Annotated in this window: 55 protein-coding genes and 1 riboswitch (2 of these 56 cut by a window edge); of the genes, 10 read left to right on the forward strand and 45 right to left on the reverse strand. The window is 46.1% G+C overall.

The window, feature by feature from the left end; genetic code table 11:
• The 19 genes from ACYVD3_RS10605 to ACYVD3_RS10695 all read right to left on the reverse strand — a co-directional run.
• Window positions 1-112, reverse strand: the beginning of a protein-coding gene (locus ACYVD3_RS10605) for an ABC transporter permease (RefSeq protein ID WP_460642484.1). 647 nt of this gene lie to the left of the window's left edge; the window shows 112 of its 759 coding nt (coding positions 1-112); the start codon lies at window positions 110-112; its stop codon lies beyond the left edge, outside the window.
• Window positions 81-377 carry a thiamine-binding protein gene (locus ACYVD3_RS10610; RefSeq protein WP_460642485.1) on the reverse strand — a complete coding sequence of 99 codons (297 nt, stop codon included), beginning with the start codon at window positions 375-377 and terminating at the stop codon, window positions 81-83. The genes ACYVD3_RS10605 and ACYVD3_RS10610 overlap by 32 nt, the downstream gene beginning before the upstream one ends.
• A 157-nt stretch (window positions 378-534) precedes the next feature.
• A riboswitch (TPP riboswitch) is annotated at window positions 535-646 on the reverse strand.
• Window positions 647-691: 45 nt separating this feature from the next.
• Window positions 692-2,767, reverse strand: coding sequence for a heavy metal translocating P-type ATPase (locus ACYVD3_RS10615; protein ID WP_460642486.1), 2,076 nt, complete (start codon window positions 2,765-2,767; stop codon window positions 692-694).
• Between the two features lie 70 nt (window positions 2,768-2,837).
• The gene (locus ACYVD3_RS10620; protein ID WP_460642487.1) at window positions 2,838-3,131 is read right to left on the reverse strand and encodes a DUF6110 family protein; all 294 of its coding nucleotides are present in this window, start codon (window positions 3,129-3,131) and stop codon (window positions 2,838-2,840) included.
• A 104-nt stretch (window positions 3,132-3,235) separates the two neighbouring features.
• On the reverse strand, window positions 3,236-3,850 hold the full coding sequence (locus ACYVD3_RS10625; RefSeq protein WP_460642488.1) for an HD-GYP domain-containing protein: 615 nt from the start codon (window positions 3,848-3,850) through the stop codon (window positions 3,236-3,238).
• A 44-nt stretch (window positions 3,851-3,894) separates the two neighbouring features.
• Window positions 3,895-4,350 carry a transcriptional repressor gene (locus ACYVD3_RS10630; protein WP_460642730.1) on the reverse strand — a complete coding sequence of 152 codons (456 nt, stop codon included), beginning with the start codon at window positions 4,348-4,350 and terminating at the stop codon, window positions 3,895-3,897.
• Between the two features lie 173 nt (window positions 4,351-4,523).
• Complete coding sequence (locus tag ACYVD3_RS10635; protein WP_460642489.1) at window positions 4,524-4,661, reverse strand: FeoB-associated Cys-rich membrane protein; 138 nt, start codon at window positions 4,659-4,661, stop codon at window positions 4,524-4,526.
• Window positions 4,662-4,723: 62 nt separating this feature from the next.
• Entirely contained in the window at window positions 4,724-6,907 is a 2,184-nt protein-coding gene (gene feoB / locus ACYVD3_RS10640) for a ferrous iron transport protein B (RefSeq protein ID WP_460642490.1), read from the reverse strand.
• Window positions 6,908-6,978: 71 nt separating this feature from the next.
• Window positions 6,979-7,197 (reverse strand): FeoA family protein, encoded by a 219-nt coding sequence (locus ACYVD3_RS10645; protein ID WP_460642491.1) that lies wholly within the window; start codon window positions 7,195-7,197, stop codon window positions 6,979-6,981.
• Window positions 7,198-7,213: 16 nt separating this feature from the next.
• The gene (locus ACYVD3_RS10650; protein WP_460642492.1) at window positions 7,214-7,429 is read right to left on the reverse strand and encodes a FeoA family protein; all 216 of its coding nucleotides are present in this window, start codon (window positions 7,427-7,429) and stop codon (window positions 7,214-7,216) included.
• 257 nt (window positions 7,430-7,686) lie between these two features.
• Entirely contained in the window at window positions 7,687-9,747 is a 2,061-nt protein-coding gene (locus tag ACYVD3_RS10655) for a M13 family metallopeptidase (RefSeq protein WP_460642493.1), read from the reverse strand.
• A 95-nt stretch (window positions 9,748-9,842) separates the two neighbouring features.
• The gene (rpsA, locus tag ACYVD3_RS10660) at window positions 9,843-10,943 is read right to left on the reverse strand and encodes a 30S ribosomal protein S1 (protein ID WP_460642494.1); all 1,101 of its coding nucleotides are present in this window, start codon (window positions 10,941-10,943) and stop codon (window positions 9,843-9,845) included.
• A complete protein-coding gene (ispH, locus tag ACYVD3_RS10665) occupies window positions 10,924-11,775 on the reverse strand; it encodes a 4-hydroxy-3-methylbut-2-enyl diphosphate reductase (RefSeq protein WP_460642495.1) in 852 nt (283 codons plus the stop codon). The genes rpsA and ispH overlap by 20 nt, the downstream gene beginning before the upstream one ends.
• Entirely contained in the window at window positions 11,766-12,506 is a 741-nt protein-coding gene (gene cmk, locus ACYVD3_RS10670) for a (d)CMP kinase (RefSeq protein ID WP_460642496.1), read from the reverse strand. The genes ispH and cmk overlap by 10 nt, the downstream gene beginning before the upstream one ends.
• Window positions 12,490-13,758, reverse strand: coding sequence for a BaiN/RdsA family NAD(P)/FAD-dependent oxidoreductase (locus ACYVD3_RS10675; protein ID WP_460642497.1), 1,269 nt, complete (start codon window positions 13,756-13,758; stop codon window positions 12,490-12,492). The genes cmk and ACYVD3_RS10675 overlap by 17 nt, the downstream gene beginning before the upstream one ends.
• Window positions 13,755-13,946 (reverse strand): hypothetical protein, encoded by a 192-nt coding sequence (locus ACYVD3_RS10680; RefSeq protein ID WP_460642498.1) that lies wholly within the window; start codon window positions 13,944-13,946, stop codon window positions 13,755-13,757. The genes ACYVD3_RS10675 and ACYVD3_RS10680 overlap by 4 nt, the downstream gene beginning before the upstream one ends.
• Before the next feature lie 59 nt (window positions 13,947-14,005).
• Window positions 14,006-15,505, reverse strand: coding sequence for a polyphosphate:AMP phosphotransferase (pap, locus tag ACYVD3_RS10685; RefSeq protein ID WP_460642499.1), 1,500 nt, complete (start codon window positions 15,503-15,505; stop codon window positions 14,006-14,008).
• Window positions 15,506-15,538: 33 nt separating this feature from the next.
• Window positions 15,539-16,654: an aldo/keto reductase gene (locus ACYVD3_RS10690; RefSeq protein ID WP_460642500.1), complete on the reverse strand. Its 1,116-nt coding sequence runs from the start codon at window positions 16,652-16,654 to the stop codon at window positions 15,539-15,541.
• A 94-nt stretch (window positions 16,655-16,748) separates the two neighbouring features.
• Window positions 16,749-17,303 (reverse strand): helix-turn-helix domain-containing protein, encoded by a 555-nt coding sequence (locus ACYVD3_RS10695; RefSeq protein WP_460642501.1) that lies wholly within the window; start codon window positions 17,301-17,303, stop codon window positions 16,749-16,751.
• 118 nt (window positions 17,304-17,421) lie between these two features.
• On the opposite strand from ACYVD3_RS10695, the gene ACYVD3_RS10700 reads away from it, so the two are divergent.
• Window positions 17,422-18,009 (forward strand): LysE family transporter, encoded by a 588-nt coding sequence (locus ACYVD3_RS10700; protein ID WP_460642502.1) that lies wholly within the window; start codon window positions 17,422-17,424, stop codon window positions 18,007-18,009.
• 241 nt (window positions 18,010-18,250) lie between these two features.
• Here the strand turns inward: ACYVD3_RS10700 and ACYVD3_RS10705 are convergent, their stop codons facing one another.
• The 3 genes from ACYVD3_RS10705 to ACYVD3_RS10715 form a co-directional block, all read right to left on the reverse strand.
• Window positions 18,251-18,862, reverse strand: a complete 612-nt coding sequence (locus tag ACYVD3_RS10705; protein WP_460642503.1) for a sugar O-acetyltransferase — start codon at window positions 18,860-18,862, stop codon at window positions 18,251-18,253.
• A 129-nt stretch (window positions 18,863-18,991) separates the two neighbouring features.
• Entirely contained in the window at window positions 18,992-20,656 is a 1,665-nt protein-coding gene (locus tag ACYVD3_RS10710; protein WP_460642504.1) for a glycoside hydrolase family 13 protein, read from the reverse strand.
• An 86-nt stretch (window positions 20,657-20,742) separates the two neighbouring features.
• The gene (locus ACYVD3_RS10715) at window positions 20,743-21,657 is read right to left on the reverse strand and encodes a helix-turn-helix transcriptional regulator (protein WP_460642505.1); all 915 of its coding nucleotides are present in this window, start codon (window positions 21,655-21,657) and stop codon (window positions 20,743-20,745) included.
• A 315-nt stretch (window positions 21,658-21,972) separates the two neighbouring features.
• Between ACYVD3_RS10715 and ACYVD3_RS10720 the strand changes: the two genes are divergently transcribed.
• The 6 genes from ACYVD3_RS10720 (at window position 21,973) to ACYVD3_RS10745 (ending at window position 30,084) form a co-directional block, all read left to right on the forward strand.
• Window positions 21,973-23,790: a sensor histidine kinase gene (locus ACYVD3_RS10720; protein WP_460642506.1), complete on the forward strand. Its 1,818-nt coding sequence runs from the start codon at window positions 21,973-21,975 to the stop codon at window positions 23,788-23,790.
• A gap of 1 nt (window position 23,791) precedes the next feature.
• Window positions 23,792-25,327: a response regulator gene (locus ACYVD3_RS10725; protein ID WP_460642507.1), complete on the forward strand. Its 1,536-nt coding sequence runs from the start codon at window positions 23,792-23,794 to the stop codon at window positions 25,325-25,327.
• Window positions 25,328-25,434: 107 nt separating this feature from the next.
• Window positions 25,435-26,712, forward strand: a complete 1,278-nt coding sequence (locus tag ACYVD3_RS10730; protein WP_460642508.1) for an ABC transporter substrate-binding protein — start codon at window positions 25,435-25,437, stop codon at window positions 26,710-26,712.
• Window positions 26,713-26,781: 69 nt separating this feature from the next.
• Window positions 26,782-27,615 (forward strand): carbohydrate ABC transporter permease, encoded by an 834-nt coding sequence (locus tag ACYVD3_RS10735; protein WP_460642731.1) that lies wholly within the window; start codon window positions 26,782-26,784, stop codon window positions 27,613-27,615.
• Entirely contained in the window at window positions 27,615-28,445 is an 831-nt protein-coding gene (locus tag ACYVD3_RS10740) for a carbohydrate ABC transporter permease (RefSeq protein WP_460642509.1), read from the forward strand. The genes ACYVD3_RS10735 and ACYVD3_RS10740 overlap by 1 nt, the downstream gene beginning before the upstream one ends.
• A 16-nt stretch (window positions 28,446-28,461) precedes the next feature.
• Window positions 28,462-30,084 (forward strand): glycoside hydrolase family 13 protein, encoded by a 1,623-nt coding sequence (locus ACYVD3_RS10745; RefSeq protein ID WP_460642510.1) that lies wholly within the window; start codon window positions 28,462-28,464, stop codon window positions 30,082-30,084.
• A gap of 434 nt (window positions 30,085-30,518) precedes the next feature.
• On the opposite strand, the gene ACYVD3_RS10750 is transcribed toward ACYVD3_RS10745, so the two are convergent.
• The 7 genes from ACYVD3_RS10750 to ACYVD3_RS10780 form a co-directional block, all read right to left on the reverse strand.
• Complete coding sequence (locus ACYVD3_RS10750; protein ID WP_460642511.1) at window positions 30,519-31,838, reverse strand: aspartate kinase; 1,320 nt, start codon at window positions 31,836-31,838, stop codon at window positions 30,519-30,521.
• Between the two features lie 136 nt (window positions 31,839-31,974).
• A complete protein-coding gene (locus ACYVD3_RS10755; protein ID WP_460642512.1) occupies window positions 31,975-32,730 on the reverse strand; it encodes a class I SAM-dependent methyltransferase in 756 nt (251 codons plus the stop codon).
• 2 nt (window positions 32,731-32,732) lie between these two features.
• The gene (locus tag ACYVD3_RS10760) at window positions 32,733-33,512 is read right to left on the reverse strand and encodes an ABC transporter ATP-binding protein (protein WP_460642513.1); all 780 of its coding nucleotides are present in this window, start codon (window positions 33,510-33,512) and stop codon (window positions 32,733-32,735) included.
• Window positions 33,512-34,525 carry a FecCD family ABC transporter permease gene (locus tag ACYVD3_RS10765; protein WP_460642514.1) on the reverse strand — a complete coding sequence of 338 codons (1,014 nt, stop codon included), beginning with the start codon at window positions 34,523-34,525 and terminating at the stop codon, window positions 33,512-33,514. The genes ACYVD3_RS10760 and ACYVD3_RS10765 overlap by 1 nt, the downstream gene beginning before the upstream one ends.
• A 13-nt stretch (window positions 34,526-34,538) precedes the next feature.
• Entirely contained in the window at window positions 34,539-35,714 is a 1,176-nt protein-coding gene (locus ACYVD3_RS10770; protein WP_460642515.1) for an ABC transporter substrate-binding protein, read from the reverse strand.
• A 173-nt stretch (window positions 35,715-35,887) separates the two neighbouring features.
• Window positions 35,888-36,478: a hydrolase gene (locus tag ACYVD3_RS10775; protein WP_460642516.1), complete on the reverse strand. Its 591-nt coding sequence runs from the start codon at window positions 36,476-36,478 to the stop codon at window positions 35,888-35,890.
• Window positions 36,479-36,555: 77 nt separating this feature from the next.
• Window positions 36,556-37,023 carry a 2-thiouracil desulfurase family protein gene (locus ACYVD3_RS10780; protein WP_460642517.1) on the reverse strand — a complete coding sequence of 156 codons (468 nt, stop codon included), beginning with the start codon at window positions 37,021-37,023 and terminating at the stop codon, window positions 36,556-36,558.
• Window positions 37,024-37,564: 541 nt separating this feature from the next.
• Between ACYVD3_RS10780 and xdh the strand changes: the two genes are divergently transcribed.
• From xdh to ACYVD3_RS10795, 3 genes are all read left to right on the forward strand, one after another.
• On the forward strand, window positions 37,565-40,183 hold the full coding sequence (xdh, locus tag ACYVD3_RS10785; protein WP_460642518.1) for a selenium-dependent xanthine dehydrogenase: 2,619 nt from the start codon (window positions 37,565-37,567) through the stop codon (window positions 40,181-40,183).
• Window positions 40,184-40,356: 173 nt separating this feature from the next.
• Window positions 40,357-41,385 carry an XdhC family protein gene (locus ACYVD3_RS10790; RefSeq protein ID WP_460642519.1) on the forward strand — a complete coding sequence of 343 codons (1,029 nt, stop codon included), beginning with the start codon at window positions 40,357-40,359 and terminating at the stop codon, window positions 41,383-41,385.
• Between the two features lie 105 nt (window positions 41,386-41,490).
• Complete coding sequence (locus ACYVD3_RS10795; RefSeq protein ID WP_460642520.1) at window positions 41,491-42,693, forward strand: FprA family A-type flavoprotein; 1,203 nt, start codon at window positions 41,491-41,493, stop codon at window positions 42,691-42,693.
• Between the two features lie 140 nt (window positions 42,694-42,833).
• Here ACYVD3_RS10795 and ACYVD3_RS10800 read toward each other — a convergent pair whose 3' ends face one another.
• From ACYVD3_RS10800 to ACYVD3_RS10875, 16 genes are all read right to left on the reverse strand, one after another.
• A complete protein-coding gene (locus tag ACYVD3_RS10800; protein WP_460642521.1) occupies window positions 42,834-43,301 on the reverse strand; it encodes an Asp23/Gls24 family envelope stress response protein in 468 nt (155 codons plus the stop codon).
• 148 nt (window positions 43,302-43,449) lie between these two features.
• A complete protein-coding gene (locus tag ACYVD3_RS10805; protein ID WP_460642522.1) occupies window positions 43,450-43,647 on the reverse strand; it encodes a DUF2273 domain-containing protein in 198 nt (65 codons plus the stop codon).
• Window positions 43,648-43,659: 12 nt separating this feature from the next.
• The gene (gene amaP, locus ACYVD3_RS10810; protein ID WP_460642523.1) at window positions 43,660-44,241 is read right to left on the reverse strand and encodes an alkaline shock response membrane anchor protein AmaP; all 582 of its coding nucleotides are present in this window, start codon (window positions 44,239-44,241) and stop codon (window positions 43,660-43,662) included.
• A gap of 20 nt (window positions 44,242-44,261) precedes the next feature.
• Window positions 44,262-44,399 (reverse strand): hypothetical protein, encoded by a 138-nt coding sequence (locus ACYVD3_RS10815; RefSeq protein WP_460642524.1) that lies wholly within the window; start codon window positions 44,397-44,399, stop codon window positions 44,262-44,264.
• Between the two features lie 672 nt (window positions 44,400-45,071).
• Window positions 45,072-47,108, reverse strand: coding sequence for a beta-galactosidase (locus tag ACYVD3_RS10820; RefSeq protein WP_460642525.1), 2,037 nt, complete (start codon window positions 47,106-47,108; stop codon window positions 45,072-45,074).
• A gap of 190 nt (window positions 47,109-47,298) precedes the next feature.
• Window positions 47,299-48,105: a carbohydrate ABC transporter permease gene (locus ACYVD3_RS10825; RefSeq protein ID WP_460642526.1), complete on the reverse strand. Its 807-nt coding sequence runs from the start codon at window positions 48,103-48,105 to the stop codon at window positions 47,299-47,301.
• Window positions 48,098-48,991: a carbohydrate ABC transporter permease gene (locus tag ACYVD3_RS10830; protein ID WP_460642527.1), complete on the reverse strand. Its 894-nt coding sequence runs from the start codon at window positions 48,989-48,991 to the stop codon at window positions 48,098-48,100. Before ACYVD3_RS10830 ends, ACYVD3_RS10825 begins: the two co-directional genes overlap by 8 nt.
• A gap of 24 nt (window positions 48,992-49,015) precedes the next feature.
• Complete coding sequence (locus tag ACYVD3_RS10835) at window positions 49,016-50,323, reverse strand: ABC transporter substrate-binding protein (protein WP_460642528.1); 1,308 nt, start codon at window positions 50,321-50,323, stop codon at window positions 49,016-49,018.
• Window positions 50,324-50,471: 148 nt separating this feature from the next.
• Window positions 50,472-51,404: a helix-turn-helix domain-containing protein gene (locus tag ACYVD3_RS10840; protein ID WP_460642529.1), complete on the reverse strand. Its 933-nt coding sequence runs from the start codon at window positions 51,402-51,404 to the stop codon at window positions 50,472-50,474.
• Window positions 51,405-51,676: 272 nt separating this feature from the next.
• Window positions 51,677-52,189: a ferritin gene (locus ACYVD3_RS10845; protein ID WP_460642530.1), complete on the reverse strand. Its 513-nt coding sequence runs from the start codon at window positions 52,187-52,189 to the stop codon at window positions 51,677-51,679.
• 46 nt (window positions 52,190-52,235) lie between these two features.
• Window positions 52,236-52,391, reverse strand: coding sequence for a rubredoxin (rd, locus tag ACYVD3_RS10850; protein ID WP_460642531.1), 156 nt, complete (start codon window positions 52,389-52,391; stop codon window positions 52,236-52,238).
• Between the two features lie 155 nt (window positions 52,392-52,546).
• Window positions 52,547-53,950, reverse strand: coding sequence for a serine hydrolase domain-containing protein (locus tag ACYVD3_RS10855; RefSeq protein WP_460642532.1), 1,404 nt, complete (start codon window positions 53,948-53,950; stop codon window positions 52,547-52,549).
• A complete protein-coding gene (locus tag ACYVD3_RS10860; RefSeq protein ID WP_460642533.1) occupies window positions 53,943-55,328 on the reverse strand; it encodes a transglutaminase-like domain-containing protein in 1,386 nt (461 codons plus the stop codon). The genes ACYVD3_RS10855 and ACYVD3_RS10860 overlap by 8 nt, the downstream gene beginning before the upstream one ends.
• 64 nt (window positions 55,329-55,392) lie before the next feature.
• Window positions 55,393-56,463 (reverse strand): dipeptide epimerase, encoded by a 1,071-nt coding sequence (locus ACYVD3_RS10865; RefSeq protein ID WP_460642534.1) that lies wholly within the window; start codon window positions 56,461-56,463, stop codon window positions 55,393-55,395.
• A 26-nt stretch (window positions 56,464-56,489) separates the two neighbouring features.
• Window positions 56,490-57,485: an ABC transporter ATP-binding protein gene (locus ACYVD3_RS10870; protein WP_460642535.1), complete on the reverse strand. Its 996-nt coding sequence runs from the start codon at window positions 57,483-57,485 to the stop codon at window positions 56,490-56,492.
• Window positions 57,485-57,671, reverse strand: partial view of an ABC transporter ATP-binding protein gene (locus tag ACYVD3_RS10875; protein ID WP_460642536.1) — the 3' end only. The gene runs 803 nt beyond the window's last position; the window shows 187 of its 990 coding nt (coding positions 804-990); its start codon lies beyond the right edge, outside the window — the gene reads right to left on this strand; it ends in the stop codon at window positions 57,485-57,487. Before ACYVD3_RS10875 ends, ACYVD3_RS10870 begins: the two co-directional genes overlap by 1 nt.

Raw genomic sequence — 57,671 nt, forward strand, 5'->3', positions numbered from 1 at the left:
GATAACCGTCCACAAGGCCAAATGCCGTGATCCCCTGCCACAGGATCAAAAGCCCAAGAACCGCTGACCAGGACCAAAGCTTACTTGTGATGCTTTGATACTTTCTTTTCAATCGTCAGCACCTCTCCTTCCGGCCGGTAGGTGACTTTGATGTAAGCGGCAACAGAGGGAGCCCCTGCCTTGATGGCAATGTGCTGACATTCCTTAACAATGTCCATCAGCTCATCATAATCCCCTTCAATGGCAGTTTCAAAAGGCCCTACATAATAGTTTAGTCCGGTATTCCTGATATAATCGATCACCTGGTCAACGATGCGGATCAGCTCCTCATCATTCTTTGCCTCCGGCAGTGTCTGGATCGCTACGCTTGCGTTCATGTCTTTTCTCTCCTTTTTGTGTGATGGTATAAACTAAGGAAAACCTACTTTGCGGTTTTTTCTTAGTTATGGCGGCATTCACCGAATGAATATGCAGGCATATTTACCCGGCTCATTGGTTGCGCAAAAAACCCGCCCGGATATCCGGGCGGGTGAACAGGCTTAGCCTGAAAGCTTCCTACGCTGGCATTATCCAGATCAGGTTACAGGGTTTAAGGCAATTCTGCTTTATCTCAGCCGGACTTTCTCCAGCACCCCTTTGAGTTTTCATTGCAAGTATACATCAGGGAGACGGGAATGTCAATCCCGGCTTCCTAGGACAGCAGATTCTGCATGCTGCTGAGGCTGATCCCCAGGGTGGACGTATTATGAAGCAGCGCCGAGACCGTGGGAGACATGACCCCTCCGGCTCCCAGAAGGATAAGGACCGTATTAAAGCCAACAATGCTCCGGTAATTTTTATGGATCCGCTTCATCAGGCTGTCGCTTAACAGCTTCAGGGTAACGATTTCATAAAGATTGTCCGCCGCAATGGTAATATCCGCAATCTCCCTGGCGATCTCTGCGCCGTCACTGACGGCGATCCCCACATCAGCCGCGGAAAGGGCAGGTGAATCGTTGATCCCGTCCCCCACCATAATGACCACATTCCCTGACGCCTTTTCCCTCTCTATAAAACGGGCTTTTTCCTCAGGCAGTACCTCCGAATAATATTCATCTACCCCTACTTTGGCGGCAACCGCCGCTGCAGTCCGTTCGCTGTCTCCTGTCATCATAACCGTTTTACGGATTCCTGCCTTTTTAAGGGAATTCACCACTGCCGCAGCTTCTTCCCGAAGGGGATCTTCAATGCAGATCACGGCCGAAAGCTTCTGGTCCACGGCAAGGTAAAGGTGGGAACAATCCGGCGGCAGGCTTTCGAATTTCTCCCGGTAAGCATCTTCCACCTTGCAGCCTTCATCCTCAAAGATAAAATGATAGCTTCCGATGACCACTTTCCTGTTGTTTATGGACGAGGCAATGCCGTGAGCCACAATGTATTCCACCTTGGAGTGCATTTCCTCGTGCTCCAGCCCCTGGTTGTTGGCCGCCGTCACCACTGCCTTTGCCATGGAGTGAGGGAAATGCTCTTCCAGGCAGGCTGCAATGCGAAGCATTTCTTCCGGCCTCTCTTCTCCAAAGGTCACCACTTCCTCTACTGTTGGCCTTGCCTTTGTAAGAGTTCCTGTCTTGTCAAAGACAATGGTCACAGCCTCTGACACTGCCTCTAAATATTTGCCTCCCTTAACGGTTATGTGGTACATGCCCGCCTCCCTTATGGCAGAAAGGACGGAAATGGGCATGGCAAGCTTTAATGCACAGGAAAAGTCCACCATCAGCACGGAAAGGGCCCGCGTCACATTACCGGTAAACAGCCAGGTAAGGCCCGTACCCATAAGGGTATAGGGCACCAGCTTATCAGCCAGATGGCTGGCCTTGCTTTCCATAGAAGATTTCAGCTTTTCCGATTCCTCGATCATGGTAACGATCTTTTCAAACCGGGTGGAACCGGAAACTTCCCGGACCTTGATGGTCAGTTCTCCTTCCTCCACCACTGTCCCGGCATACACATATCCGCCTGCTTCCTTTTTCACTGGAAGGGCTTCTCCCGTCAAAGACGCCTGATTTACCATGGCTTCTCCGGAAACGACGGCCCCGTCAAAGGGGATGACATTTCCCAGGTGCACCACCACCTCATCCCCAGGTTCAACGGAGGAGGCTTCTACCAGAACTTCCTGGCTGCCGCTTAAAAGCCAGACCCGGCTGACATTTAAGGACATGCTCCGGGCTAAATCCCCAACGGATTTCTTATGGGTCCACTCTTCAAGAAGTTCTCCGATCCCAAGTAAGAACATGACAGAACCTGCTGTCTCCAATTCCCCCCGCAGTACGGATACGCCGATGGCTACAGCATCTAAGACCGCAACTTCAAGCCTCCTCTTCAATAGACACTTGATCCCCCTGACAAGGTATTTCATGGACTGGAATCCTATATGGAAAGTCCTTAAGGGTCCCGGAAGGAAAAGCTTCCTTACCGTCCGCAGCACCACCCTGCCCACAAGCTTCTCCTGATACTTAGCATTCAGCTCACGCCCGGAATGCTCGATCACCCCGGCAGGCACCTGGACAGACTCATATTGAAAGCATTTCAGGGCTTCCAGAATTTCTTCCCTGCTTCCAACGTAGCAAATGGCCGCATCGGCGGTGCGCTCATAGACTTTAACCCCGGTCACATTCTTCAGACTATGGAGGTAGTACAATAGAGTATCGGCTTCCCCGCAGGTCATCTGCGGCTGGGAAAGGCGGATCCGGAGCCTGCCGGATATTTCATGTTTGATAATAAACTTCACGTCTGGTCCTCCCTATAGAAAACGGGGCCGTTCTCTCTTTTGGCCCCGCTCTCTCCTTTTCATTTGTCGTCTAATGCTCCTTGCCGCTGCCATCCTCTGCTGTCTCCGGCTCCTGAACAGCCTCAGCTTCCTTAGCCGCCCGATCTTCATTGATCTGCTTTGCCTCGGCAAGGATATCCTCTGCATTCTCCTGAACCAAGGTGGCCGTCTTCATAACGCAATCCTTTGCCCGTAAAACGGCTGCGGTGCAATTAGTATAGACCTTCTTCGCATCCTTACTGGAAAGAAGCTTGACTCCTGCTGTTCCAAAGAGCACACCTCCGGCAAAGATCCCAGCCTTTTTAAGCTTAAAAATATCCCACATCTTTCGTATCCTCCTCTGTATATCCAGATTTATCCTTTTATAGTGAAATCATATCAGGCATATTTTCACCAGTCAAACACAATTCCGTCTATTGATAAATTTTATCATTTTCCCGCCGTTCCGGTCACCTGTTCCCAATGCTTTAATGCCAATGCCCCTATTACCGGATCGTACATCACTCCTAGATTCTTTTCGATTTCTTCATAGCAGTGTTCCATGGAATAAGCCTTACGGTATCCCCGGTCTGATGTCATGGCATCAATGGAATCACAGATGGCTATGATCCTGGCTCCCAGAGGGATTTCCTCTCCTTTCAGCCCTTCCGGATATCCCTTTCCGTCAAAGCGTTCATGGTGATACAGGACAATATCCTTCAGTTCCTTTAAATGACGGGATTTGCTTAAAATATCAGCCCCTATCCTGGGATGTTTTTTCATAGCCACCCACTCTTCCTCAGAAAGCTTTTCCGGTTTGTTTAAAACAGAATCCGGAATTCCAATCTTCCCGATGTCATGAAGGTGGGCGGCTATATGTATTTTTTCTATCTCATCTTTATCAAGCCTTAAAAACTCCGAAAGGGCCAGCGCCATATCGCTCACCCTTTGGAAATGCCCCGCGGTATAGGGGTCTTTGGCATCCAATGCGCTTACAATGCATTGGATGATCTCATGGTAATCCACTCCGCCTGTGCATAATTTAAATTCCGGTCCGCTATCCATAGTTACTATACTCGCTTCTTTAGTTAGTTCATGCTAACTCCATATTAAATGCAATCAGCGTTCTCACATTCACAGGGTTTTACTATAATAGAAGATATTTTCCGGCCCTCCAGATATCCGCAGGCAGTAAGGCCGGCCTGAACCACCTGATTCCAGTTCTTGGCGGAAAGCTGATAAGTAGTTTCATCGTCTAAAACCACCGTACATGCCTCCTCCATGGGACAAGTTTCGGAATAAACGATCTTATACATGTTCTTCCGGCTGATAGCTCCGATTTCTTCCAGGACATTGACCATCCGGTAGACGGTGGCAGCGCCTATGGACTCATCCACGCCTGATGCCTTATAATAAATCTCCTTGCAACTGGAACATTCATGCTCTAATATGATATCCAGCAGCGTACAGCGCTGCTTTGTGATCCTGCATCCTTTTTCCTTCAACTTCTCAATGATCAGCTCTTTCTGCATTTTTGTCCTGTGATAGCTTCTGGCGTCAGGCATTTTTCTTTTCTCATTGATGTTCGTTTGTTTCTCCACTTGCGCGCCTCCGTTTACAGGTATTTTTAAGGCTTAAACAGCTCTTTCCTTATTATTGCCTACGCTTTTGGGCAGGGCCCACCCCACTTTAAGGGTGTAAAGGGATACCCGAAGGGTGTTTCCTTCTGCTGCCTCACTTAATGGCAATGTCCTCCGCAATTCTTGCATTCTCCGCCGCACTGAATGGATTTCCCGTTCTTTTTGTCACGGATCATACTTTTTACTGCCAATGTCACCAGTCCGGCGACAACGATTAAAACAACCAGTGTTCCCATAAAGTACCTCCTTATATTTTGAGCCTGCAGGTAAGGTGCAGGCTCCCAGCTATGGCCGGAGCTTATTTAGCTCCTGCCACGCTGCTTAAATGAATGTTTGATGTTTTTTCTTCCTTTGACGGTCTTACCAGGAGGTAAATAAATCCTGCGACCAGAGCAAAAGCAACCACTGTAAAGATTCCAAAACTGCCTGTAGACACCAGATTTCCGATCTGGTAAACGCAAAGGGATACCACATAAGCCAGGAGGGTCTGATATCCAACAGCAAACCAGAACCATTTGGCATTGTTCATCTCTCTCTTGATGGCGCCCATGGCAGCAAAGCACGGAGCGCAAAGAAGATTGAATACCAGGAAGGAATATGCTGCTAAAGGAGTCATGTTGGTTGCAAGTGTTCCCCATATTTCAGATCCATCTTCTGCAACTTCCGCAAAACCGAACAGAATACCAAAGGTTCCTACTACGTTTTCTTTGGCTATCAGCCCGGTAATTGCTGCAACCGCAGATTTCCAGTCACCCCAGCCAAGAGGTGCGAAGATCCAACTGATTGTGCCTCCAACTGCTGCCAGGATACTGTGGTCAAGTTCCAAAGCGTCCAACATTCTGAACTCGCCGTCAACCCAGCCAAAGAATGAAGTAAACCAAACAAAGATAGTTGCCAGAAGAATGATGGTACCTGCCTTTTTAATAAAGGACCAGCCACGTTCCCACATGCTTCTTAAAATATTTATAACGGTTGGCATATGGTATGCCGGAAGCTCCATAACAAAGGGAGCCGGATCTCCTGCAAACATTTTTGTCTTCTTTAAAATAATTCCTGAGCAAACGATGGCTGCTATTCCTACAAAGTAAGCACTTGGAGCCACCCAGGATGCTCCGCCAAACAATGCACCTGCAATCAAAGCGATGATGGGAAGCTTTGCCCCGCAGGGAATGAAGGTAGTTGTCATAATAGTCATCTTACGGTCACGGTCATTTTCAATGGTACGGGAAGCCATGATTCCAGGCACACCGCAGCCGCTTCCGATTAACATCGGGATAAAGGATTTACCGGAAAGACCAAACCGGCGGAAAATACGGTCCATGATGAAAGCAACTCTCGCCATGTAGCCGCAAGCCTCTAAAAATGCCAGGAAGATGAAAAGTACCAGCATCTGAGGTACGAAACCAAGAACAGCGCCCACACCGGCTACGATTCCGTCAAGAATCAGTCCCTGGAGCCAATCTGCACAGCCTACGGCTGTTAAAATGCCTTCCATAACAACCGGTACACCGGGAATGTTTAAACCAAAGAAGCTGAAGCCTTCACCGAACACACCGTCATTGGCCCAGTCAGTAGCCCAGGTTCCAACGGTTGTAACAGAAACATAATATACAATGTACATAACCAGAGCAAAGATAGGCAGAGCCAGGAAGCGGTTTGTTACGATCCGGTCAATTTTATCGGAAACAGTCAGTTTTTCCACCTTGTTGCGGGTAAAACACTCATGAATGATGGATGAAATATATACGTAACGCTCATTGGTGATAATGCTTTCTGTATCATCATCCATTTCTTTCTCGATCCGGCTGATCTCTTCTGATACATCCGGCACATGTTTCATCTGGGCCTGGATCTTATTGTCCTTTTCCAGAAGCTTGATGGCAAAGAAGCGCTTCTGATCTTCCGGAATCTCATTCCCCAGCTTATCTTCAATAGAATCCAGAACAGATTCCACTTCCAACGCAAATTTATGGACTGGGACCGCATTCCTTTTCTGATTTGCCAGAGCTACGGCCCTTTTTGCCGCCTCCTGGATTCCGGTTCCCTTTAATGCAGAAATCTCCACTACCTCGCAGCCCAGCTTCTGGCTCAGCTTTTGAATATGTATCTTGTCTCCGTTTTTCTCAACAATATCCATCATGTTGACCGCCATGATCACCGGGATACCCAGTTCCATAAGCTGAGTTGACAAGTATAAGTTACGCTCTATATTGGTTCCATCTACAATATTCAAAATCGCATCCGGCCGCTCTGTGATCAGATAATTTCTGGCCACCACTTCTTCCAGGGTATAGGGAGAAAGAGAATAAATGCCGGGAAGGTCCATGATGATCACATCCTTATGGCCTTTCAGCTTTCCTTCCTTCTTCTCTACTGTTACGCCCGGCCAGTTCCCCACAAACTGATTGGATCCCGTAAGCGCGTTAAACAGCGTTGTCTTTCCGCAGTTCGGATTACCTGCTAATGCAATCTTAATTGACATACTCTACCTCTTTCTGCCTGTCAGCATCTAATTTATCCGGTATTAGTCATACCTAACTCATTTGCAAAAAATCACTCTACAAGAATCATTTCTGCATCCGCTTTCCGCAGGGACAATTCATAGCCTCTTACAGTCACTTCAAGCGGGTCCCCAAGGGGAGCTACCTTTCTCACAAAAACATCCACTCCTTTTGTGATGCCCATGTCCATGATCCGTCTCTTGACAGGACCTTCCCCAGTGAGCTTTGTTACCTTAACTGTTTTTCCGCATGGAACTTCCTTTAATGTCATTGTCTTTTCTCCTTCTCTATTCCACCAGGATCTTATTGGCCATATCCTTCCCAATCGCCACTCTGGAATCCTTTACATTTACAATCATATTTCCGCCCATTTCAGAAACAACAGTCACGATTCCTCCGGATACAAAGCCAAGATTCTCCAAAAAGCGTCTTGTTTCTTCCTTGCCGCCCACCCTTCGGATTACGTTGGGTTCCCCTGTCTTCACCATTGTCAAAGGCATCATCCATCATCTTCTTTCTTTTTATTATTCTTGCATTTCAGGCAGGACCGCCCGGTTTTACCGGGAATAAAGGGATACCTGTAAGGCATTTCTTTGTTGTTATTAATGAGAATCATTCCCATTACTCAAAAGTTAGTATACACTAACCTACGGCAGTTGTCAAGTTTTTTATTAAATCTTTCTGTCGATAATATAAAAAATTTAAAAAACCATGACATGTAGGAAACCTTCCAGACATGTCATGGCTTTCTCTTATGGTTTTACCAGATTTTCACACGCTTTTGAGGAGCCACGTACATGGGGTCTCCCTCTTTTATTTCAGGATAAGCCTTATAAAAGGCATCGGTGGAGCTGAGAACTGCATTGACCCTTACCCTGGCAGGGGAATGGACATCAGTGTTCAGCCTTTTGATCATGGTCTCCGGGGTATACTTGGCCGCCCATATGGTGGCATACTGCTTAAAGACCTGTCTTAAACCATCCACATCATCTCCTACAATGGACGTAATGCAGGCCATGGAACCCAGATCCGCGATATTCTCATTTAAAGTCTGAGCCCCGTTTACCATACGTCCCTCATATCCTTCCTGCCCGTCATAATAAACCACCGCCTGGTCCGCCAGCGCTTTGAATTTTTCTCTGTCCTCATTGGTCCACCACACATGGTAATTCCCCTTTTCGTCGTAAAGGGACCCGGAGGAATCAAAAGCATGGCTGACTTCATGGGCAATGACCGTTCCGATTCCTCCCAGATTGGAGGCAGGTTCAGCGGCAGGATCATAAAAAGGCGCCTGCAAAATGCCAGCCGGGAATACGATCTCATTGCCCGTTGGATTGTAATAGGCATTGACCGTCTGAGGCGTCATGCCCCATTCCGTTTTATCCACCGGTTTGCGGACCTTTTCCCTGTTCACATCAGTTTTGGCTTTTATAAGGGAAAGAATATTGTCGATTAAGTTTCCCCCTTGTTCCGCCGGTGTGACGGAGGCCTTTCCATAATCATCAGGCCACTTGTCCGGATATCCGATCTTAAGGGTCATGGTGTCCAGCTTTTTAAGGGCTTCCGCCTTTGTTTCCTCTCCCATCCAGCCAAGGGCCATGATCTGCTTTTTATAAGCCTCAAGGATCTGGTGGGCCATTTCCTGGATGGCCGCCTTATCTTCCTGTGAAAAACGCTTTTCCACATATAGCCTGCCGAATTCAAAACCAAGCATATTCTGGGTCATTTCACCGGCCAGCTTCTCGTCGGCCTTTCTCTCCTTAATGCCGTTCTGGGCATTATTCCAGTCCAGATAATTATCTCTGATTTCAGGAGTGAGATAAGGTGCAAAATCATTTACCAGACTGAAGATGGAATAATTCTTTAAAACAGGAAGATGATCCTCTGTCAGGTACCGGCCGATTTTTGCCATCTGTTCCTTCTGGGTCACCACAAAGGTGTCAACCCCTGTCAGCCCTGCTGACGCAAGATAAGAGTCCACGGTGCCTTCCGGAAGCAGTCCCCTTATTTCCTCCAGGGAATAAGGATTGTATATGATATCAGGGTCATTCTGCCGGCTTAAGGGAAGGGCGCTTTCAGCCAGGTCCTTTTGAAGGGCCAGGATCTCGGCGGCAGCTTTTTCTGCCTCTTCCTTACTCATGCCCGTATACTCCAGGGTTCTTGCCATATAGTCTTTGTACTGGTCCATCAGCTTTGCCTGGGTCTTATCTTCCAGGGTTTCCTTTCCCGGCCCTAAATCCGCCCCATCCACATACAGGGCGTACCGGCTGGAATCGCTCATATCTTCCATCCACTCTACCGTAATGATGCTGCTCACTCCCAGATCCTTATAGGCATTTCCAAGGCTTTTTAAATAATCATTGATGCCGGAAGCGTTTCTTATTTCATTCAGATAAGGCTCAAGCTGCCCAAAACCGGACTTTCTCCGGCCTTCCATATCCATGGCCGTTAAATACAGGTCCGCGATCTTCTGTTCCAGAGAATCAGGCTTTGCCTCCTTCCGGTTCTCTACCGCCTCATTCAGCACTTCATTAAGAACCTGGTAGGAATCCTTGTCCAACTGATAAAAATAGCTCCAACTGCTGGAATCCTTTGGTATCTCCGTCTGTGCCAGCAGATGCTGGTTTACATACTCATAGTAATCATCCTCCGGCCCCACACCGTCTGATGTTTCTCCTGAGCCGCTTTTTGCTTCTCCTGTAACGTTGGCTGGCTGGGCTGCCGTCTGTTCCGGCTGTGTCTCCTTGTTCTTCCCGCACCCGGATATGAGAAAAGACAGCATCATAATGGCTGCCAGACAGAAATTGATCCTGTTTTTCATATTGTCCCTCTCTTCTTTCTACAGGCTTTTTTACATCATAAAAAGGAAGCGGATCGCTCCACTTCCCCATCTGTTCTACCTATTATCTATTATGCTTAAACTTCGTCAGAATATACCGTACCATCCTCAGATAATGCCTCATCCTGTGACTGAAGTGCCTTGATACTTAAGCTGATCTTCTTGTCACCTTCGTTGAAATCAACGACTCTGGCTTCGATCTCCTGGCCGATTGCCAGAACATCTGACGGTTTATCAACATGCTCCTTGGAAATCTGGGATACGTGAAGCAGTGCATCCACGCCTGGTTCCAGCTCAACAAATGCGCCGAAATCCGTCATACGTGCAACTCTTCCGCTTACTACGTTTCCTACTGCATATTTTAAAGAAGCATCCTTCCACGGATTTGTCTCCGGAAACTTTAAGCTAAGGGCGATCTTATCACCGTTAATATCCTTAACCAGAACTTTAATTTTCTCTCCGGCCTTGAAAGCTTTCTTCGGGCTCTCTACTCTGCCCCAGCTCATCTCGGAAATATGAAGCAGGCCGTCAGCACCGCCAAGGTCAATGAATGCGCCAAAATCGGTTACATTCTTGATGGTACCTTCTACCACATCGCCGGTATGGATTCTCTCAAATAATTCCTTCTGCAGCTCGGCTCTCTTAGCAACCATGAGCTGCTTTCTGTCGCCGATGATTCTTCTTCTCTTTGGATTGAATTCGGTAATGATGAATTCGATCTCCTTATCTGCATACCTGGATAAATCCTTCTCATAAGTATCAGAAACCAGACTTGCAGGAATGAAGACTCTTGCGCCCTCTACAACCACACTTAAACCACCGTCAAGTACCTGTGCAACTTTTGCAATAAGTACCTCGTGGTTTTCAAATGCTTCTTCTAATTTCTTATTGCCTCTGTCTGCTGCCAGTCTCTTGTAAGACAGGGCAACCTGACCTTCGCCATCGTTTACCTTGATGACTTTGGCTTCCATCTCTTCTCCAACCTGTACAGCGGTTGTAAGATCTAAATTCTGGTTATCCGTGTACTCACTACGCGGAATGATGCCGTCAGACTTGTAACCTATATTCAAGACGATTTCATCTTCCTTTACGTCGATGACTTTACCAGTGACGATCTCTCCTGTACGTATAGTCTTCAATGATTCTTCTAACATTTGTTCAAAACTTAACTCTGACATTAGTATGAACCTCCTCGATAATATAATTCGGGGTTGAAGCCCCGGCTGTAATACCTACGCTGCGCACAGAATTTCCACAATCAGGATCTAAATCACCTAGTGTCTGGATATAGTAAGTATTCTTACATTCCCTTCGGCATATATCGTACAGCTTCTGGGTATTGGAACTACTTTTTCCGCCAATGACAATCATGGCATCCACTTCTGAAGCTATCCGCTTTGCTTCCACTTGTCTTTCCTGTGTTGCATTGCAAATCGTATTTAAAACAAGTATATCATACCTCGTTTCGGAAATTTTTTCAACTAAATCTTGAAATTTATTGTAATTAAATGTCGTCTGTGATACAATACACAGCTTTTCCCCTTCTGATAGAGGTAATCTTTCCACTTGCTCGGGTGTTTCCACCACTAAAGTATTGTCATTTCCCCAGCCTTTAATACCTTCCACCTCCGGGTGGATTTCATTGCCGATGATAATGAGCCGTCTTCCCGCCTGATTCTGGTCCTCGGCGATCCTGTGGATCTTCTTCACATAGGGACAAGTGGCATCTACGATTTCGATCCCGTTTCTTTCCAGGATCTCATAAACGCGCCTTCCTACTCCATGGGACCTTATGACCACCACTGCATCCCTGACCGCCTCAAGCTCTTCCTCCGAATGGATGACCTTTACTCCTTTTTCCTCCAGATCACGGACCACTTCCTCGTTATGGATGATAGGGCCATAGGTGTAAATGGGCTTGTCATCCCTTTTCAGTTGTTCATACACCTGTTCCACAGCCCGCTTTACTCCAAAACAGAACCCTGCTGTTTTGGCAACGATCACTTCCATAGACTGCCTCCTTCCATTTTGTATTCCAATGAATCAAGGGAATATGCCTCCATATCCTTTTGATTCACAACATGAAACAGCTTAAGGATCCGGTCCACGACTTCAGGAACAGTCATGGAGGAAGAATCCACAAGGATGGCATCCTCCGCCTGCTTCAGGGGGGAATTCTCCCGGTTCATATCCCGGTAATCCCGTTCAATGATATCCTTTTCAATGTCCTCCAGGCTGCATTCCTCTCCTTTAGCCGAAAGCTCCTCATACCGCCTTTTGGCCCGTACCCGGCTGCTGGCTGTTAAGTATATTTTAAGATCCGCATGGGGAAGGACACAGGTTCCGATGTCCCGGCCATCCATGATGACGTTTTCCTTTAAGGCCAGATTTTTTTGAAGCTCCACCAGCTTTCTGCGGACCGGCATATAGACGGAAACAGCGGAAGCCATGGCGCTGACCTCCTGGGTGCGGATAAGTCCCGAAACATTTTCCCCGTTTAAAATCACCTGCTGCATCCCATTTTCGTAGGAAATGGTCACGTCCACTTTTTCGGCTGAACGTGAAATGGCCGCTTCATCGGCTGCCGGTATCCCGTTTCTTAAAAAATGCAGGGCCATGGCCCGGTACATGGCTCCCGTGTCCACATAAACGAAGTTAAGCCTTTCTGCAACAGATCTGGCAATGGTGCTTTTTCCAGCTCCTGCCGGCCCGTCCACAGCTATATTATAAACTTTTTTCATCCTTTGAATTCTCCTCTCCGGCAGCACTTCCCGCCGCCCATCCGGTAGACCAGGCGATCTGCAAATTAAAGCCTCCTGTCACCGCATCAAGGTCCAGCACTTCCCCTGCAAAATACAGGCCGCAAAGAAGCTTGGATTCCAGGGTGGAAGGGTTTACCTCCTTTACAGAAACGCCGCCCTGGGTGATGACGGCCTCATTATAGCCCCGAAGTCCCGCAAGGGTCAAACAAAAGCCCTTGGTCGCTTGTACCAGCCTCTGGCGTTCCTCCCTGGTGATCTCATTGACCCTTTTTTCCGGCGAAATGCCGCTTGCATCCACCATGACAGGAACCAGCTTGGAAGGATATAAATGATCCAGGGAATTTTTAAACTGCTTGTTGGCAGCCTCTTCAAAATCCCGCAGGATCCTGGCGTCAAGCTGTTCCTCGGAAAGAGCCGGCTTTAAATCGATGGAAAGGGTCAGAGGCCCTTTCTTTAACTCTTTTACGGCGTAGCTGCTGGCGCTTAAAAGAACCGGACCGCTGACTCCGTAATGAGTGAAAAGCATTTCCCCGAACTCCTTATAAACCACCTTTTTCCCCTTTAATACAGAGGCCTCCACATTGCGCAGAGACAGGCCCTGCAGCTCCTTTACCACCGGCTCCTCTACTACAAAGGGAACCAGTGCAGGGGAAAGGGAGGTGACGCTGTGGCCGGCTTCCTTTCCCATTTCATAGCCGTCTCCTGTGGAGCCGGTAGCCTCATAGGACAAACCGCCGCAGGCTATGATCACAGCATCCCCATACACCTTTGCCGTTTTCCCGTTGTCCTTTAAAACCAGCCCCCGGAGGAGGCCCTCCTCTATCAAAAGCCTTTCCACCTGAGTGCGGTAATGGATGGAAACGCCAAGCTCCAAAAGCCTTTTTGTAAGAACCTTTATTACATCGGAAGATTTGTCGGAAGCCGGGAATACCCGGTTCCCCCTCTCTGTTTTTAAAGGGCAGCCAAGCTCTTCCAAAAGGTCCATCATATCAAAATTGGTAAAGCCGTAAAAGCTGCTGTAAAGGAATTTGGCATTGGTCACCACATTTCCAAACAGCTCCTCAATATCACAGGCATTGGTCACATTGCAGCGTCCCTTGCCGGTAATGTAGACTTTTTTTCCAAGTTTTTCATTTTTCTCAAAAATGTGGACGGTACTGCCCTTCATGGCTGCTGCTATCCCAGCCAGCATCCCTGCAGCGCCACCGCCCACGATTAAAACCGTATTCATACCGTTTCCTCTTTCCCGCCCGTTTTCCAGGGCATAAAGGTATCCCTGGAGGGGGGTTCCTCTTTCCTGCCCGTCTCCCAGGGCATAAAGGTATCCCTGAAAGGGGTTTCCTCTTTCCCGCCCGTTTTCCAGGGCATAAAGGTATCCCTGAAAGGGGGTTCCTCTTTCCTGCCCGCTTTAATGGGCATAAAGGTATCCCCAGCGGATGTTTTCTACTTTACACGAAAAAGAGCGAAAAAACAAGCGGTCACGAATTTTTTATTTTTTCTTTTATCTTTGCCTCTAAGGCCTCCACAACGGTTTTCAGCACCTTGATCCTGGCGTAGTACTTGCAGTTTCCTTCTACTACCACCCAGGGAGCATAGGTGGTGGAAGTGCGCACCAGCATCTCATTGACCGCAGATTCATACTGATCCCATTTCTCTCTGTTTCTCCAGTCCTCTTCTGTGATCTTCCACTGCTTGGACGGATTCCCCTGACGCTCCTTAAAGCGTTTTTCCTGTTCATCCTTATCAATATGAAGCCAGAATTTAATGACAACGGCTCCGGCATTTGCCAAGTGGTTTTCCATTTCATTGATTTCCTGGTAAGCCTGCTTCCACTGGGCCTCGGTGCAAAAACCCTCGATCCGCTCCACCATTACCCGGCCGTACCAGGTACGGTCAAAGATAGCCATATGGCCTGCCTTTGGCACATGGTTCCAGAAACGCCACAGGTAATGATGGACCCGTTCCAGATCATTGGGAGCCGATGTGGGGTAAACCTTATATCCCCTGGGATCCAAATGGCTGGTAAGGCGTTTGATGGCCCCGCCCTTTCCGGCTGCATCCCAGCCTTCAAATCCCAGAACTACAGGAATCCTTAAGCGGTATATCTGGCTGTGAAGGGACTCCAGTTTTCCCCAAAGCCGGTCCATCTCCTTCTTATAATCTTCCTTTGATATGGTCTTTGTTAAATCCGCACCGGACAGAACTCCGTTTTGGTATTTCTCGGAACGTACCGGCACTTCCTTTTCTTTTCTCTCTCCCCTTAGATTCCGCTGCTTTAAAGCATCCTCTAAGCAGTCCGCCACCTGGGTCATGATCTTGGCGGAAGCAAAATCCCTGTCAGTGGCCTCGATGATGGTCCACGGGGAGTAGTCCGTATCGGTCCTTTCAAGCATTTCCTCGCAGATTCCCAAATAACGGCCATACTCCTTATTCCTGCGCCAGTCTTCCTTTGTCACCCGCCAGTCTGTCTCCCTGGAGCTTTCAAGCTTATTAAACCGCTTCTTTTGGTCCTCCCTGGAAATATAGAGGAACAGCTTTATGATGACCATGCCGTCATCGGTAAGCTGCCGTTCAAAGCTCTGGATATCATGAAAGGCCTCCGGCAGTGCCGTCTCCGTGATCTTTCCGGCGAACCGCTCAATGGTCACCTGCCGGTACCAGCTTCTGTCAAAGAGGGCAATCCTTCCCTGGGCCGGAAGTTTCGTCCAGAAACGCCATAAAAATGGGCGCATCTGCTCCTCTTCCGTTGACTTATCATTGGCATATACATCAAAGCCCCTTGGGTCAAGCGCCTGAATCAGACGGTTGATCTGGGTGCCTTTTCCCGACGCTCCCATTCCCTCGAACACGATCATAACAGGAATTCCTGCATCCTTGCATTCTCTCTGCAAAAGGCCCAGCCTTTCGCTCTGCTCTGTTCTTGTGTTTTTATAGGTCTCTTTGTCTATCTTTTTCGATAAATCAATTTTTTCCAGCATAAAACCATCCCTCCTTTGTCTAAACAGTTAAGCTTACAGCCTTGCAAACACCTTTGCAACCTCCGGCATAACCCGGCTGATCTTTATCATCTGGGGACACTCTTTTTCGCAGCGGTGACATGCCCTGCAGCCTTCCGCCTTTACTGACATGGCCTCGTATCCAGCCTTTGCCTCCACCTCTTTATGGGCAGCAGTCATGTTGTAAAAAGAAAAGATCTCCGGAATCTCCAGGCCAAAGGGGCAGGGGATGCAGTAACGGCATCCGGTACACCCCACCAGGGCCATGGATTCAAATATTTCCTTTGCCTTTTTATAAACCTGCTTTTCTTCCTCAATGACCATTCCCACATGGCTGCGGTCAGCAAAACAAAGATTTTCCTCAAGCTGCTTTTCATCGCTCATTCCGCTTAGGAGAAGGCTCACCTCCTGCTGGTCCCACAAAAAATCAAGGGCATATTCCACCGGTGACTTTCCTTCAGGAAATGCCTTTTTCACATGGTCCGCAGGATCTGCCAGCTTTCCTCCCAGAAGCGGTTCCATGACAACAACTGCAAGACCCTTTTCCGCCGCGGCTCTTAATCCCTTTGCACCTGCCTGATGCTCTAAATCCACGTAGTTATACTGAATCTGGCAAAAATCCCATCCATCATAATAATTTAGGATATCCTGAAATACATCATATGAATCATGGAAGGAAAATCCAAGATATTTTATTTTCCCTTCCTCCCTTGCTTTTTCCATGCGTTTTACAAGATCGAATTTTTTGACCTTGTCTTCAAAACGGTCCCGGCTTAAGGCATGAAGGAGATAAAAATCAACATGGTCTGTCTGAAGCTTTTTCAACTGCCCATCCAAAATTTCATCAAAGTCCTCCGGCTTTTCAAGCTTCCACACAGGACACTTGGTAGCCAGATACGTTTTTTCCCGGTACCCATCCCTTAAGGCCTCTCCTACGATTCTCTCGCTTTCTCCCTGATGGTAAGGATATGCCGTATCAATGTAGTTCACGCCTTCATCAATGGCATGGCGGATCATGGATACCGCCCTTTTTTCATCCACCTGTTCATCTTGAAGGATCGGAAGCCTCATAGCTCCAAATCCAAGAGCCGAAACTTTAATTCCTGTTTTTCCAAAATCACGATACTGCATAATTGTCCTCCAATACTTTGTATTGCGGCCTTTCCTGCAGGCCGTCCTTCCTTTTATTGTACCATAATTCACTTACCTGCCAAAGCTTTTTTTCTTAATCAGGATAATAAATCACCATGCTCAGACGGCAGGTTTCCCCGCTGGTGTTATGATACTCATGAGAACAGTCCGCCTGAAAACGGATGGCTCCTCCCCTGGCTGCCGTAAACCGCTCTCCGCCGGCCTGGATCTCCAATTCCCCGGAAAAAACCATGACAAACTCCTGGGTGTTTTCCGGGTGAGGGGCAGCCTTTAAACGACTGTCCGGATCAAGCTCAATATAGAGCATCTCAAAGCGCCTTGTGCTGTCAAAGGGAAAAACCGGGTAATTGCGGTAGTGGCCGTCATCCGCAAGGAGAGGCTCCATCCGGGCCGTATCAACCACCTCATACTCTGACTCAGGGCAGCTTACCAGTTCCGTAAAGGGGACCTTAAACCCGCCTGCTATTTTCCAGACCGTGGAAATGGTGGGGTTCACCTCCCCACGTTCGATCTGCCCAAGCATGCTTTTGCTGACCCCCGACGCCTTTGCCGCAGCATCAAGGCTCATCTTTCTCTGCTCCCGCAGCCTCTTTAGATTCTCTGCAACAATTAAATTAATAAAATCCAAAAAAATTCCCTCCCAGCTATTGACATTATAATGCACGATCTGTATATTATATAACACAAACAATATACTGTTTGATATGTACATTATATCATATCCCAAAAAGGAGGAAAAGTATTTCATGAACGTTGCAGCATTCTTTTCATACATATGTCTGACCGCATTTACTCCGGGCCCAAACAACATCATGGCCATGTCTCTTGCAGGGAAATACGGATTCCGGAAAAGCATCCGCTTTAACCTTGGAGTTTTTCTCGGCTTTCTGGCCGTAATGACAGGCTGCTGTGCCTTTACCAGCCTTTTATACCGCTTCATTCCCTTACTGGAGCCGGTCCTGGTATATGCCGGAGCCGGTTACATCCTCTGGCTGGCCTGGTCGGTCTGGAGGGACGCTCCCCATTCCGGAAAGCATAACCTTGAAACCAACAGCCTTTTAAACGGCATGATCCTTCAATTCATCAACGTCAAGGTGATCCTTTACGGACTGACGGCCATGACCACCTTTATTCTGCCCAGCTATAAAAGCCTTCCCGCCCTTGGTTTTTTCATTTTCCTCCTGTCCTTTATGGGCTTTCTGGGAACAAGCTGCTGGGCCTTGTTCGGAGCGGCATTCAACCGTTTCTTTTCCAGCCACCGGAAAATGCTGAACCTCATCATGGCCCTTCTGCTGGCTTACTGTGCCATATCCCTTGCAGTTAAGGGGATCTAGAAGGAAGCTCCATCTTTGGCTGATTATCGAGCCTCTCCGTTAAGTTTTCCTGCACCGCAGCCTTTTACAGCTTTTACTAAGATACTGATTCGTCACATAACACAAGGTTCCTCCATTTCATAAAAAAGCGTTGATGCCCATTTCCTATAATGAGTATCAACGCTATCCTTTTTTATTTCTTATTCCCGGTAAATCCCTTATAAAATGAGGATTCCGGCCTTTTGCCGCTGATTCCGGCAGCCTACCGGTAATCCTGGACATCAAATTCTCTGTCCTTAAAATAATATTTCCGGTCATCTTCGCTTATTTCCCGGATGACCTTACAGGGGTTTCCCACAGCGATTGTATTATCCGGTATATCCCTGGTTACCACGCTGCCCGCCCCAATAACTACATTGCTGCCGATCTTAACACCTGGATTAATGACCGCATTTCCGCCGATCCATACATTATTGCCTATGGTAATGGATATTCCGTACTCGTAGCCTGAATTTCTGGAATCAGGGTGAACAGGGTGGCCCGCTGTATAAACTGATACATTTGGAGCAAACATTACGTTGTCACCGATCACCACCTTGCCCACATCAAGAATGGTGCAGTTGTAATTGGCAAAGAAATTCTTTCCCACCTCAATGTTTGTTCCATAGTCACAACGGAAAGGCGGTTCAATGTGTGTGTTTTCCCCTGTTTTGCCAAGGATAAGCCGGATCAGTTCATCCATCTTTTGTTCTTCTTCCGGACTTAACAAATTAAAAGCATGTAGTTTCTTCTTGTTTTCCAACCGCTCCTCTGACAGTCCATCCAGCCATGCTTTATAAGGCAGTCCGGCCAGCATTCTTTCTTTTTGATTCATGGTATTTCCTCTCTGATCAACAATCCAGTTTTTATTTATGGGCTTCCCACTTACATTCCCTTATTTGCATATCACGGAATGTTCCAATAAAGTCCCTTGTTATCCCCTGTTATCCGGTCATAGCTCCCGTTAAACTTCCATTACAAGGAACTGCCAGCCTTTCAAATGAATCCTGTTCTCATTAAAAGATACTTCCTCATAGTTATTGATCAAAACTGCTTTTGGTATGTAAGGAAGTGTAACTTCCTGTGCATCTTTTTGAAAATTACCAATGATAAGGAGTGTTTCAGTTCCTTTCCGATAGTAAGCCATAATATTTTTTTCTTCCTCAAGAACCGGTTCCAAGGTTCCATAGATTATGGTCTCTTTCCACCTGGGATGTTTCCTTAACTGGATCAGATTTTTATAGAACATGAAAACCGAATGATCATGGGAAATCTGGTCAGCCACATTGATATTCTTATAATTAGGGTTCACCTTCAGCCAAGGGGTGCCTGCAGTAAAGCCTGAATTGGCCGATCCATCCCACTGCATGGGAGTTCTTGCATTATCCCTGCTGTAGTGGCTTACGATGGCCAGTGCCTCTTCCGGCGTGTACCCTGCCTCCAAGGCGGTCTGATATTGGTCAATGGTGGCAATGTCGTCTACTTCGTCAATGCTGGAAAAGACGGTGTTTTCCATTCCGATTTCCTGCCCCTGATAAATAAAGGGGATTCCCCGGAGCATAAAATTCAGGCCGCCAAGCATCTTTTTGGCTTCCAGAGTACATTCTCCTTCTGGAAGGTAATGGCTGACCCCTCTTGGTTCATCATGATTTTCTATGATGTTGGATAAAAAGCCGGTTGTCCCCACATTCCTTTGGGCTGCAAAGCAGCAATGTTTATAATCTTCCGGAGTAATCCTTCCGGCGTCATACCAGCCCTTTTCACTTCCGCCGAATACGGTTTCATTAAAATCAAATTTGCTGGAAAAGTAACCATTTTCACCGATAAATGATTCTAATTCCTCCGGCTTTTCATCAAAGACCTCTCCAACGGTAAAGGCATCATGGGGTTTGAAGCAGCGGTCCCCCATTTCCCCTAAAAACTCACCTACCCCGTCTGCATGAGACAGCATTGTCTGAATACTGCATAAACCGTCTGCCCGGTCTGGCTGGTAGTCCTGAAGAGGAAGGGCCTTTTTTATATTGATGATTGCATCAATCCTGAAACCGCCCAGGCCTTTATCCAGCCACCAGTTGATATTTTTATAGATTTCCTCCCGGACCGCTTCATTTTCCCAGTTTAAGTCCGGCTGTTTTTTATGGAATGAGTGGAGATACTGCTTATTGGTCCCGGGAATATCGCTCCACACAGAATTCCCAAAGTAAGAACGCCAGTTGGTGGGAGATTTTCCGTCTTTTTTCTCACGGATATAAAAGTAGTTTCCATATTCTCCATCCGGGTCGGCACACGCCTTTTTAAACCATTCATGTTCGTCGGAGCAATGGTTGACTACCAGGTCCATGACTATATACATCTCTCTTTTTTTCGCTTTTTCAATGAGTTCTTCCATGTCCTCCATGGTCCCGAACCTGGGGTCTATGTTATAATAATCGGAAATATCGTATCCTTGATCCGCAAGAGGTGAAACGTAGATTGGAGAAAGCCAAAGGATATCCACACCTAAGTCCTTCAAATAATCTAATTTACGGATAATCCCTCTTAAATCCCCAATACCGTCCCCATTGGAATCCAGAAAGCTCTTTGGATAAATCTGATAAGCTGTTTTGTCATGCCACCATTTCTTAATCATCGCAGGTCAACCTCTCTTTTCTGTAGTAGCCTTATTCTACCTCTCAGAACAGGATTTGTCTTACGCTTCTATGATTAAAAAATTCACTATTTTGACTTTTCTTTCCGATATTGAAGGGGAGTTGTAGAAGTATACTTCCGGAATATTTTCAAAAAGTTTCCAAGGTTAAAAAAACCGGAATCCAGGCATATGCTCATGACCGGGAGGTCGGTGGTTTCCAGCAGGGAAATTGCATTCCGGATCCGGTAATCATTGATGTATTCCGTGGGAGTCCTGCCAAGGGCCTTTTTAAAAAAGCGGCAGAAATACTGTTCGTTCATATTGGCAAGGGAGGCAAGGTCACGGATATAAATCTTTTCTCTGTAATGGTTTCTTATAAAGGTAATGGACTCTTTGATCAGTTCTACCCGCTTGTCTGTGTTGCGGTGAGAATCAGAATAAAGATGATATTGGAACAAAGTGGCAAGCATCTTAAGAAGGGCGGCTTTTATCTGAAGTTGGGAGATAACGGCTTTTGCAACGTCTCCCTGCTGCCCCGGGTCATCCTCCCTGCCAAAGGAATCGGTCACACTGGTGAAACAATCCAGGATAGAAGCATAAGACGGGTGATCTGGGTGAAGGCATCTTGGAAAGGAAAGCGCCTTGCTTTTCAGGGGATTGATTAAGTACATCTGAGCGGAGTCATAAGCTTCAAAGCTGAGAAGCCCCGGCTGGAACACAATGGCATGCTCCTCATTTAAGGTTTTGGATTCACTGATGATTCCATGAAGCTCCCCCGGATTGATAAAAAAAATACATTCATCCTTGATTTCATAGGACTCCATGTTGACCAATAAACGAAAATGCCCCTTAATGAAATGGATCATTTCAATTTCCTCGTGCCAGTGATGCTTTACTATCATCCCCTTTTGAGCCGTTTGTGTCCGGTAAATCCCACAAGGAAAGGAACTGGTACCATGGGGACGCCCCTCTTTTAATTTGGATTTTATCTCTGGATTCATGATTATCCTCATTTCCCGGCCGTTTTTACGCCTTAAAGTCAAGCGGATATTGGCAATCCGCCTCGCTGCTTGATTCGGGTCAAGCGGATATTCCCAATCCGCTCCGCTACTTGCTCACAGCGTGCCCCGCTTCACCGGGCATAACCGAATAGCAGCTATCGCTGCTTGGTTAAAAATACGGTATTTTACTTCTATCATAACACAGAGAGGGAAAGGGATTCAAGTAAAAGCATACTGTTCAAGAGACTGTGTTTATAGTACACTTAGTACCATAACCCAAACCAGAATACCAGGAGGAATACCAGGAGGAATACCATGATCAAACGATTCCGCAGATTATCATTTCAGTCCAAAATATTGTTTACCTATTTGCTCTTACTGCTGTTTACCGTGGTTATTTTTGCCATCTGCTATATACAAGGGGTTTCCTCGGCCCTTACCTACAACATTGAATACATGAAACAGACTAACCAGCAGAAAAATATGAACTTAGATATTGCCATGGGAAATAACAGTTCCTTAAATCTTCTGCATCTGATCGATCCCAAGGTAAATGTCATACTCCATGAAAAAGTCAGCAATATGACCCCAAAAGACCGTTATGAAAGAGACTATTATATGCAGACCGTTCTTAAAATGCTTACGGTCATCAATCCCCATGTACAAAGAACGACTCTCCTTACATCTGCCGGAGACACCTATTGCAGCATAAACAATATATCAGAGGATTATATTGGACATGCCTGGAAAACCATAGAAAGCATTGATTGGAAAACCAAGAGCCAGAAATACTATACAATCCCTTATCCGCAGAAAATAGGGAATTCCGGCTATTCCCTGGTAACGGTATACCACCAGCTTTCGGATATCGGCGAGTATAAAACCTATGGATATCTGCTGGCAGACTTAGATTTCGGATCCATTGCAAAAGATTTTAATTCCACTGACGCTGCTGATGGCCTGGCCTCTTCCTTTGCTATTGTATACAAAAACCAGGTCATCTATAATTCCAGAAACGCTTACATCAATCTGGAGACCGGCCTTTCTGAGAAGGATAAGCAGGAAACCTTTCCTGATCTGGAGCAGATTGAAGCCTCGGGAAGGGGATCAGGAGAGATCTATCTCCAGGATACGCTCTGCATTGCCGCTGTTTTAAAAAACAAGTCCACCGGCTGGTATCTGGTGCAGTATATCCCAAAGCAGCGGCTGGTTAACGCCAGCATGGAAAGTATGCTCAATGTCATGGCATGGGTGATGCTTATCCTGACTGCAGCGGGAATTTTAAGCTTTGTATTATCCAAGCAGGTCAGCCGGCCCATTAAGGCACTGGCAGAAACCATGAGCCAGGCAAGGCAGGGAGAAGTAAAGCTTTTTAAGGGATTAGCGCCCAGGGAGGATGAAATCGGCAACTTAATTGAAATCTATAATGAAATGGGAACAAGGATCAATGACAGCATTACCAAGCTGTATATTATGCAGATAAACCAAAAACAGACAGAGCTTAAAATGCTTCAGTTCCAGATCAATCCTCATTTTTTGTATAATGCACTGAACACAGTTACAGCCATTGCCAGGCTGGAAGAAATTGAAGAAATCCCTGCAATTACCGAAAGTCTGTCGGATATGTTCCGCTATAACATAAAAGGGACTGATTTTGTAACGATCAAAGATGAAGTGATTCAGCTAAAGAACTACATCCGCATCCAATCCATCCGGTTTCCCGGACGTTTTGCGGTGGAGTATGATATCCCAGACGAATACGAAAATAATGGAGTTATTAAATTCATTCTCCAGCCCATTGTGGAAAACTCCATTCAACATGCGTTTAATGTAAAACGGGACCAGGACTATTTAAAGATCTCCCTATCGCCGGATTCGGAAGATTATCTTTTGGTCTCCATATACGATGACGGGTGCGGTATGCCAAAAGAACAGGTGGATGAATTAAACCAGGCGTTATGGAAAACAAAAACCAACACCCTGTTGGGAGAAGATGGAAAAGGCATTGGGTTAGCCAATGTTAATGCAAGGCTAAAAAACTTTTATGGGGAAGATTGCGGAATTGTGGTGGAAAGCCTGTATGGAAGCTTTACCTGCATTCATATGCGGATAAAGAGAAATAGGGAGGGATAGAATGAAGGTCATCATTGCTGAGGATGAGTATTACGCCAAAAAAATGCTCGTTAAGCTTTTAACTGATATCAATATGGATATCACCGTATGTCTGGAAGCCGAAACCGGGAAACAGGCCGCAGATTATCTTGCCGGCAAGGAGGCTGATCTTGTAATTACCGATATCCGCATGCCGGAGATGGACGGGTTATCTCTTGCAAAATATGTGGAAGAAAACTGCCCGGTAACGGATGTGATCATCGTAAGCGGTTATTCGGATTTTAACTACGCCAGGGAAGCGATGAAATATGGGGTGCGGTATTACCTTACAAAACCGGTAAAACCTGAAGAACTGGAAAAGGCCATATGGGATATTACAAAAACCAGGGAAGACAAAAGAAGGCTCCTTGAAAAACAGGTGGACCTAAGGCTTTTGCAGGAATCCCTCCAATATGTGAACATCTCCGGCATTCTGGCAAACAAGGCTTTGATGGATACCTTTCGCGATCTGTGCGGCGGACAGCTAAAGGACCTCTCCTATCAGATGCTCTTATTGCAAGGAAAACAGCGTATGAGCCGGGAAGATGCAAAAAGGCTGGCAGAATTCCTGGAATCAGCTTCAGATCATACCAATATCCAGGTATTTTATTTTCAGCAGCCGGACGAGGTGATTGCCATGAACTTTGGCAGACAGGAGATGCTGACGGATAAAAAACTTTTACTCCGGCTGAAGCAGGAGCTGCCCCAATGGGAACTGGAGATTACCTGTGGGATCAGCAGGATTTACAAAGGGGAAGAACTGCTTGGGGATGCCTATCGGGACTGCGTTTATGCCATCAATGGAAGACTGCTTGAGGAAAAGAACAGAGTGTTTGAATATGAATCGGAGCTTTCCATGGAACAGATCCTGACACAGCAGGAGGAGCTGGCAATTTACGAAAGTGTGATGAAGGGAAGCTACCCCCAGGCAGAGGCTGCTCTCTGTCAGTTTTTTGAAAGATGCAGGTCGGGAAGCTGGAATGTATATTCCTTATACAGCGGTATTATGCAGATTTTTTCTGTTATCAGCAGAGCCTATTGCAGCAGGGAGGCTTCCACGGAATCAGAAGAGGTAAACCGGTACCTTTTATTTTCCTTTAAATCAGATCTTTATCAGTTCCGGACCAGACAAGAGCTTTTGCGGTATATGCTGAAAATTCTGGAAAACACCTGCGGCTCCCAGGAGGGAAAAGGAAGCATCATCGAGGAAATCAAGAATTACGTATCCTTAAATTTCCGGTACGAAATCTCCCTAAATGAATTGGCTGCCCATAAATATTTTATGAATTCCAGCTACTTAAGCCGTCTGTTTAAATCAGAAACAGGGATGAATTTTTCCAAGTACCTGATCACCTACCGTATGGAACGGGCAAAGGAGCTTTTAAAGAATACGGTCTTTAAGATAAACGAGATTGCCGATTATGTAGGCTATAATGATACCTCTTATTTTATCCACACCTTTAAACGCCTTTACCAAATAACCCCCGAGCAATATCGCGCCCAGGAAGAAAAAAGGTAAAAAATGTTTTACGAAACATCTCAGATACCTTATATAGGAGTCCACGATTTGTTTTGTATACTGGTACTACCAAATAATAAGGAAACAGAAAGGGCGAGATGATGTATATGAAAACGAAAAAAGTGTTGGCAGTTGGTTTTACCTGCGCCTTAGCAGCGGTATTGGCAGCAGGATGCAGCCGAACAGACAAAAGCTTAAGCAAAAGTTCCGATTCCGGAGTTGCACATCTGGAATTTTTCTCTTCAAAAATGGAAAATGTATCCACCATGCAAAAGCTTGTGGACAAATTCAACCAACAGAATACCGATGTCCAGGTTACCTTAAATTCCCCGGCAGATGCTGGAACTGTATTAAAAACCAGGATGACCAAGGATGATTTGCCGGATATCATCGCCTATGGAGGAGACAACACCTATACGGAGCTTACAGAAGCAGGAATCTTACTGGATTTAAGTGACTTAGAGGTTTTAAAAACCATAAACAGTTCTTATATGCAGATGGTCTATGATATCAATGGCGATAAGGAGGAAAAGGCATACGGCGTCCCATTTGCTGCCAATGCTTCCGGAATAATCTATAATGCAGATCTGTTTCAGAAAGCAGGTGTAACGGTTCCTGAGACCTGGGATGAGTTAATGGAAGTATGCGAAAAACTGTCCGCAGCAGGAATCCAGCCCTTTGAGTTAAGCTTTAAGGACAACTGGACCATCCTTCCCTCCTGGAACTCCCTGGCACCGGCAACACAGCCCCAAGGGTTTTTAGAGGCAAAGAAAGAAGGAACGGCAACCTTTTTAGGCACTCATGAAGAGGTTTTGAAAAAGTACAGCAAGCTGGTGGATTATGCCCAGACAGATTTTATGGGAACTTCCTATGATGACGGCAACCGCAGCTTTGCCAATGGCGGAGCCGCAATGCTGATCAACGGCGTTTGGACCGTACCGGAAATCAAAAAAACCAATGAATCCATTAATCTTGATATGTTTGCTTATCCGGCAACCAATGACAAAAGTAAAAACAAAGTTGTATCAGGTATTGATGTTATGCTTATGGTAACAAACCAATGCAAAAACCCGGAAGCTGCCAAGCGCTTTGTGGCATTTATGTTAGAACAGGAAAACAGCCAGCTTTACATAAGCGAACAGTTTGCATTTTCACCTGTGGAAGGGGTTGTGCAGAAAAATGCTTCGGTGGCCGGCCTTGCCAAAGATATTGCCGATGGAAAGGTTACGGATTTTGTAGACCATTATTATCCCAACGGCTATAATCTGTCAGCGATTTTATCCGAGTTCTTTTTAAACAGGGCAAACGGTATGGATGAAAACGAGAACATTGCCGCAATACTGAAAAAATGTGATGAACAGTATGATATCCTCAATACCCGGTAAATCAGGCAAAAGGAGGATAACGCGTTGAAAAATCATAGAAATAACCATATCAGTCCAGCGTTCTATCTTATGGTAGTTCCCATGGCGGCACTGTTCTTTTTATTCCATACGGTCCCTTTTTTAAAGGGTATCTTTTACAGCTTTACCAACTGGAAGGGCTATGGGAACTGGGAATTTATCGGGTTTAAAAATTTCCTGCAGTTTTTTACGGATCCTTCCATAAAGCAGGCCTATGGTTTTACCTTTCAGTTTGCATTTACCGCCACTGTCCTTGTCAATGTTTTAAGCCTGGCGCTGGCATGCGGGCTCAATGGAAAAATTCTGGGAAGGAATTTCTTAAAGGCACTGTATTTTCTCCCATATATGCTGGGAACCCTGATCATCGGTTTTGTATTTAATTTTATCTTTGGCAATATCATTCCAGGGTTTGGAAAAATGGCGGGTATGGATGGGCTGAGCGTAAACATCCTTGGAACCAGCAAAGCATGGCTGGGGGTTTTGTTTGTTACTGTCTGGCAAGCCATGGCATTTAACACCATGATTTATCTCTCCGGCCTTCAGACGGTGGATAAGGATATTTATGACGCCGCATCCGTAGACGGCGCCGTTGGCCTCCAGCGGTTTATCAAGATCACCTTCCCGTTAATTGCTCCCTTTTTTACCATCAATATGGTATTAAGTGTCAAGAGCTTTCTCATGGCATTTGACCAGATCATGGCAATGACAGGGGGAGGGCCTGGAACCGCAACCACTACCATCTCCATGTTGATTTATAAGAGAGGATTTGACGGCGGACAGTTTGCCTACCAGTCGGCCAATGCCGTTATTTTATTCTTGGTTGTGGCATCAATTTCCGTATTACAGTTGAAGATATTAGAAAAAAGGGAGGCGAAAATAAACTGATGGAAGGAAAAGAAAAGATCAATTGGCCCCTGACAATCCTTCTGGCGGCAATCGCTGTTCTGGTTATCCTGGGCCCCCTTTATATTACGGTGGTAATTGCCTTGAAATCACCGTCGGATATGGAAAATGTACTGGCGCTTCCGTCTTCCCTCCACTTTGAGAATTTTTCAAAGGCATGGGAACTGACCGACTATCCCAGAAAGTTTTTCAACACATTTTTTATTACAATCATTAATCTGGTGTTTACCATCCTGACCAATTCCATGGTGGCTTATGCCATTATACGTAATAAGGATAAAAGCAGGTTTTTTAATCTCATGTACTATTATTTTATCAGCGCCATGTTTATCCCTTTTAATGTGATTATGCTTCCTCTGGTAAAACAGGCCTCATCCTTTCATTTGGATAACATCTATGGCATCACTTTGATTTATATTATTTTCGGACTTCCCATGAATACATTTCTTTATTCGGGATACATCAAATCTCTGCCCGAAGCATTGGAGGAGGCAGCAAGGATTGACGGGGCAGATACGTTTCAGACCTTTTGGCGCATTATATTTCCCCTTCTTAAGCCAATGAGCGCTACGGTGGCAATCCTGTCCTTTATGTGGACCTGGAATGACTTCCTGATGCCCCTGGTTTTGCTCAGCGATGCAAGTCAGCAAACCCTGCAGTTGGCCCAGTATGTATTTAAAGGCCAGTTCTCTACACAGTATAATCTTGCCTTTGCCTCGTATTTAATGGTGCTGCTGCCGATTTTAGCGGTATATGTTTTTTGTCAGAAATGGATTATCGCAGGAGTTACAAGCGGTTCTGTAAAAGCTTAAGAAAAGGGAGAAAAAAATGGACAGAAAATGGTGGAAACAGGCGGTGGTATATCAGATTTATCCCAAAAGCTTTCAGGACAGCAATGGTGATGGGATCGGAGACCTTCAGGGGATTATCTCCAGACTTGATTATTTGGAAAAACTGGGGGTAGATGCACTTTGGCTCTCCCCTGTGTATTGTTCCCCTCAGGATGACAATGGTTATGATATATCCGATTATCAGGATATTGATCCCATGTTCGGGAGTTTAAAAGACATGGAAGAACTGATTGAAAAGGCAGGCAGGCGTGGGATCCGCATTATCATGGATCTTGTTTTAAATCATTCTTCCGATGAACATCCATGGTTTATAGAGGCGAAAAAAAGTAAGGATAACCCCTATCATGATTATTATGTGTGGAGGGATGGGGTGGAAGGAATTACTCCAAATGGCTTAAGGGCTGCTTTTGGAGGCCCTGCCTGGGAGTGGGTTCCTGAACTTGGACAATACTATTTCCATCAGTTTTCAGTAAAACAGCCGGATCTTAACTGGGAAAATCCAAAGGTACGACGGGAAATCCGGGATATGATCCTTTGGTGGATGGAGAAAGGGGTAGGCGGATTCCGGCTGGATGTCATTGACTGTGTGGCAAAGGATCCGGACCGGCTGATCACAGCAGATGGGCCAAAGCTCCATGAATTTATACAGGAATTAAGCAGGGATACCTTTCAGAAAGGGGATCTTGTTACGGTAGGGGAAGCATGGAGTGCAAATCCAGAAAATGCCCTGATTTACAGCAATCCGGATGGAAGTGAGTTTTCCATGGTATTCCAGTTTGAGCATATCTGCCTTGACCAGAAAAAGGGGGGCGAAAAGTGGGACTTAGCCCCTCTTCCATTCCTGGAATTAAAGCATGTCTTATCCACCTGGCAGGAAGCCCTTTACTGCAAAGGCTGGAACAGCCTGTTCTGGAACAACCATGATCTGCCGAGAATTGTGTCCCGCTGGGGAAATGATAAGGAATACCGGGCAGAATCTGCCAAAATGCTGGCAATACTCCTTCACGGAATGCAAGGTACCCCTTATATCTACCAGGGCGAAGAACTTGGGATGACCAATGTAAGGTATGATATGGAAGATTACCGGGATATAGAGATTTTAAATATATACCGGGAAAGAACCGGGGCCGGATATAAAAAAGAGGAGGTCATGGAGTCTATTTATGCAAAAGGCCGGGATAATGCCAGAACGCCCATGCAGTGGAATAAGGACAGAGAGGCCGGATTTACGGAGGGAACCCCATGGCTTAAGGTGAATCCAAACTATTGGGAAATCAATGCAGAGGCTGCGCTGGCAGATGAAAGCTCTATTTTTCACCTTTACCGGAAGCTGATTAGGTTAAGAAAAACCTATGACATATTCGTAGATGGGAAATACCAGCTCCTGATGCCGGAGGATCCCGATATATTTGCCTATACCCGTACACTGGAAGGAATCACTTTGCTTGTAATATGTAACTTTTTCCATAAAACGATTCATTTGCAGCTTCCAAAAGAGCTTGACCGTGAGAAAAAACAGTTGATCAGCTCTTATATGGATGAAGGCCTGGCAAATGTACTCAGGCCGTATGAAGCCAGAATGTATCTGATCAGGAATTAAAAATAAAAAGAACTGGAAAGGTGGCCCTCCATAAAACAGTATAAGAAAACTATATTGTTTATGGGAAACTGCCAAGTAAAATGTCTAAAACAAGCGTATCGTTCTAATGGGCGATACGCTTGTTTTTATCTTCTCTGTCCATATAAATAGATGGACATTATAAAATCAAATAAAGTCAGACATCAGGGTTTATTAATGGGAGGGCAAAGCAATATTCCAAAACGGAAAGGAAATTTACGGTTATGCCGTAAATGTTGACATTGCTCCCGCAAAAGAACTTATATCTCCGCACCCCGTGTGTTAATAATCTTTCGCAAATAGCCATAAAATTAATATTTGTCCATGGATCGGTAACCACTGACAGCACCCCAGCTTTAAGTGCACAGAAAAAAAGACAAGCTGTCAGGTACTTCCTTTCAGCCTGTCTTTCAGTCTTAAACCTCAGTCATAATAAACATATCATAAATTGCCTTGATCGCTTCCTCAAAATCTGCGTTCTTCACGCCAATGATAATGTTGAGTTCGCTGGAGCCCTGGTCAATCATTTTAACGTTTACCCTGGAATGGGCAAGGGCCGAAAAGATTCTTCCGGCAGTTCCTCTGGTCGCCTTCATGCCCCGGCCTACCACAGCCACCAGCGCAAGGTCTGATTCCATCTCAAGGAAATCAGGCTCTACTGCCCTGTGGATCCCTGCGATAACGGACTGCTCATATTCTTCAAATTCTGACTGATGAACAAAAATGGTCATGGTATCGATTCCCGACGGCATATGCTCAAAGGAAATGCCGAACTTTTCAAATACCTCCAGCACCTTTCTCCCAAAACCAACTTCAGCGTTCATCATGGCCTTTTCAATATTAATGGAGCAAAAGCCCTTCTTACCCGCAATTCCCGTAATGGTATAATGAGGCTTTTTGCAGGTGCTTTCCACGATCAGAGTCCCTTTGTCCTCAGGCTTATTGGTGTTCCGGATGTTGATGGGAATTCCTTCTTTTCTCACCGGGAAAATGGCATCCTCATGAAGGACGCTGGCTCCCATATAGGCAAGCTCTCTCAGCTCCCGGTATGTAATGGTCTCAATAACCTCCGGATTCTTGATGATCCTGGGATCCGCCACAAGGAAACCGGAAACATCCGTCCAGTTTTCATACATGTCCGCATGAATGGCCTTTGCAACAATGGAGCCAGTTATATCGGAACCGCCTCTTGAAAAGGTCTTTATGGTTCCGTCCGGCTTTGATCCGTAAAAGCCCGGGATCACCGCTCTCTCCACATGCTCCAGGCGTTCACCAAGCTCCTTATTGGTAAGCTCCGCATTAAAACAACCATCTGCATCAAAAAAGATCGCTTCAGCCGCGTCAATGAATTCGTAGCCTAAGAATTCCGCCATCACCATTCCATTTAAGTACTCTCCTCTGGAAGCCGCATAATCACGCCCTGCCTTTTTAAGGAAATTTTCTTCAATGGTTTCAAACTCATGATCCAGATTCAAATTCAGATCAAGTCCGTCAATAATTTCCATATAGCGTTCCTGAATCTTTTCCAGATTTTTTTTGTAGCTCTTGCCCTCTGCCGCAGCATCATAGCACTGATACAGCATATCCGTGACCTTTTCATCCTTGTCATTTCGTTTGCCCGGCGCAGATGGAATCACAAACCGCCTGCTTTTATCTGCACGGATGATGTCACCTACCTTTTTAAACTGTTTTGCGCTGGCTAAAGAGCTTCCTCCAAATTTCACAACTTTTTTCATAGCCTCTTTCTCCTTTGATTCAGGTTATTATCCATATTTAACGGAAATAATATCCTAATTACAGGTGGCTGTCAAGTATTTTCTCCCACCGGTCCATAATTTCCCACTTAAGAACCTTCCATCCTTTTTCCTGATTTCACTTCCAGGCGGCCACAGCAAACATGACGGCCCTTGACGAAGCAGAAGGTTTTGTATACTGGTGATTCCATCTCCCAATGCCCAGAAGTTTTTCTAAATCCCTGTAGCAACAGACACTTGCCGCTCCTTCTTTCCAAAGTTTTACCATGTCCCACTCTGGACGGTCCGTCCTGGTGATTTCCAAATCACGGGCTATAAAATTCCTCATTTTCAGTTGCTCCAGGCTCTGGCTGGGATGGCTGGGCGTCTCTCCTCTTGCATCTGACTCATTAAACGCCTTTCCATAATTGGAGTCCATATTCAGCAGTACCCCTCCTGGCCGGAGGACCCGCATCATTTCCTCATAGGCCCTGGAGGCATCGGGCAGCACCCAGGTAACATTTCTCGTAACGATGAAATCAAAGGCTTCATCGGAAAAACCCATATTTTGAATGTCCATGTGCAAAAATGAAATGCGGTCATGTCCAGTATCACGGGCATTTTTAGCTGCCTGCCGGAGCATGTCCTGGGAAAAGTCCACACCCGTGACCTCACACCCTAATTCCGACAGCAGCATGGAAAAAAAGCCCGCGCCGCATCCGGCATCCAAAGCCTTTAAAGGTGCTCCGGTTTCCGGCATGTTTTTCCTTAAAAATTCCTTAAAAGCCGGGTAAAGGGGGGACTCATAATCCTGCATCCGAAGCTGGGAAAATTCCTCCGCCCTCTGGGACCAGTAAGAATGGGAAAGCCTTTGTATATTTTCCTGTTTTTCCATATTTAATCCTCATCAATTCTTCCCGGAATACAAATACTCCGTTTTCCAAAGGTCATAACATTTACTTCTATCTGATAAAGCTCCTTCATGTTCCGGCTGGTAACCACGTCGGCGGCCGGTCCCGTCTTAACAATTCCCCTGTCTTTCATTATAGAGGTTTTCCCTTTTAATTCCAGTGCATGATCGGGAAAATGGGTTGTCATAATAACTCCCAGCCCCTCCTTCTGAAGCTTTCCAATCAAATGGATAAAGCGGTACTGGTTCCCAAAATCCAGATGAGAGGTAGGCTCGTCTAAAATCAAAACCTCAGGCTCCTGGTTTAAGGCGGCGGCTATCATTACAAGCTGCCTTTCCCCGCCGGAAATATCCGTATAGGGCTTATCCCTCAGATGGCCTATATTTAAAAATTCCAGCCGATTCATGGCAGAGTCTTCCTCCGTCTTTCCCGGGGTAGAGAAATAGCCGATTCTGGACGTTCTGCCCATGAGGACTACCTCTATTACGGAGAAGGGAAAGGCGGGCACATGGCTCTGGGGAATGTATGCGATTTTCTGGGCCAGCTTTCTGGCGGAATAGCTTTTCAAAAGCTTTCCGTCAATCAGAATCCTGCCTTCTTTTGGCTTATACTCCCCGATGATGTTTTTTAGTAAGGTGCTTTTCCCCGTGCCGTTTGCTCCCAACAGGCAAAAAATTTCCGGTGATTCATAGGATAAGGACACGTCCTCAAAAACATTTCTTTTCCCGTCGTAACTGAACGTAAGGTTTTGTATCTCCAGCTTCATTACCAGCTCACCTTCCTCTTATATATAAAGTAAATAAACAAGGGAACTCCGATAATGCCTGTAATCACACCGATGGGGATTTCTACGGCCGTCAGGGCCCGGCAGATATCGTCAATCACCAGGAGATAGCAGATACCTAATGAGGCGGAAACGGGAATGATCCGCCTAAAATCAGGCCCCGTAATCATGCGGGTCAGATGAGGAATGACGATTCCCACCCAGCCGATGATGCCTGAAATGCTCACCACCAAGGCCGTCAAGACGGAGCAGGCAACAAGAGCAATTCCCCTCTCCCGCCTTACGTCAATGCCAAAAGATTTTGCCTCCTGATCCCCCATACTTAAGACATTTATCTTCCAGCGGAAAAGGAAAAGGAGGACCATTGCCATGGAATAAAGGGGAAGGATTGTCAGGATTTTCACGTAACTGATCCCCGAAAGAGAGCCCATGAGCCAGAATACAATGGCCGGAAGCTTGTCAAAGGGGTCCGCCACAAATTTTATCAGGGACACCAAAGAGGAAAACAGGGAACCCACCAGCATTCCTGCCAGAATGAGAGTGACCGTGTTTTTTTGTCCCCTCATGGACAGGAAAAAAGTCAGGCCCACAGCAAAAAGGCCGAAGAAAATGGCGGTCATCTGGATTTGCATGGAAGAAAAAGCGAAAATAATGGCTAATCCGGCCCCAAACCCTGCCCCATTGGAAACTCCCAGCGTATAGGGGGATGCGAGAGGATTTTTAAACAGCCCCTGAAACACCGCACCGGAAACGGAAAGACCGGCCCCCACCAGGGAGGCTCCTATCACCCGGGGGAAACGTACCTGCCACAGCAATCCGGCGGCCATGGAATCAGAAACCAGCTCCTGCCCAGTTATCCGCCCGTAAATGATTTTTATAATATCAATAGGGCCGATATGATACGGCCCTATTGTCAATGATATAAGGATACAAAATACAGGAAGAAGAAATATTACAATTCCCGTCACATTTTTTAAAACAGATTTTTCTTTCATAGGCTTCACATGATTAAATGGAGCCGTTAAAATCTACACCGTAGAAATTTTTGTAAAAGGCTTTGGCTCTTTCCAAAACCACATCTTTGCTGATTTTATCAGGATAGAACTGGGAAGCCAGCCACAATTCACCCAGGGCAATGGAATCCGTATCCGGATTTCCCCAAGGCTTTGTCCAGTAGGGAGCCAAAAGGACGTGGTTTTCCTTGACCGCTTTCAGTTCCTTATATTTTGCATCGGCGGTGATGTGATCGTATACGTCCTTATATCGGTCCTGTACAATAATCACATCAGGGTTCCATTCCGCCAGCTTTTCAAAGGTATAAGGCTTATAGCCCTGGATTTCCTTGGCTGCCACGTTGATTGCACCTGCCCTCAAAAGCTGGGAGCCCACATACTTGTCATTGCCGTAGGTCTGTTCTCCTTCATTGGCAATAAATACCTTGACTCTCTGGTCATCCGGTATACTGCCAACGGCGTCATCCACCAGTTTGCGGCTTTCCAGGCAGAAATTCCATATGGCATCCGCTTTTGAATCGGTCCCGGTCAATTTTCCCAGGGTCTTTACCGCCCATTCACAGCCATCCGTATAAGCCTTGTCTGCATCGGAAAGCCTGGGACTCTGAGCCTCTGCCTGCATTCCCTCTCCTCGTAAGGAAACTACCACCACCGGAATTCCCAAATCCTTTAATTGCTGAATGGCTTCCGGCTTTGCCTGGGAGGCTGCAATGACCACATCCGGCTTTAAGGCCGCGATTTCCTCCACATTCCACTCCGTTAAATCGCCTGGTGTGGGAAGGCTGCCAATGCCTGGGAATACGGTTTCCATATAAGCGCCTAAATCCTTTTTCCAATTTTTTTCCGTAGCTACTACCTTGTCCTGGGCTCCCAACTGTGCCAGAATGTCCAGAGAATGATGCTGCATGACCACCATGCGTTCCACCGGAATATTTACTGTCACTTCATTGTCTGCCTGGTCCTTAAAAGTCCAGCTTTCCTGCCCGGCAGCTTTCTGGGATTCCTTTTGAGTCTCCGTCTGGGCCTCTGTCTTTGACTGCTCCATTTCTGCCGCCGTGGAGGACTGGGCCGCTGTCGTCTGCGGAACACTTCCCTCTTTCTTTCCGCAAGCAGTCAAAAGAAAAAGAGCAGCAAGAATCAGAACGACCACTTTTAACCTGTGTTGTTTCATAACATTTCTCCCTTCGTAATTAAGAAATCAACATCCCCCGTTTCGGCAGGCGGCTATAACGCCAAGCAACGGACAACCACAGGCTCAAAGGACAGGGAAGTTTCGATATAAGTATAGAATTACATCGGAAAAATGTCAATCGCCACTTTACAAATTGATGATGTCAATGAATTTTACTGTTCCAACGCCTCCATTTCCTCATTCACAGCTTCCTCACAGGAGCGCATTGCCAGGATGGTCTTCTCAAACAGTTCATCAAGAGTCCAGCCCAGGTTTTCTGCGCCTGATGCGATCACTTCCCTGGAACAGCCTGCCGCAAACCGCTTGTCCTTGTATTTTTTCTTAAGGCTGGAGACCTCTAAATCCATAACGCTTTTTGAAGGGCGCATCCTGGCCGCCGCTCCGATGAGCCCGGTCAGTTCATCCGCCGCAAACATGATCTTTTCCATTACATGCTCCGGCTTTACCTGGGAACAGATGCCGTAGCCATGGCTGCATATGGCGTGGACCAGTTCTTCCTCCGCCCTGATTTCTGCAAGAAGCTCCGGGGCCTTTGTACAGTGTTCCTCCGGGAATTGTTCAAAATCCACATCATGAAGAAGTCCTGCGATTCCCCAGAATTCTTCCCCTGACCCAAATCCCATTTCACCTGCATACCAGCGCATCACCCCTTCCACGGTCAGACCGTGAAGCAGATGAAACGGTTCCTTATTATATTTCTTAAGTAACTTCAGTGCCTGTTGTCTTGTAATTGCTGTTTTCATAGCTCCTCTTTTCTCCTTTCCTATTTGCTGCCCATGCTCTTTGGACATAAAGGGATACCTGAAGGGTGCTTCCATATTTAAAAAGACCCTATGCTGCTTTCTCCTGATACAAGGATTCCGTTTTCTTCCAAAAGCCTTGCGGTCACACCGCTTCCCGGAACCTTTGTCCCTGAAAACGTCCCATCATAAATGGATCCATGACCGCAGGACGGACTCCGCTCCTTTAAAATCGCCCGCTTACAGCCATAAAGCCTGGCAAGCTTCAAGGTCTCTTCTGCTCCCTTTAAAAAGCGATCCGTCACATCTTTTCCTGACCGGTCCATCACACGGATTCCATTATGATTCCTGTTTTCACCACAAACAAGCTGCTCCGCAGGCTCTCTGGGCGTTCCCAGACCTCCAAGCTGCTCCGGGCAGACCGGTATGAAGTTGTATTTTTCCATAAGCCTGATAAGGCCCTCCTGCCTGCCGCTTCCGCCGTCATAGCGGCAGTTAATTCCAAGCAGACAGGCGCTCACCAATATGTTTTCTTTTTCCCCGCTCATTTTCTGCCTCCTTTTATAAATCCTGATGCATCAAAATGTAAAACCTCGCCATATATAAACAATTCATGTTTATTTCTCTAAAATTTTATAGGTTTTCACATCTTTGTGTAAAAAAACATCCCCCAGGCAAAAGCCCAGAGGACACCTTTTCTTAGTCTTTTTATTATAACATAGGCAACAAAATTTGCAATATTTTTAAAGTTTAAAATATTTTACCAGGATATAAAAAGCTGGTTTGAAAACACTAATAATTACCTATATTTTACAGGTTTACTTATAGATGTTTTCTATAAATAAAGAGGGAAAAACCTCCTGTTTAAGCGGAAAAGGCCGTGTTCTAATTTTTTTTGTGTATGGCTAAAATTTTTTTATATTTTTATGGAATATGAATTGTTTTTGAATCACTTATATGTTAATATGAATGGGGAAGAAGAAATAAAAAACGCCATTTTTTATCAAAATTATATAAAAATAGTATTGTTAAAAAAAATGTGCGGGATTATATAATATCAACAAGAAATAAAGAGAGAGAGGTATTGATATGTTTGTAGTAAATGTCAACGGTAAGGATTACCAATCAGAAGAAGATTTAGCATTAATGGATTTTCTCCGTTACAAGCTTGGTATCACCTCCGTTAAAAACGGATGTAAGGAAGGTGCCTGCGGGACATGTACCGTAATTGTAGATGGTAAGACCGTCCGCGCCTGCGTACTGAAACTATCCAGGCTGGAGGGGAAAAAGGTTCAAACCATCGAAGGGTTTACACAGAGAGAAAGGGATGTCTTTGTCTATGCCTTTGCTGCAGCAGGAGCCGTACAGTGCGGATTTTGCATTCCGGGCATGGTGATCAGCGGCAAATGCCTGATTGATCAGAATCCGGATCCAACCAGAGAGGATGTAAAGCAGGCGATCCGTACAAACATCTGCCGCTGTACAGGCTATACAAAAATAGAAGACGGTATTTTGCTGGCAGCAAAAATGCTCAGGGAAAATGCTGAGGTTCCTGAATTAAAACAGACCGGTAAAGTAGGGGAAAGAACCTGCCGTGTGGATGCAGAGGCAAAAACACTGGGTACCGCCAATTATGCAGATGACTATTATCTGGAAGGCATGCTTTACGGAAAGAATGTGTTCAGCAAATATGCACATGCTAAAATTAACGGGATCGATGCCAGCAAGGCTCTTGCGATGCCCGGCGTAATCGCTGTTTATACGGCAAAGGACATACCCGGAGACAGGTATATCGGTCATCTGGCACACGACTGGCCCGGCATGATCGATGTAGGCGAAGAAACAAAATGCTGCGGCGACACCCTTGCCATGGTCGTGGCTGAAACAATGGAACAGGCAATAGCGGCAGTTAAAGCCGTAGAAATAGATTATGAAGAATTAGAGCCAATCCGCTCCCCAAGAGAAGCCATGGTTCCAGGCGCTCATCAGGTTCATGGCGAAGGCTTTATGCAATTTGGCAAATTCAGAATTCCCGAAAATAACCTTCTTGACCATGAAGAGGTAAAACGTGGTGACGCGGAGACAGCTCTTGCAAATTCCAAGTATATCGCGGAAGGCACCTTCTATGTTCCTCCCACAGAGCACGCTTTCATGGAACCGGAAACTGCTGTTGGTATTCCTGATGGCGACGGAGTAAAGGTAATTACCGGATCACAGGGTATTTATGATGAACATCACGAATTAAGTGCATATCTTGGTATCCCTATGGAGAAAGTAAGAATACAGAGCGCTTTTGTGGGCGGCGGCTTCGGCGGAAAAGAAGATATGAGCGTACAGCATCAGGCTGCTCTTTGTGCTTATTTATCAAAGAGGCCTGTAAAAGTATCCTTCTCCCGTCAGGAAAGCATAAATTATCATCCAAAGCGTCACGCCATGGAAATCTACTGCAAGATCGGCTGTGATGAAAACGGTATCCTGCAGGGAATGAAGGCAAAGCTTCTCTCTGATACGGGAGCCTATGCTTCTCTGGGCGGACCGGTACTTCAAAGGGCCTGCACTCATGCGGGTGGACCGTATAATTACCAGAACGTGGACATTGAAGGAGATGCTTATTATACCAACAATCCTCCTGCAGGCGCATTCCGCGGATTCGGTGTGACCCAGTCCTGTATGTCAACGGAAGTTTTGATCAACCAGTTAGCGGAGCAGGTAGGAATTTCCGGATGGGAGATCCGTTACCGCAATGCCATCAGACCGGGCCAGTCCCTGCCTAACGGGCAGATCGCTGACGAAGGCACCGGTATGGTGGAAACCCTGGAAGCAGTAAAAGAAGATTTCCAAAAGTATGAGGCAGATCCCAATTATTTCGTAGGTATTGCATCTGCCATGAAGAACGCAGGAATCGGTGTGGGCCTTGCAGATATAGGCCGCTGTATCTTAAGAATACGTGACGGAAAGGTTATTACAGGCTCTTCTGCTGCTGCTATCGGCCAGGGACTTCAGACCATAACCTTACAGGTGGTCTGTCAGACCACAGGCCTTGCACCGGAACAGGTAATGGTTGGACATCCGGATACAAAATACACACCGGACTCCGGAACTACCACCGCATCCCGCCAGACCGTATTTACAGGAGAAGCAATCCACATTGCCGCCACGAAACTGAAAGAGGATCTGGATGCAGGACATTCTTTAAGTGATTTGGAAGGCAAAGAATACTACGGCGAATTTGGCTATAAAACAGATCCTATCGGCAGTGACAAGCCAAATCCGGTTAGCCATATTGCTTATGGATATGGAACACAGCTTTTTGTTATTGACCACGAAGGAAAAGTCGTAAAGGTAATCGCAGCTCATGACATAGGCAAAGCCATCAATCCTCTTGCCGCAGAAGGACAGGTAGAAGGCGGTGTTGCAATGGGTCTTGGTTATGGACTGACAGAGGACTTCCCCTTAAAGGACGGCATTCCTCAGGCTAAGTTAGGTACTTTAGGACTCTTTAAAGCACCTCAGATGCCTCCTATCGACGTACGGTTCATTGAAAAGAATCCATCTGATGTAGCATTTGGAGCAAAGGGTGTCGGTGAGATCGTATGCGTCATGGGAGCGCCTGCTTTGCAGAATGCTTACTATAAAAAGGATGGCGTATTCCGTTACAAACTTCCTCTGGAAAATACCTTCTACCGTAAACCAAAGCCTGCAAAATAAAAGGAACAGAGCACCTAAGATTCCTTTACAGGCGAATACCAAAAAAGGGCGGAATGAATTCCCGCCCTTTTTTATTTGCGTGAGCAATAAACCCAACGAATATGCTTGCATATTCATTGGGCCAATGACGGGGCAACTAAGAAAACACACAAGAGCAAAGGGGTAATTATATAGTGGCAGATTTTTATGAAGAATTAAAAAATGCTGACAAAAACAAGAACTTAATCAGCGTGACAATCATTGAAGGACAGGGAATGGGATCCAAAGCGTTATGGTCCAACGGGGAATTTATCTTCAGGCAGGGAGAGGAAAAAGCTTTTGATGCTTTTTCAGAGGATTTAAAAAACATTGACAAAACCCAGACCCTTAAGGCTGGGAAAAGCACTCTGTTCTGCGAATTGGTGACAGGTGAAAAATACATGGTGGTATGCGGAGCCGGACATATATCCATCCCTATCATCAGAATCGGAAAAATGCTGGGGTTTCATGTTACGGTCATCGATGACAGAGTATCCTTTGCCAATACCGCAAGAAAAGAAGGAGCCGACACCGTGATCTGCAAGCCCTTCCGGGAAGCCTTAGAAGAGATAGAGGGAAGCACAGGCCATTACTTTATCATTGTTACCAGAGGCCACCGTCATGACCAGGACTGCTTATCCCAGATCATCGGCAAGAAAAATGCCTATATCGGTATGATCGGAAGCAGAGCCAGGGTAAAGCTGGTAAAGGATTTTCTGGAAAACGAAGGAATAAACAAAGAGCTTCTGGACCAGGTCTACACTCCCATCGGATTAAAGATCAATGCCCAGACCCCGGAGGAAATCGCCGTAGCCATTATGGCTGAGATCATCCAGATCAAAAACGGAAGCAAAAAAACCTTTGGATATCCAAAGGAAATCCTTGAGGGACTCACTTCCGCGGAACTGCTGGACATGCCAAAATCCCTTGTTACCATCGTTTCCAGAAAAGGCTCCGCCCCACGGGATGTGGGTTCAAAAATGATAGTCATGGTTGACGGAAGTACCATGGGAACCATTGGCGGCGGCTGCGTGGAAGCCGAGGTGTGCACCATTGCAAGGGAAGTTGCCAGAGATAAGACTCCCGTATTAAAGAAGGTTGATATGACTCCTGACAATGCAGAGGACGAGGGCATGGTATGCGGTGGAATCGTGGAAGTTTATGTTGAGCCGGTTTTAAACTGATGATATAAGATGTCTTTTAAAAAACACAATGACATTTTCCTGAAAACATAGTATACTGTATACGATGAACTAGAATGCACGAACGAAAGAAAGGAAGGCAGCACCATGTATTGTGTAAAAAAAATCAAAGACGACTTGTTCTGGGTTGGAGGAAGTGACCGCCGTCTGGCCCTGTTCGAAAACGCCTATCCCATTCCGAAAGGGATATCTTATAACTCTTATGTCCTGCTAGACGAAAAAACCGTTCTTTTTGATACCGTTGACCGGGCCATTACCGGACAGTTTCTGGAAAATATAGAGGCAGTTCTTGGTGGACGGAACCTGGATTATATTATCGTAAACCATATGGAGCCGGATCACTGCGCCACTTTGGGAGAAGTAGTCAGAAGATATCCGGATGTAAAAGTCATCTGCAATATCAAGACAGTCCCCATTATCAACCAGTTTTATGAATTTGGCGTTGATTGCCGGGCTGTCATTGTGAAAGAAGGGGACAACTTCTCCTCAGGCAAGCATACCTTTACCTTTTATATGGCTCCCATGGTCCACTGGCCGGAAGTCATGGTTACCTATGATACCGTTGACAAGGTTCTTTTCTCTGCCGATGCCTTTGGTACCTTTGGGGCAATGAACGGAAATCTGTTTGCCGATGAAGTGAATTTTGAACGGGAATGGCTTGATGAAGCCAGAAGATACTATTCCAATATCGTAGGAAAATACGGTCCGTCTACCCAGACCCTTTTAAAGAAGATCATGGATTTGGACATTCAGATTCTTTGCCCTCTCCACGGACCTGTATGGCGTTCTGATATCTGCTGGTATATGAAAAAGTATTTCGCATGGAGCAGTTATACACCGGAAGAAAACGCTGTTATGATCGCTTATGGCTCCATTTACGGCAATACGGAGAATGCAGCCAATATCCTGGCTTGCCGCCTGGCAGAGAGAGGGATCCGCAATATCGTCATGTATGACGTATCCTCCACCCATCCGTCTGTGATCATTTCAGAAGCCTTCCGCTGCAGCCATATGGTATTTGCTTCTGCCACCTATAACGGCGGAATCTTCACCAGCATGGAACACCTGCTTTTGGATATGAAAGCCCACAATGTGCAAAACCGCACAGTCGCCCTTATGGAAAACGGTTCCTGGGGTGTCATGGCTGGCAAAAAGATGGCTGAGATCATTTCGGAAATGAAAACCATGACCATACTGGATCAGAGCATTACTTTCAAATCCTCCGTAAAAGAGGACCAGTTGACGGAAATTGCTGCTTTGGCAAATGCCATTGCAGAATCTTTAAAATAATGTAAGACAGAAAAGAGCAAGGTATCTGCCGGAAACAGCCAGATAACCTTGCTCTTACTGCAATCATAGGTGAAGTCAGAGAAATCAGACAACCCTGGTTTCTTTCTTTCCTTCCTTGATTTGTTTTGCCTGTACTTTTCTTATTCTACTCTGGAAACATGTTCAGTTGGAGCCTCCGGATCTGATTCAGTTATTTCAGAAGGCTTCCTCTTGCTTTGGCGCTCGAATTCTTCTTTTGTAAGAACATCATATACATGTACGTTCACTTCAACTACATCAAGGCCAGTCATTTCTTTCATTGTTTGACTCACCTTCTCAACAATGCTGTCAAAAACAAGGGGCATATTTTGCCCATATTCACAAATAATTTTCATATCAATTGCTGTCTGTTTTTTACCAACCTCAACGGTAATCCCTTTTGTGGAATCCTCAGTATTACGCAGTATATCTGTAATTCCTGAAATAAAATTCCCGCTCATTGCCAATATTCCCGGAATTTCACTTGCTGCCATTCCGGCAATCTTTTTAATGACCTTTTCATCAAATGTTAATGAATTGCTATGCTCCGTAATTGTATCAACATTGCTTTTTCCTTTTAATTCTGCCATTTCTAACATCCCCTTTCATTATCTTTTATTTTAAATAGGATTACAGCTTCTCCATAAATAACATTGTGTCACTTAATTTTAAACTCCCATGAGTCATTGAAAATCTCCGCCCTCCGGTTATTTGGAGATGAGCACATAGTCCTACTTATTACCTGTCTTTCCAATACTTCAGCCACTCCGGAATAGAAAGAACTTTATCTTTAAACATACCGGCTAAATATCCTGTTCCACAACAAGCCAGGATAAAAAATGTCTTTCTGAAACCAATAGTTAAAGTCAACAGAGCAAAGATCAACCCTAAAGATGTAAAAATGATCCTTCCACTGTATAGCTTCCAAAAATTCATATAATACCCCCTTTACTCCACGCGGCTGTCTTTGCCTGATTCTTTCTTCTTAATTTCATATATTTGGTTTTCATAACTGAGCTCTGTCGCCTTTACAGTGATTGAGTTAACAGTTATCCCCAAAGAAAGCTGCAACGCCGATGATATTCTATCCTGAACCGTTTCCGTCAAAGCCAGCATTTCATCCGTTTGATTCAATGAGAGCCTTACTGATATTTTTGTTTTTTCAGGATGCTTATGGATTTTTGCCCGTACTTTTGACAAATGTATTCCATCCATATCTGCAAAACTGTGTTGTGCTGTTGACTCAATGGTTTTTTTTGAAAACATTAACCGGCCCTTTTCTTTTTTGATTACAAGAAATTCAGAGCGATTCGGGAAAAGCAGTATGGCAATAAAAAGGATTAAAAAACAAATTATAATTAAAAAAGTATAGCCTGCAAAGGCAGTGCTCCATAAGGTCTGCAAATTCAATCGTTCTCTAGACCAGTCTGATAGAAACGGTAAGGGGTAAAAAAGAGAAAACATACAGACTGCACCCGCGAATCCTATTGCAACAATAATAAATAATATAACTTTTTCAAATCTCCTCATATTGTTTTCTCCTATCAATTTTACTTGAACATAAAACTATCTTCTGCAGTACATTTGTCATTGTCTTTTTCATATTCTCTTTTTTCATTCACTTTTTTCTCCATTTCCTTTGATACCTGGAAAAAACCTGGGCTTAAAATACCAATTGGAATTGCCATAATGAGAATTCCCTGATGGCTTTGCTGTTATCATTTGCACATCTTCCTGGGCCATAGAAAGGATAATCCGAATCACACAGTCGGCTGTAATCTGAAATTTTATGACATTCCCTCTAAATTAAAACTTCATAAATATCAAATACCTTATTTTGTAAATATAATACAAATCCTGGATATTTTGGAAATATATGCACTGAACATAAGTTTTCATGTCTCAAATTTTACTATTACAATAACACGCCCATTATCTTGCTATATTATTGTAATCACTTGACGAAAACAACAAATGATCGAATGATCAGTGCAGCAATTTGGATACTGCCCTGGCAAGCATACATAAGGAAGTAACAACAGGCCTCAGTAATATTAATCAGGAAAATTTTCAGTTATTATTATGGGGTACAATACAGTACTAAATTCATAATTAAGAACCATCTGTAAAATAAGCATTATAAATGAACACACATAAATTTATGCCAGACAGAACATATCAACATGGTATCATTTACTGCATAAAAAAGGGGCTGAAGGATATTAACCTTCCTGCCCCTGTCAAAGAATGTGCTATTTCTGGCTTTTCCAATACAGCACAAAGTCCTCTTATTTACTTTTTTGAGATAAGTCACTTACTTTACCCCACAATGGTAATTTAAGTCGAATCAGGCACTGCCGTCAATTCCTGTGCAGATCTCTTCTTATAATCACTGTCCCATATGGTTCTATTTCGCCTCTTCCGGAAATCTCCCCAAGCAGCATCATTCCCTCTGACAGGCTGTCTAAAAGCTTCTGTTCCAGCACAACCGGTTTTTGGCTGAAATTCTGCAAAAACAGATACTCATATTGTTCCGATTCCCTGGAAGTCACTTCAAGCGCTTCCGGTATCAGCCCTTCTGCAAGCGGTTTGATTCCGGCTTCACAAATCACCTTCCGGAATAAATCATCATAAAAATCCTGTCCGGCATCAGCACATACATAATAAGCAGTCCCCTTCCCATAGTGATTTTTTGTAAGGGCCGGATATCCCTTATAAAAATCATTTTCATATACCATTAGGGCCTCTGCCCCGTTAAGCCTTACCAGATCGCAAAGATTGCGGCACTCATACCGTTCCCCTTTTTCCCCGGATGCAGGAACCATATAATTGCTCTCCCACTCATAAAGGCCATCGATTTCCGTGCTGCGAAGCCCCATTACATCCTTCATCCCATGGGGAACGCCTCCAAGAAAGCACCGGTCTGATTCATCTGTAATTCCGGACCAATAGGTAGTCACCAATTCTCCGCCATTACGGACAAACCCTTCCATTTTCTCCTCGATTCCGCTGCGGTATAAGTAAAGCATGGGAGCCGCAATAAGCCGGTAATCTTCCAGACTGTCATCCATAGTGATCACATCCACGTCAAAACCCAGTTTTTTTACGGCACTATACACTTTTACACAGGTCTCATGGTAATAAAGCCCCTTATTTCTGGGGCCTTGTGCGTCTTCCATTGCCCAGCGGTTTTCCACATCATAGATCAGGGCTGCCTTTGACCGTACTTCTGTTCCGGCCAATTCCCCTAAAATGGCCAGCTCATTTCCTATGCGGCTGACCTCTTCAAATACCCTGGTGTCCGTTTTTCCATAATGATCAATAACAGCCCCGTGGAACTTTTCCGAGCTTCCCGGACTTTGGCGGATCTGGAAATACAAGACACTGTCCGACCCATGGGCAATGGCCTGCCAGGATGCCAGTCTTAAAAGGCCGGGTTTTTTAAGCTTACTGACTCCCTGCCAGTTTGTGCTGGTTGGACAGGACTCCATGAGCAGAAACGGTTTCTTCTTTAAACTTCTCATGAAATCATGCTGCATACCGTTGTCCCTGGCCGTAAGAATCTCCTTTTCTTTATGCCAAAGGGGATAAGTGTCCCAGGAAACCACGTCCACCGCCTGGGAAAGCTTCTGGTAATTAAGACCCTGGTAATCATACATGAAATTGGTGGTAACAGGCTGTTCTCCTCCCCCTTCCCGCAAAGCGGCTGCCTCCCACCGGGCAAAATCTGCGGTCTGATCCGTCACAAACCGCTTCCAGTCCAGATTCAGTCCATGGACCATGTTTTCTCCTATGGAAGAGGGGCTTTCCACCTGGTCAAATGACTGATAGCTGTGACTCCAAAAGGCTGTGCACCAGTTTTTGTTTAACCGGTCAATGGAGCCGTATCTCTTTTCCAGCCATTTCCGGAAAGCCTCCTGACACAAGGAACAATGACATTCCCCACCGTATTCATTGGAAATATGCCACATAAGAACTCCGGGATGAGCGCCGAACTGCTCCGCCAGTTTTTTATTGATCTTCTTTACCTTTTCTCTGTATACAGGGGAGGTGTAACAATGGTTGTGGCGTCCGCCGAAACGCTGGCGCCTTCCTGTATCATCCACCCGCAGCACCTCCGGGTACCTGTCTGACAGCCATTTTGGACGGGCTCCGGATGGGGTTCCTATAATGGTGGAGATTCCGTTTTCATAGAGCCGGTCCACCCGTTCCCTTAGCCAGGAAAAGTCAAATTCTCCCTCCTCCGGCTCCAGAAAGGACCAGGCAAACATCCCCATGGTCACCGTATTGATCCCGGCTTTTTTCATATACTCCAAATCCTTCTCAAGAATCTCAGGCTCATCAAGCCACTGCTCAGGGCTGTAATCCCCGCCGTGCCAAATGCCAAGGTTTTTCATACTTTTTTATTCCTTTCGTTATCGGTGTTTCTTTATTACTGTCCACGCTTTTTGGACATAGAGGGATACCCGTAGGGTGTTTCTTTATTACTGTCCACGCTTTTTGGACATACAAATAGTGTTTCCAAAAAATACCGCGGCCGGCTTCCAGATATGGAAATCGGCCGCAGCATCTGCTAAGATCGCGTTTTTATTTAACTGCTCCGGTGATACCCTCCGCAAAGCTTCTCTGCAGAAGGAAGAAAACAATTACCGTAGGAATGGTGCAGACCAGTACGGCCAGCATAAGAATCCCATAATCGGTCACATATCCTTCCGTTAAGTTGGCCACCAGCATGGGCATGGTAATGCTGTTGGCATCGGACATGATCACCTTGGGCCAAAGGTAACTGTTCCAGGCACTCATAAAGGTAATGGTCATGGCCGCCGCATAGGTGGAGCGCATGGTGGGTAGAAACATCCGGTAAAAAATCTGAAATTCATTTAATCCGTCAAGCCTTGCCGCCTCCATGATATCCGACGGAAAGGACCTGGCGCTCTGGCGGAACATCATGATGAGAAACGGGGTGGATATGGTAGGCAGGATAAATCCCAGGGTGCTGTTTAGCAGCCTTGCACTTGAAAACATCTGGTACAAGGGGATCATAGTCGCCGCAAAGGGAACCATCATGGCCAGCAGGATCACGCTCATGACCCTGTCTTTTGCCTTGTCATGAAAGACCTCAAACCCGTATCCTGCAATGGAACATATCAGGAGGGAAATAAGGGTCATGATGATGGAATACTTAAAGGAATTCCCAAGGGCAGTGACAACGTTCTGAGAGGCAAACAGCTTCTTTACGTTGTCAAACAGCGCAGTGCCGAACATCAGGGTCCCTCTGGACACATCCACGCTTTTATTGGTGGCCGCGACCATCATCCAATACAGAGGGAATACCGAGATCACAGAGACAATGGTCAAAAATGCATATGCAAAAAACTTTTTCCCTTTAGTCACGTTTATCACCTACCTTCATCTGTATAAACGCAAGAGCTGCTACCAAAATCAGGATTAAGTAGGACATGGAAGCCGCATACCCGAAGTTTGGCACGTACTTGAACGATATATTATAAATATAGTGGGACATGGTGATGGTGGCATTGGCCGGTCCGCCGTTGGTTAAGTTCACGGACTCGTCAAACAACTGTAGGGTGCCATTGGTTGACATAATGGCCGTCAGCAGGATGGTTGGCTTTAAAAGCGGGATGGTAATCCGGAAGAAGGACTGGAACGGAGAGGCTCCGTCAATTTTAGCCGCCTCGTACACGGAATACTCGATGTTCTGCAAACCGGAAAGATAAAACACCATGTTATAGCCCGTCCATCTCCAGATCAGGGCCAGGATGATCACGATCCTGGCGGAATTTGGATGTCCCAGGAAATTGTATCCTGTGGACAGTATCCCAAACTTTATGAGGACCATGTTTACAAGTCCATCCACTGCAAACAGGGAACGGAAAATTACCGCGTAGGATACCAGGGAGGTGGCGCAGGGCAGGAATATCGCGGTACGGAAAAGCCCCTTGAACCGAAGATCCTTATTGTTCAGCAGGGAAGCCAGGATCAGAGCCGACATCAGCATGATGGGAACCTGTATAATCAGGTAGATAAAATTGTTTTTCAGAGCCTGCATGAAAACAGGATCCTTGAACATTCTTACATAATTGGTCCCGCCTGTCCACTTCATTGCCGCACCGATGCCCGACTGAAAGGAAAGGAACAGTGCCTGGATCATTGGCAGAAAGCTCATAATTGCAATCAGGATGACCGCAGGCGTCAAGAATGCCCAGCCTGCCAGGCTTTGCTTCTGGCCTAAGGACAGCTTTTTCTTTGAATTTCCCACTAAAATACCTCCTCCCTTTTATTCTTATTTACCCATGGCAAATTTGACCGTATCTTCTGCGGTCTTGATCTCCGCTTCAACATCTGCTCCCGAAACCACCTGGGTAATGGCAGTTGCTACCGCATCACGGGCCTCATAATAATAAACACCTGTATTATTGGAAGGAACCTTTGATGCAAACTCCGTGATCTGTGCATATACCGGCTTTCCTCCGAAGAATTCCTGAGGCTCTCCATAAACCTTGCTGTCCGCTGCTGGAAGATAGGTTGCCAGTGCTCCGGACTTGGGAAGGATGGTCTCATAGAAAGGAACGCTTCCTGCGAAAGTCTTTGCCAGGAAATCCGCCGCCAGCTCCGGATTTTTGCTTCCGGCAGTCACGGCCCAACTGGAACCGCCGTTGTTGGAATAATTGGTGGTCTCATCTACTCCCTCAAGCTTGGGGATATTGGTAATGGCCCATTTGCCGGACTGGTCTTCTGCGGTCTGAATGCTTGCCATGATCCAGCAGCCGTTAATGGTTCCTCCTACGGTGCTGTTTGTCATAGTTCCCACATACTGGTCCCAGTCATTAACTTCCACAAGCACGCCGCTCTTAACAAGGGAAACATAGGTTTCCATAACCTTTTTCAGCTTGTCATTTCCAACCATGCTTGGATTCCCGTCCTTATCAAAGAGACTTCCCCCTGCGGACTGAAGCATGATCATGATTAAGTCAGACTCTCCGGCTGTACAGGATAACAGGGGTTTTCCTGTCTTGGCTAAAATCTCCTCGCCCATTTCCTGATACTTGCTCCAGGTAATGTCTGTAAAATCCGCCTCTGTATATCCGGCTTCCTTTAACACATCCGTACGATAAGCGGCAATGGCAGCTCCGTTGTCAAAGGGAACACCGTAATTTTTCCCTTCCACAACAGAGTAAGCTGTTTTAGCCTTGGGGAACTGGGAAAAATCAATTCCGCTTCCGGTTAAATCCTTAAATGCATCGGGATAGCTGATTACATTTTTCTGGAATGCATTGTCCTGCATCAACAGGATATCGGGAAGAGTATCCAGGTTTTTGGAGGTAGCGGCTGTTGTCATCTTGGTCTGGATATCAGCCCAGGGCGTCTCCACAACATTTAATTTGAAATCCGGATGGTCCTTCTGATATACCTTTGCAGCTTCCTCCATGGCATAAATATTAAACGCCGGATCCCAGCACCACACAGTCAGTTCGTTTGCGGCCTTAGCCCCGTCTCCCGTCTTCTGTCCTGCGCCCCCGGAACCTCCGCAGGCTGTCAGGGAGGCCACCATGGCCCCGGCCAGTAATATGGATGCGATTCTTCTCTTCATAGCAAAACTCCTCCTCTTTCATAAAAAATTAATTCCTTTGATTCCTTTTTTCTTTCGAAGATTTTCTCATAATCACATTATACCAACTTTTTTTGATTTAAAGCTTTTAGATTCAATTAGAAAACGGGCATATTCAATCATTTTCCCTTTATTCCCAGCCTTTTTGTGCGCTGATTTTGTAATGCAGCAGCTTTCCTTCATAATTCTCTTTGGATTTTTTCCATTGGTAGGGAGAAATATTCAGTAATTTTCTGAAATTCCGGTTAAACGCGGAAATAGAAGTAAAACCAGACTCCGCTCCAACCTCTTCCATGGATTTATCCGTCTTTTTCAGTAATTCACAGGCATTCTGAACCCGGATCAGGTTGATGTAATCCAAAGGCTTCATATTCATCCCCGCTTCAAAAACCCGGCGGAAATGGCTTTCGCTCATGCTGCATGCCTCCGCCAGACTGCTTATTTTTATTTCCTGACCATAGTGTCCGGCAATATAATCCAGGGCCTCTGCAAGGACGGCGTCCCTGCCCCTCCTGTTCTTCATAATTCGCTCCTCATCATCAGAAAGCCGTAAAAGCTCTGCCATAAAGGCATAGAGATATCCCCTTATGCTATCCTTGTAATAAGGCTTCTTATGGCGGGCCTCCTCCATGATTCCCAGGACCAGCCTGGAAAGAGCCGGGTTTTCCTCCCCCGGCAAAAGGTATCCTGTCCGGTGAAGCTTCTTTAAGATATTTTTTGGGAGCACCGGATCATATCCGTATACCTGGGATACGGTTTTTTCCAGATCAATGTACATCCACTCCCAATATCCCTTTGTCCCCTCTGCGCTGTTGGTGGTATGAGGGAGCCTTGGAGGAACGATCATCACGGAATGGCCGGAAAAAGGAACATGCTCCTGTCCCAGCACCACTTCCCCGTTCCCCCAATGGCAATATCCGATTTCCATTAGATCGTGAAAATGAAGATATTTGATCTCCTTTCCATACTCCCTGATCCAGTCCTCTCCCAAAAGAGCCAGGACCGATTCCATCTCCGGAATCCCATAGTAGCGGAATTCCACCGTCTCTCTTTGTTTCGCCACAAACGTTCTTCCCCCTTTATCCAGGCATGTCCCAAAACAGCCCTGATTTTTACCGTAAAATAGAAGCCCCCTGCCGGTACCCCTTTATCCCCCATGCCCGATACACCCGACAGTGCAAGGTGTGCTGAAGCGGGGCAGGCCCTAAAGCGGGGTGGCTCTGTCCAGGAAACATGGACGATAATAACGAAAAAACATTCCCTGCCCGGAAACAATGGTTCCCATCATGGCAGAAAATGTTCTTCTTTAGAATTATGGTTATGATACTATGGAGACTAAAGCACAAGAGAGGGTGGCGTATAAACTCTTGCCGCCAGCTCTGTATCCAGCAAATACAATCCCTTTGCATCATTTCCGAATAAATCGTATCTCTTTATGATCTCATCCGTATTTTTTTCCTCTTCGCTTTGTTCTTTTACGAACCAGTCCAGGAACTGCATGGTACGGAAGTCTTTTAATTCGTAAGCGGCTCCGTAAATATCATGAATGGAGGCCGTTACCATTATCTCATGGTCATAGGCGGTCATAGCCGGCTGGCGGAAATCCGTGTAAACAAATGCGGGAGCCTTAATATCTTCCAGCACAACCTTTTCGCCATTGTTAAGTAAATAATCCATAAAAAGCATGGCATGATCCCGCTCTTCCTGAGTCTGGATCTTAAACCAATTTGCAAAGCCGTTTAAATTACTATCTGTATAATAGTTGGATATGTCCAGATAGATGTATGCCGAATACAGCTCAAAATTGATCTGTTTGTTTATCTTTGCAATAATTTCTTTATTCAACAAAATCTTTGTCCTCCTTTAACCTTGTTATTTTATTGATTCCTTACTATCATATTGTATTAAATGCATCTTTCTCTAAACCACAGACAGGGCATGTCCAATCTTCCGGGACATCCTCCCAGGCAGTACCTGGTTCGATTCCATTATCTGGATCACCTGATTCCGGATCATAAATATATCCACAGGGACACTCGTGTTTTTGCATATACCACCTCCGTAAAAATGATATACTATATTCTAACATCTTTTACCAAATTATTCAATGGTGTAATAAAAATATTTTATTTCACATAACGTCTGATAATAATACCCCCTGGTACGACCTGCTCACACATATCCAAGGGCCAGTTGACATTTTTTTCACATTTTGGAATAGATCCTGCTTCCGCACCTGGCCCCCCATATCCCCCGTTTCTCGTCATGGAGGATCTGGACAAACCCGTCGGAATACCTGCCCTTTATTATGGCCGTGTATGGATTTACGGTACATACTTCCTTCTTTTTCCCGTTAAGGTTCATGGCCAGCGTTCCCTCCTCTGACATGGTGAGAGTAAAACGATCTCCTTCTCCCGTCACATAGTCTCCTGATACTGACCTTATAAAGGCTTCGCTCCATGGATGTTCCCGGTATTCCGCCTTGGGCGCCACCGGATCCTTTCCCTGATACATGCGCATGGCCCCGTCTGCGATCACTCCGGCAGAAACATCCATGGTGTTGCACAGGACGATGACTCCTACCTCATTATCGTAGGACCAGGACATGTTTGAAGAGACACCGGGAAGGCTTCCCCCGTGCTCCAGGATATCAAGCTCCTCCATGGACTTCCTGCACAGACCATAGCAATACCAGCCTCCCGGCCTGTAATACTGGCGGGGCTTGCACATTTCCCTTATGGAATATTCCGAAGCAATCCTGGTTCCGTTTAATCCCTTTCCTTCATTCAAATACATGCAGATGTATTTGAGCATATCAGAAACCGTGGATTTCATGGCGCCGCCGCCGTTTAGTACGAAAGCATTGTCATGATAATCCCTGGTGGCCCTGGAGACTCCGTCTTCCTTCGTATAAAGGATGGAAGCGTTAACATCCAAAGACGGCTTCACAAAGTCGCAAAAGCTCCTTTCCATTCCCAAAGGACGGATGATATGCTTTAGCAGGTAATCGGCAAAAGATGGCTGGTCCCCATAGTTCTTTATGATATCGGACAAAACCCCAAAACCGTCGTTGCAGTAGCTCATCAGCTCTCCAGGCAGCCCGATCAAGTCCGTCTGGTCATCCAGGCGGGAGGCCACCCTTTTTATCCCTTCCTGGGCAAGGGCTTTTGAATAAGCCAGATCTCCTGCCTCTGACTCCTTAAGGCCCATATCCTCTGCCACCTGGTCCACCAGAATACGGGACAGGGGGAAGAAACCTCCGCTGTGGCAGAGAAGGTGCCATATTTTAACCGGGGCTTTCTGGTTTTTGTTTGTGAAAGCCGGCACATATTTGCTGACAGGATCAGACAGATTGATTACTCCCTGTTCTGCCAGCTTCATAATGGCAAGGCTTGTAAAGGATTTTGTTATGGAGGCCAGCCCAAAAATTGTCTGACCGTCAATGGGCAGCATTTGTTCCTGGTCACGGTATCCGAAATATTTTTCATACTGTACCTGGCCTGCCTTATCCACCATGGCTATTGCCACCCCTTCCGCCCCCTGGACGGTCATGATATCCTGAACCAATGCTTCAAATTTCTGTTTATTTTCCTCTGTTATCCTATTCATCTGCTTTTCCCTGCCAGTCTTCCATAAGCTCGGTCTGCTGTTCCGCCTGAAACTCTAAAAAGCTCAGCCCCCTGTCCTTATATTCCACTTCTCCCCTTTGATTGTCAATAGGGTCTGCCCGAAAATATTTTCTGGGGGGAAGGAACTCCGCCTGGATGCCTCCATTGGCTGCCATGCGGTAAATATCCAGGTTTCCAAAGTAGTAATTCCACCGTTCCATATTGCCCATGCGGTATGCGCTGCCGCCAAAGGAAGGATCTGCATACAGCCAGCCATAAGGCTCTATATAAAATTCCGCCCAGTCATGGCAGCCGGTATATACCTGAGACGCATGAAGGCCTGACTGCCACCTGGCAGGAATACCGGCCAGACGGCACAGGGTAATGAAAAGTATGGCCTGAACGCCACAGTCTCCTTTCAGGTTCTTTGCTGCATATTCGGAAATATTATCCAGCCCGGCGTACTCCCGCACAAAGGAATACTTCACCCTGGTGGTGATGAAATCATAGATTTTCCTGGCAACAACGGCAGGATTTTTCTCCTCCTCCCGTATTTCTTCCAACAGCTCTCTCAAAAAAGGGGTAAACAGGATATGAGGTGCCTGCTCTCCTACATAAAAATCAGGTTGGGAATCCACCGCCTTTTCCGGGTCCACCTCCACGTAATCAACGGTGTTCAAGTAGCTGTACCTTACATAAAACTCCTGGTCAGGCTTTAATTCTGTTTCAAAGCACAAGGTCCTCTGCTCTGCATCCTCCGGTGCTGTCACCATGGCCTCAGAAGACGTTTCAAGGATCCGGATGTCACTGACCTGCCTGCATTTGCGGGGCAGGGGAATATGGACCCTTACGGTTTCCCCTACCCGTTCCGCTTCCTTGGTGATCCGAAGGGAAGCCCTTATGATCACTCTGGCCTTCCTGCTCCCATGCTCTTTCATATAAGATACGTTCTCATCAAGCATTTTCTGCCGCAGGCTGCCTGCCTGATCCTCTTCCAGGGCTTTCAGCCTTGCCCGGTAATCGGACCTGGTCTTTATGATATTGTCCAAAAATAATTTGTGAAAATGGATCTCCCCATTGATATAGATCCAATCGGCTGCGGAGGACTTAACCAGTTCCTCAAGCTCTCCTTCCCTGAAATCTGTAAAGGTCCTGCGCAGCAGTTCCCCTGCTTCCTGTCTTTTATAAGGATATTCATTCTCATCCAGGTTGCCCATAAGCTCTTTTTCCAGCTCCAGCCGCTTTCTCATGCATTCCGGCAAAAAACCTGAAAGCATATCATCCATTGCTTCTTTTGCCTCTTTTAAATACCCGGCATTTTTAAGGCGTAAAATATCGTCAGGCAAAGGAATCTTTGCCCATGAAATATCATTGATCATAAGTTTTCTCTCCATTGTAATATGGTGGTATTGCAGCGTTTTTGCCGCAATACCACCAGACATGTTATTTTAAACCTATAAACCCGAAGCCCGGTTCTTCCGGAAGCACCAGGGTCTTTGTACATTCTGTTCCAATGCCGCCTTCAAAGGGAAGATCGGTCAAAGAGAAGGTGGCATCCAGATCTGCTCTGGTAATGTTCCTCACCGCAGCTCCCAGGCTGGCGGCAGCGGTAATGCCCAGGTTTGTCTCTTCCGCCATGCAGCCCAGCATGCATTCAATGCCCGCTGTTTCACAGATGGCATTGATCTTTAAGGCTTCCCGGATACCGCCGCATTTCATCAGCTTGATATTCAGTACGTCAATGGCTCTCCGCTCTACGAGGCGAAGGGCATCCTTTGCATTAAAGCAGCTTTCATCAGACATGATCAGGACTTTGCTGTTTTTCGTCACATATTCAAGACCTTCTATGTCAGCAGCCTTTACCGGCTGTTCCACCAGTTCGATATCATATTCGTTCAGGCGTTCAATGATCTGAAGTGCTTCCTTGGCTGACCACGCCTGGTTGGCGTCGATACGGATCTTCACATCCGGCCCTACGGCTTCCCGGATGGCCTTAATCCTGGCAACATCCTCTTTAAGCCCTGTACCCACCTTTGTCTTAATGGTATCAAAACCATTTCTCACATGGGCTGCGGCCTTTTCCGCCATTACCTCCGGTCCGTTGATTCCCACGGTAATGTCTGTTTCTATTGTATTGGAATAGCCGCCTAACAGCCGGTATACCGGCAGACCGGCCTTTTTACCCAGGATATCATAGCATGCAATATCAATGGCAGTCTTTCCGCAGGGCGCATGGGCTGCTGCCCTGTCAAGAATCCAGTAAACCTTTTCAACATCCGTAGGATCGGTTCCAAGGAGGGCCTGTTCAAAATGCCTGATGCTCTCCACGGTACCGGCCAGGTTTTCCCCTGTGATCAGCACGCCGGGAGCGCCTTCTCCATAGCCGCAGATCCCTTCATCCGTTTCCACCTTTACCACCGCGCTTATGGCGTGGGTAATGGTTCCCAAAGATATATGGAAAGGCTCCTTTAATTCTACCTTTATGGTCCTGACGTCAATGCCTGTAATCTTCATATCTTTTAACCTCCGTATCCATTCTTTTATTTATTCCATTCTCCTGCAAAATGACATGCGCAGCAGTGGCCCTTTTCATACTCCTTCATCTCCGGCGCTTCCTTCCCGCAAATCTCTCTGGCCATAAAGCACCTGGTGTGGAATACGCAGCCGGAAGGAGGATTGGCAGGGCTTGGCAGATCGCCTTCCAGGATGATCTTCTCCTTCTTCACATGACGGTCCGGCACAGGAATTGCCGACAGCAGGGCCTTTGTATAGGGATGAAGGGTGTTTTGGTACAAATCAGCCTTATCTGCAATCTCCACAATATGTCCCAGATACATGACAGCGACTCTGTCGGAAATATGTTTGATTACGCTTAAATCATGGGAAATAAAGATATAGGCCATTCCCATCTGCTTTTGGAGCCTGCGCAAAAGGTTGATCACCTGGGCCTGGATGGATACGTCAAGAGCAGATACCGGCTCATCACACACCATAAGCTCCGGCCGCAGCACAATGGCTCTTGCAATTCCGATCCTCTGTCTCTGGCCTCCTGAAAATTCATGAGGATACCTGTTATAGTATTTTGTGTTAAGGCCCACGATCTCCATGGTCTCCAAAACCCGTTTCAATATCTCTTCCTTTCCTGTCTTCCACTGGATGTCCAAAGGCTCTGCAATGATCTCGCCAATGGTCATTCGGGGGTTTAAGGAGGCATAAGGGTCCTGGAAAATAATCTGCATATTGCTTCTGCTCTTTCTCAGTGCCCCGCTTCTCAGCTTCATAAAATCCTGGCCTTCAAAAAGGATCTGGCCTGCCGTAGGCTCGATCAGCCGAAGCACGGAGCGTCCCATGGTGGATTTTCCGCATCCTGACTCTCCCACCACGCCCAGGGTTTCTCCAGGATATAGCTGAAAGCTCACATCGTCCACTGCCTTAATATACACCTTTTTCCCGGAAAAAGGAGTGGGTTTTGCCGAAAACCACTTTTTTAAATGCTTTACCTCCAACAGAGGCTTTCTCGTCTCCTGGCTGTCCATTATACCTCCTCCTTCCATTGATCTGTATATTTAAAACAGCGGATCTTTCTGCCGTCCTTTTCTATCAGCTCCGGCATACGTTCCCCGCATATGGGTTTTGCGTATTCGCACCTGGGACAGAAGGCGCAGCCCTCTGGCATGGAGTCAAAGCTTGGAACCATGCCTTTAATAACAGGAAGCTCTTCC

The organism is Lacrimispora brassicae (assembly GCF_054772055.1).

What these genes read in the sequence shown, in the direction of transcription:
- ACYVD3_RS10690 (WP_460642500.1), bottom strand. Translation starts at nt 16,654, where the DNA reads ATGCAGTATCGTGATTTTGGAAAAACAGGAATTAAAGTTTCGGCTCTT.
- ACYVD3_RS10805 (WP_460642522.1), bottom strand. Translation starts at nt 43,647, where the DNA reads ATGAATTTTTGGAAGCTATACAGTGGAAGGATCATTTTTACATCTTTA.
- feoB (WP_460642490.1), bottom strand. Translation starts at nt 6,907, where the DNA reads ATGTCAATTAAGATTGCATTAGCAGGTAATCCGAACTGCGGAAAGACA.
- ACYVD3_RS10650 (WP_460642492.1), bottom strand. Translation starts at nt 7,429, where the DNA reads ATGATGCCTTTGACAATGGTGAAGACAGGGGAACCCAACGTAATCCGA.
- ACYVD3_RS10855 (WP_460642532.1), bottom strand. Translation starts at nt 53,950, where the DNA reads ATGAATAGGATAACAGAGGAAAATAAACAGAAATTTGAAGCATTGGTT.
- ACYVD3_RS10705 (WP_460642503.1), bottom strand. Translation starts at nt 18,862, where the DNA reads ATGAATCAAAAAGAAAGAATGCTGGCCGGACTGCCTTATAAAGCATGG.
- pap (WP_460642499.1), bottom strand. Translation starts at nt 15,505, where the DNA reads ATGCTGGAAAAAATTGATTTATCGAAAAAGATAGACAAAGAGACCTAT.
- ACYVD3_RS10795 (WP_460642520.1), top strand. Translation starts at nt 41,491, where the DNA reads ATGTATTGTGTAAAAAAAATCAAAGACGACTTGTTCTGGGTTGGAGGA.
- ACYVD3_RS10715 (WP_460642505.1), bottom strand. Translation starts at nt 21,657, where the DNA reads ATGAATCCAGAGATAAAATCCAAATTAAAAGAGGGGCGTCCCCATGGT.
- ispH (WP_460642495.1), bottom strand. Translation starts at nt 11,775, where the DNA reads ATGGAAGTGATCGTTGCCAAAACAGCAGGGTTCTGTTTTGGAGTAAAG.
- ACYVD3_RS10860 (WP_460642533.1), bottom strand. Translation starts at nt 55,328, where the DNA reads ATGATCAATGATATTTCATGGGCAAAGATTCCTTTGCCTGACGATATT.
- ACYVD3_RS10835 (WP_460642528.1), bottom strand. Translation starts at nt 50,323, where the DNA reads ATGAAGAGAAGAATCGCATCCATATTACTGGCCGGGGCCATGGTGGCC.
- ACYVD3_RS10800 (WP_460642521.1), bottom strand. Translation starts at nt 43,301, where the DNA reads ATGGCAGAATTAAAAGGAAAAAGCAATGTTGATACAATTACGGAGCAT.
- rd (WP_460642531.1), bottom strand. Translation starts at nt 52,391, where the DNA reads ATGCAAAAACACGAGTGTCCCTGTGGATATATTTATGATCCGGAATCA.
- ACYVD3_RS10750 (WP_460642511.1), bottom strand. Translation starts at nt 31,838, where the DNA reads ATGAAAAAAGTTGTGAAATTTGGAGGAAGCTCTTTAGCCAGCGCAAAA.
- ACYVD3_RS10870 (WP_460642535.1), bottom strand. Translation starts at nt 57,485, where the DNA reads ATGGACAGCCAGGAGACGAGAAAGCCTCTGTTGGAGGTAAAGCATTTA.
- ACYVD3_RS10755 (WP_460642512.1), bottom strand. Translation starts at nt 32,730, where the DNA reads ATGGAAAAACAGGAAAATATACAAAGGCTTTCCCATTCTTACTGGTCC.
- ACYVD3_RS10725 (WP_460642507.1), top strand. Translation starts at nt 23,792, where the DNA reads ATGAAGGTCATCATTGCTGAGGATGAGTATTACGCCAAAAAAATGCTC.
- ACYVD3_RS10630 (WP_460642730.1), bottom strand. Translation starts at nt 4,350, where the DNA reads ATGCCTGACGCCAGAAGCTATCACAGGACAAAAATGCAGAAAGAGCTG.
- ACYVD3_RS10620 (WP_460642487.1), bottom strand. Translation starts at nt 3,131, where the DNA reads ATGTGGGATATTTTTAAGCTTAAAAAGGCTGGGATCTTTGCCGGAGGT.
- ACYVD3_RS10775 (WP_460642516.1), bottom strand. Translation starts at nt 36,478, where the DNA reads ATGAAAACAGCAATTACAAGACAACAGGCACTGAAGTTACTTAAGAAA.
- ACYVD3_RS10770 (WP_460642515.1), bottom strand. Translation starts at nt 35,714, where the DNA reads ATGAAACAACACAGGTTAAAAGTGGTCGTTCTGATTCTTGCTGCTCTT.
- ACYVD3_RS10760 (WP_460642513.1), bottom strand. Translation starts at nt 33,512, where the DNA reads ATGAAGCTGGAGATACAAAACCTTACGTTCAGTTACGACGGGAAAAGA.
- ACYVD3_RS10815 (WP_460642524.1), bottom strand. Translation starts at nt 44,399, where the DNA reads ATGGCAATTCCAATTGGTATTTTAAGCCCAGGTTTTTTCCAGGTATCA.
- ACYVD3_RS10625 (WP_460642488.1), bottom strand. Translation starts at nt 3,850, where the DNA reads ATGGATAGCGGACCGGAATTTAAATTATGCACAGGCGGAGTGGATTAC.
- ACYVD3_RS10735 (WP_460642731.1), top strand. Translation starts at nt 26,782, where the DNA reads ATGGTAGTTCCCATGGCGGCACTGTTCTTTTTATTCCATACGGTCCCT.
- ACYVD3_RS10740 (WP_460642509.1), top strand. Translation starts at nt 27,615, where the DNA reads ATGGAAGGAAAAGAAAAGATCAATTGGCCCCTGACAATCCTTCTGGCG.
- rpsA (WP_460642494.1), bottom strand. Translation starts at nt 10,943, where the DNA reads ATGTCAGAGTTAAGTTTTGAACAAATGTTAGAAGAATCATTGAAGACT.
- xdh (WP_460642518.1), top strand. Translation starts at nt 37,565, where the DNA reads ATGTTTGTAGTAAATGTCAACGGTAAGGATTACCAATCAGAAGAAGAT.
- ACYVD3_RS10635 (WP_460642489.1), bottom strand. Translation starts at nt 4,661, where the DNA reads ATGGGAACACTGGTTGTTTTAATCGTTGTCGCCGGACTGGTGACATTG.
- ACYVD3_RS10645 (WP_460642491.1), bottom strand. Translation starts at nt 7,197, where the DNA reads ATGACATTAAAGGAAGTTCCATGCGGAAAAACAGTTAAGGTAACAAAG.
- ACYVD3_RS10745 (WP_460642510.1), top strand. Translation starts at nt 28,462, where the DNA reads ATGGACAGAAAATGGTGGAAACAGGCGGTGGTATATCAGATTTATCCC.
- amaP (WP_460642523.1), bottom strand. Translation starts at nt 44,241, where the DNA reads ATGAGGAGATTTGAAAAAGTTATATTATTTATTATTGTTGCAATAGGA.
- ACYVD3_RS10610 (WP_460642485.1), bottom strand. Translation starts at nt 377, where the DNA reads ATGAACGCAAGCGTAGCGATCCAGACACTGCCGGAGGCAAAGAATGAT.
- ACYVD3_RS10710 (WP_460642504.1), bottom strand. Translation starts at nt 20,656, where the DNA reads ATGATTAAGAAATGGTGGCATGACAAAACAGCTTATCAGATTTATCCA.
- ACYVD3_RS10730 (WP_460642508.1), top strand. Translation starts at nt 25,435, where the DNA reads ATGAAAACGAAAAAAGTGTTGGCAGTTGGTTTTACCTGCGCCTTAGCA.
- ACYVD3_RS10780 (WP_460642517.1), bottom strand. Translation starts at nt 37,023, where the DNA reads ATGAGCGGGGAAAAAGAAAACATATTGGTGAGCGCCTGTCTGCTTGGA.
- ACYVD3_RS10820 (WP_460642525.1), bottom strand. Translation starts at nt 47,108, where the DNA reads ATGAAAAACCTTGGCATTTGGCACGGCGGGGATTACAGCCCTGAGCAG.
- ACYVD3_RS10675 (WP_460642497.1), bottom strand. Translation starts at nt 13,758, where the DNA reads ATGAATACGGTTTTAATCGTGGGCGGTGGCGCTGCAGGGATGCTGGCT.
- ACYVD3_RS10865 (WP_460642534.1), bottom strand. Translation starts at nt 56,463, where the DNA reads ATGAAGATTACAGGCATTGACGTCAGGACCATAAAGGTAGAATTAAAG.
- ACYVD3_RS10765 (WP_460642514.1), bottom strand. Translation starts at nt 34,525, where the DNA reads ATGAAAGAAAAATCTGTTTTAAAAAATGTGACGGGAATTGTAATATTT.
- ACYVD3_RS10700 (WP_460642502.1), top strand. Translation starts at nt 17,422, where the DNA reads ATGAACGTTGCAGCATTCTTTTCATACATATGTCTGACCGCATTTACT.
- ACYVD3_RS10720 (WP_460642506.1), top strand. Translation starts at nt 21,973, where the DNA reads ATGATCAAACGATTCCGCAGATTATCATTTCAGTCCAAAATATTGTTT.
- ACYVD3_RS10655 (WP_460642493.1), bottom strand. Translation starts at nt 9,747, where the DNA reads ATGAAAAACAGGATCAATTTCTGTCTGGCAGCCATTATGATGCTGTCT.
- ACYVD3_RS10680 (WP_460642498.1), bottom strand. Translation starts at nt 13,946, where the DNA reads ATGCCCATTAAAGCGGGCAGGAAAGAGGAACCCCCTTTCAGGGATACC.
- cmk (WP_460642496.1), bottom strand. Translation starts at nt 12,506, where the DNA reads ATGAAAAAAGTTTATAATATAGCTGTGGACGGGCCGGCAGGAGCTGGA.